The sequence below is a fragment of the Zooshikella sp. RANM57 genome (genome assembly GCF_050749885.1).
Taxonomy (GTDB): Bacteria; Pseudomonadota; Gammaproteobacteria; order Pseudomonadales; family Zooshikellaceae; genus Zooshikella.
Window position 1 is genome coordinate 115,344 of sequence record NZ_JBOIUB010000009.1, and the last position, 57,671, is coordinate 173,014.

Below are 57,671 nucleotides of genomic sequence, written 5' to 3' on the forward strand. Positions count from 1 at the left end.
TAATGAAGTGTGCTTCTTAGCAAGGTTTTTTGCTGGTGCAGCGATTAATGAATAACTGTGAATCTATAAATAGTGGTTGTAGTTGATTAATAGTGACTATATAAATTGCTGTTTTGGTTAGGTGCACAGATAAAAAAACTAGAATACATTCGTGACTAATTTTGTAGTAACTTAATAAAAGCTTTAATAATAAGTAGATAAGGGATTTATCTTGGTTGGAAGTAATAGTACTCACAGTATAAGAGAAATATTCGGTAAAAATCTTATTGATAACGATGATGCTATTCGTGAAGTAAGTATTAGTGGTATTGCGGAACACAGCAGACTTATAAAAGGCATTATTTATCCAGAGAGTGTAGAGTCATTAAGAAAATGCATAAGTGATGCATATAAAAATAATATATCGGTTTACCCTGTTTCATGTGGCAATAATTGGGGTTATGGTAGAAGTTGTCCTCCAGTCAATGACTGCATAATTATTAATTTAAAAAAGCTGAATAAGATTAGTAATTTTGATGCTGAGCTTGGGTCTGTTGAGGTGGAGCCTGGAGTAACCCAGGGCCAATTAGCGAAATTTCTCGAAAACACCAATTGGATGATGGATTGTACAGGGGCTGGGCCTGATACAAGTATAATCGGTAATGTATTGGAAAGAGGATTTGGACACTCTCCATTAGGATACAGAACAAGACATTTTGCTGTTACTAAGGTAGTAATGGCTAATGGAGAAGTGTGTGACTTGACAACACCAGGACGTTTCATTGGAAGAGTGGGGTTCAGTGCAGGTCTACATGAACTATTTACACAAAATAATATTGGTGTTGTTGTTGGTATACGATTGGAGTTAGTTGCAAGACAAGAAGAAAGTTTAAGGTGTATTATCAAGCTTAACCACAAATCATCAATATCAAAGTATATTGATGCAATGCGGCTATTAAAAGCTGAACAAACTATTACGGCACTACCTCATATTGGTAATCACTACAGAATGTTAGGGATTTTCCATCAGTTTGATTTTGACCGGAAAAGTTCGAACTCAACATTTACTGAAGAAGAGTTAGCAGAGCTCCTGAAAAAATATAAATTATCACCTTGGATGTCTTCATTTGCAATTTTAGGAAGCTCTTCGGTAGCAAAAGCAAAAGCAAAAAGGATAAAAAGACAATTAAAAGATATTGCTAAAGTCTATATTATCTCATACTCAACATTAAATAAAATTAATAAGATAACAAACTGGCTGGCTAAACATGTAAAATGGCTTCCGAAAATAAATACTATAAATAGTAATGTTGAAGATATATACCACGCTATGGGAATCTTTGAAGGAATTCCTAATAATGTTGCTCTCAAGGGATGTTATTGGCGTAATAAACAGTCTACACCCAGAACAGATGTTGACCCAATTGAAAATGGTTGTGGATTTATGTGGGTAGCACCTTCATTACCAATGCTAGGGGCTGACGTTGAAAAGTTCATGGACTTAACTGAACAAGAGTTTAACAAGTATAACTTTGAGCTAGCCGTTACGCTTACAGCTGTAACATCAATGCTTTGTCAGGCAATTATCAGTGTTTATTATGATGCAAGCAGTGCAGAAGAAACACAAAAAGCTAAAAAGCTAGTAGAGAGTTTAAGGGAGCTTTACTCTAAAAATAAATGGATACCATATCGACGAGCAGTCGATGAAATGCCGCTTGACCAATATCACTATGAGACTGGTGCGGTTTGGCTACGAAAAATAATTAAAAAATCTGTGGATAAAAATAATATCATTTCACCAGGACGTTATGAATTTAAGGAGTAAAAAGTGATATCAACAAAAATTGCAAAGGATAATGCTCAAATTGAACTTTTTAAAAAGCTTTATTATGAAAGCTCTAGCAATCACGTTGATATTGACTATCTAAAAAGGGCATCCATTGTACGCTTTTTTTATGATAAGCATGGAAACCCTATTGCAGGTTATGTATTAAACGGAAATATCCCTCATCGCTATTTATTAGACATACCTTCAGAACGTTATGATACATGTAATATTCCTCCAAAAGATAATATGGTTGAAGGATGTTGTATTTGGATGAATAGAGGCCTAAATTCGTTTGGACGCGGTATAATATATATAGTCACATTTTACGACTATTGTATGCTAGGTAAGCGTTTTATGATGGGAGCTTCAGTAGAACCAAAAGTAGCTAGTTTGCAAAAAAAAGTAATTCCAAATGTTGTATATGAGGGACCCATTAAACATGCTCCTTGGTGCTCAATGTATTTCGGAACAAGAAGACATATGATTTGGTTGACGCTATTTGTTGTCGGCAATTATTGGCTTGTTAAGCCATTAAGAAATAAACTAACTGTATTTAAGCGTAAACTCTTGAGTGAAGCTTAGGTTATTAATGTATAGCTTGGTACTCCAAAGTAGCTATACTCTTAGCGAATGATTTTTAGGCTTTGTTACCATTGCTCTTCACCCCAGTCATTTAGTTTATCTAAACTCCAGGGGCTTCATCGCTCGGTGACCTCGCCTAAATAACCCTTCGCTGTGAGTATATACCGCTTTATTTTGATACCTAAAAATGATTCATTATGGGTATATATATTTTTTTCTAAAACTCTGCAGTTACTATAACAAGCCCTAGCTAAAAATCCTTCGCTCTGGGTAAAGAAAAGCACGGGTTTTAATAACTGAACTAGTTTATGAAATAGGTTTAGTAAACAACAAAAGAAGTAGAAGCCAAGAATACACTTTTTGTATGATTTAAAATAAAAATAAAGAGTTGCTAAATCGCTATATAAAGAGATACCTAAAGTATTTTTAATCAATAGTCCCTGCTTAAACAACTTCTTCCCATACTAGCCATGAATGTTAAATGATTTTATGCTAATTTAAAGTGTTTCTGTTTTTTAATTTGTGACTATAAAAATGTAATCTTGATTCACTAAGATTACCAATCGTTTTAGATAGACCTAAATAAAATAAGAAAGTAAGTAAGGGAATATTTATGAGTAACAAATCGCTACCTCTGGCAGCTTTAACATTAGCGATGTGCCCTACCTGGTCATTTGCAGGAGTGAATGAAGAAATAAAAGCTTATATGGATCAGTTTCATCAAGATCCTGCGGCCGTAATGGATCAACTACCCCCTAAAACAGGGCATACTAACACATTATTTTCTAATACAGCGATTAATAACAAAGATTATATTCAATATAAAGATCAAGCCCGACAAAAAATTATGAGAGGAAATAGTAATCGACTAGATATTCCAAGGGCACCGATAAATTATAGCAATGATAACCCTGCACGATTAGTTGACTTAGGTAATAATGTTGTTAGTAACTTATATACACTTGATAACAAAGCACCAAAACAACGTGCACTTGAAGTACAACCTTGGTCAGATACTTATTGGCCTCTTTACTCTGGTGCTGCGGCTTGGCGTTATGCGGATAGTGACTTATGGCGCGCATCACCCGATAATTGGAAAGATTATTGGGACTTCAGCTATGTGACTAAACCTGTTTCATCCTATTACGGTCAAGCACGGGATAATTTGTCTCCCGCTGAAAAATATGACCTGCTAATGGGCGATTCCAGTTACACTTTGACAACAAATGCCTGGAATAGTGGTAAAGGCTATTATGAGCGTAGCGGCAAAGTGGAACGGTGGATGGGGTTATGTCATGGCTGGGCTCCTGCAGCTTACATGCTACCTCGACCAATAAAAACGTTAAATGTTAAAGATGCTAATGGAGAAAATCTCACTTTTTACCCATCTGACATAAAAGCTCTAGCCACCTTGCTATGGGCTAATGCCAGGTTTGATAACCGTTTTATCGGTAGCCGCTGTAATATAAAAAATCCTCAGCGGGATAGTAATGGTCGAATAATTAATAATGTGTGCTTTGACACTAACCCAGGGACTTGGCATATTTCAGTAGTGAACCAAATAGGCGTCTCTGGCCGTAGTTTAATTATGGATGCTACTTATGACTATCAGGTTTGGAACCAACCTATTCAGTCATATAAAGTCACTTATTTCAATCCCCAGACCAACGCGACTTATACTTCTGCTCAAGCAGCCACTATTCCACTATCTAGCTATACCAAAGATAAATTTAGCAATTACCGTGGCAATCAATCTACCCATGTTGTTGGGGTAAGGATGGATGTGTCTTATGTAGTTGAAACCAGCCCCTCTCATCGTCGTACTGATAGTCCTCAATATGATGGTATTACCAGAATCAGTTATTACTATGACTTAGAATTAAATAACCAAGGTAAAATCTTAGGTGGTGAGTGGTATAGTAACCGCCATCCCGATTTCTTATGGACACCAACACCAAATGCGATGGCACAATCCTGGCAGAACGGTTCAGGTAAATGGAGTGTAGGCCAATCCGTCCCAGCAAACTGGAAAAATAAAGCTAAACAAGCCTCTCGTTATGGCCAGCCCCTAACGTCAGTAGTAAGCGAATTGTTTACCCGGGCCTCTGGGGATAATAATACACCAAGTGACACCTGGCGGGAAATAGTATCTAGCGATGGATATTGCATGGATGTAGCAGATAGTGGCACGACTGATGGTAACTTAATTCTTGCCTGGGGTTGTCATTCAGGCAATAACCAAAAATGGTGGCAAGACAGTTATGGTCGTTTACGTCCTGCTCATGCAACCAACATGTGTGCCACAGCAAAAATAAACGAAGGTGGAAAACTCGTGATTGAACGTTGCAATAATAGCCGTGCCCAGCGTTGGCAGTGGAATGGCAATTATTTACGCAACTTAGCTAACTTCGATTTATCCTTAACCTATGATCCAACTAGCTGGCAAGTTATGATCAAACCTGATCATAATATGACCTGGTCTTGGCGGTAGTTTTTAATACCTATTAGCTCCTATCCCAGAGAGGGCATTACAAAAAAGTATTAAAAGTTAAAGGCTGCTATTTTTTAATGGCAGCCTTTATTCTATTTAAATTACACCCAGCAGGAGGCAAGGCAATTGGGTATAAGAGTTTTGACGTACTTTTTCTATGTCATAAATAGCAGATAGCTTTACCTAATCAACTTGTAACAACATAGATTGCCAGTCTTCTACCGTTAAAAAGTCGGAATCTAATTTGATCAACTCTGAATCGTTGTTAGTGAAGAAGACAAAGCTTTGGTTGTCACTCGTTGTAAAATAATAATATAAATATTTTGATGTTCGCCAAACAGATCCATTAAGGTATATATCTCTGAATAATTTGACAGCCTTATCATCACATAAGTTATTGTCTATGGCGTTCAAAACATCGTTAAAAAAAGTTTTATAATCACAGTTTCCTGTATGTAAATCACTTTCTTTAGTAATACCGATATAATTCTTATTGGTGTTGCTACCATACTTTATGATTAGTAAATTATTTATACCATATTCTGATATAACCATCTCTGGGTTTGGCGGTAGATAGAAGTTATGGCCTGAATAGGCAACTCTAAGTGTTTTGGGGGTTGAGCAGCCTGTAATAATTATTAGGATAAGAGGGATTAACATTTTTTTCATATTAACCTCCGCTGCGTAAAACTAATATTACTTTTGTTTTATAGCGAGCGGCAGCGACATTTTTGCAAGTAATATATAGTCGAGTATCACCTGAAGCGATTCTTTTACCAATATTCACTAACTGCGAAACAGAGTAACCAATACCTGCTACACTTCCGCTTGGACGTGGTACTAAATCCATCGAACTGGAGCAAGATTGGGCTTCTAAAAGAACTTCATACACTGTATTGATAACATTACCATTAATTGCACTTGGGGTAGCGGCACCTTCACCCCAAAAGTAGTTAATCAACACAGCAATATACTCTTGATCACTGCTATTCATGCTTTGCCTCAATGACTGATCATCTATGCTGGATGCACTGAATATAGTATATATTTATATTTTAGTTATTCCGGTGTGAAATTATTTATAAATGATCTATCAACTATACCCATAGCGAAGGATTTTTATACCCCTAGGGCACAAGGGGGCGGCCGTCAAGTGATGAAGCCACAGGAGCTTATAGAAATAAGTGACTGTGGTGAAGAAGCTTACGTTGCTTAGACGCTTACGATCAAAGTTAAGCCCAGTAACCTTGTCATCACCACATAAAAAGGCGCGGTGGATGCACCGGCATATACAGTGGTAGTAGGGGGTATCTGCGACACTGACTAGCTGATTCCGAGGGTGTGTCATTCTTCCACCTCCAACTAGAGTTTAATTAAATTATAGGTAGCAGTAAGGTTTGTTGTTGCTGCCTATTGTTTAGTTTTAGTCAAATAATGGGTGTCCCTTTTCTAATAACCAGTTATCAATCTCATTTCTTTTAACAGGCTTAAACCTTTCTTCAAACCATTCATAGTCTTGAAAATCGGTTAACTCCCAGCCCTCCTCGTCAGTAGCATATTTAATGGCTTTATCATAGGGTATAATATCTAATATGATTAGAAATGTTGCATCTCTTTTATCTTCTTGCGTATCAAAAATATCTATAAATATTTTTACATATATTTGATTTTCTTTTAGCAAGTCTCGGATGAAGGCCATATCATATTCATGACATGCACCATCTTCCCAAGCGCTCATTAAATCAACTTCTATTTTATTCATAACATAATGATCAAATTATGGGTGTTCCTTTTCTATGGTTTTCTTGAATATACTGGGTGATGTATCTGTCTTATTGACTAGCTGACTCCGAGGGATCGTCATTCTTCCACATCCAACTAAGGTTTAATAAAATTATTGGCAGCAGGATGGTTTGTTGCTGCTGCCTATTGTTTAACGTCAGTTAAATAGTGGGTGTCCCTTTTAGCTTAAATTTCAAAATTTATTCTTTTGTTATTTTTTGCTATTATTTCAAAGCTACTAAATTTATTTCCTGAATAGTTTATTATTAATAAGTCAATAGAGGAATTTTTTAACATAAACCAACCTTCAAAACTTTCTCCATTGGGAAAGTTAAAGTCACCTGGAATCCAAAAGTTTAAAAGCTCATCATTTTTAATGCTCGCATTCACAGTTGCACTATATATGCTACCAGCTAAAGACTCTTCAACATAAACTTGTTCCAATTGATTAGGTACATCAGCAAGGCCCTCACCAAGACTAACCCCCATTGGCTTCATTAATGCGTAAGCTGCCTTCACTTCTGGTAATGACTTAGCAAGCATTCCACCTGTTACTAGCTCAACACTTGCTCCTGATGGAAGAGCGATAAAAATGCCCTTTGATAAAGAGTCACTTGTCAAAGGAATCGCTGTACCTGGAAATATTCTATTTCCCTTAAGTTTCAGCGGACGATTATCAAACTCTAATAATTTAAATGCTTTCATTACTGAGCCCCATTCCAAATATCAAAATAAGCACCGCTATTTACTCTTCTTAAATCATCTGTAAGTTCAGCTTTTAACGCAGGAGTTAAGTCATAATTATCTATGATGGCTCGCTTAGCCAGAGTTTCTAGTGTTTCAGGAGTATAACCTTTTAATGGTAAGCCCTTTTTCATTTGCTCCCAATGAATCGCTTCTTCAAGCATATCAACAGTGCGAATTCTTTTAGGGTCATATCTAAACCAAAGTCCGGTTTCGATACTTTCTCCACCATAAACACCAATTGTAGGGCCAAGGTTTGTATCTCTTCTGACAGGAACTCCATTCGCTCTCATTTCATTTAAAGTTCTAGCCCACTTTGTTCTCATAGGATCCCATTTAGGAAGATCTTTAAGTCGCATAGCCAAACCTTCACCAGGCTGACCAAACGTATCTTTCCATGCATCTATATTTTTTGAAAGGTTAAATGATTCGGTGCTGTTTGAAACATCAAACGGAACATTGTTCCTACTATTTAAGGGTCTTTTAGCCGAATTCAGCCCCATATCTGACCCATATCGCCCTAAAGCAAGCCCTCCAAGCGCAGATCCTACAGCAATGATTATTCCTCGAGCGGGTCCTTCCTGAAACTCATTATAAGAGCTTAAGACCTCACCACCCAAACTTGCCGCCATTCGGTTATAGTGTTCCATATGGGGGCTAAATATCGAGCCTAACCCAAACATCTTACCGATAGCGTAATCATTACTGTTCAGCACAAAGAACGGTGCAGCGCTCGTATCATATCGTAATTTATGTTCTCCCATGTTATGAGAGACGTAATTATTGATACCATAATCACTATCAGATTGAGTGCTACTATAATTCAACGACTCATTTAGTACATCAGCCAGCGTAGAGCGAAAGCTATAGTCATGCGTAGCAGGCCCTCTGTTACCGGTATCCCACACATTAGAAAACCAATTAGTAATCTTTTCCCAAGTAAACCCTGTTCTATCACTGCCTTTAGAGCCTAAAAAGGCTTTATTAGCTGCCATAATATTTTCTTGCTTAGGAGACAAGTAGCGGGCTTTATTAATGGGATCACTAAATGGTGCTGGTTGAAGGTGATCATTAATGTATCTCGCATTTTTAAGTCGATCTTGGATAATGGGATGTTCATTGATATCGGCTAACAACGTGTCGGCTTGGCGCTTGCTTAACTCGTAATCGTACAAATCCTTCCCATACGCACCACCCACACTATGACCTATGGTTTGAGCTGCAACACTGGCAAAGTCAAAACCATCCCCATATACAGCAGTTTGCACCAGTTCATGTAACATACTGCTCTTGAAGTAGGCTGGAGCACGGGCTTCAACGTATGATGAAGCTTGAGCACGATCCATCTCTGCAGGTAAGCCAATTTTCTGCCCAATGTAACCACTAATGCCGGCAGTTGCCGTCTGACGCCAGTCGTATTTCTTTTGCCAGCCTAGAGCCATGCCAACACTTTGACTCGCAATATCACCGACTACTTCTTTCGCCCAGTAATTGTCAGCATTATTCAAAAAGTCGCTGGCTTGTTTTGCCCATTGAAAGCCATCAGAGCCTTTCCCAAGCTCAGCTAAGCCTTGGCCAACGCCATAGCTCACAGCTCCACTTACTGCTCCACGTATACCGGCTTTGGCAACTTGGCTAAAACTAAAGCCATTTTGAACCCCGATTGCGATTCCAGCTACTTGACCTGCAGCACTGGCAGCTGCGCTGGCGGCCGCACCAGATCCAACGGCAATCGCTAATGCCCCAAACTCAGCAGCCTTCATCATGCCTGCAACCATAGGCCCAACAAAAGCTGCTGCCGCAATCGCCACGACCATAATGATGAATTCAGCAGCTCCGCCACAAGCACCTTCTTTATGAGGGGGAGGTGGCATATCCGGCAGGGTAGGGCTGGTATCACCCAGGGATAAGCCAGGTTGATAGGGTCGATACGTTGAGCTGTTGTTATGAATATTGGTGACTTTGTTGGGGATAGTAAGTACTAACCCCTCCTTTAGCGCTTGTGGGTCTTCGATACCATTGGCATCGGCGATCAAAAACCACAGGCTGCTATCACCCCATAAGGCTCGGGCAATACTTTGTAAGGTATCGCCTTTGTTGACGGTGTAACTACCAGGCGATTGGGCAGGGTAGTCAGCGCTAATCGGCTGGTAGTTAGCATCAAAATCAGCACTGTAAACCGGAGTAATTTTATCGGGTTTGCGTTGCAATCCTTCGGATAAGGCCAGTTGCGTTGCGTAGTCGGTGTAAGAGGGGCCATCATCACCAACATCACCGACCCCTAAGCCATTCACATAGTAATAGTTATGGGTTTTTAGGTAGCCTTCGCCTTTTTCCGTACGGCGCAGTACTTGGCCTTTATGGTTATTCACATAGCGGAAGATACGCTGGTGGTAATCATCCCGCGCCATACTGACATGACCATTTGCATCATATTCAAAAAAGCTGAAACCTGGTGCCCAGTCATATTGCAGATCCGCATCGGTGCTGGCTTTTAACTCAATTTGCTTCTGTTTGTAGTTATCCCACAGTTCGTAGGTATAGCGAGTGGTTAATTCAGGATCACGACCATAAGAAATGGACTGCTTTAAGTTGCCCGCTTTATCAAAGCTGTACTTGACGCCCGTGTTATTGCCATCAGTAACCGTATGTTCTTGGGTTTTTTGGTTGTTGGCATTGTAGGTATTGCGAACATGCTTGAGCAGGTTGCCGTCAGACTTGTACTCAAGATACTCTGCGGCATTACCTGCGGCATCATTAATCCGGCGAGCCCGCAGTTCATCATTGATATGGGTGGTGGTTAAAAAGCCATTGGCGTCATAGGCATAGGCTTCGTGATACTGACCATGCTGGGCAGAAGTCCGTTGCCCCAGCGCGTTATAGGTGACGGCATAGCCTTTATCGCCAGCAACCACGTTAACAGCATGACTGCCTTTATCCGTTGCTCGCTCACCACTTAATTGACCCTGGGTGATGGTGAAGCGATTCATCGCATCGTAGGCATACCAGAAGTCCTGGGATGCGGTTAGGCCATTCGGCTGTAGATAACGGCTGAAGACCCGACGTCGGTTACCGACAGCATCATATTCATAGCGCAGCTCATACTGCTCATCTTTAATATGGTCAATGCGGTTAGCGGCGTCATAACTGATAAAGCTTCGCTGGGTGTAGACTTTTTCATGACCGCGCTCCGCATCGCTGTAGCTATAACCTTCAAAAGTAAGGTTGCCGTTTGCATCGTACTGAAATTCAGCAAAGGCATTAATGCCTAAATCATCAATCCCTTTGATATATCCGTTGTTGTAATAGCGGTAGTGAATTTCCTGGTCAAAATGCTTGTCATTATTGAGTTTGGTGTCACCCCGTTGCGCGACTAACCAGCCTGCCTGGTTATAGTCATACCAGGTTTGTCGGCCCCCCATATCTCGGTGAAAACGAATCCGGTTATACAGGTCATGGTGGTCAACACGCTGGTTGCCTTCCGCATCGGTAGTGGTTTTGCGCCAGCCACCCACGGCATGCTCCGTTTGCTTTTTATAAGTATCTGCCGCTTCATCAAAGCATTCGGCACCAATGTCTGCATCCCACTGATAATCATATTGGGTGGTATGGCCTAGGTTATCAGTGTGTGCACGTACGCGACCCATGCCATCGTAACGGTAGGTTTCTTTATGGCCTAAGGCATTGGTATGGCTAGTGCGGTTGCCAGCTTCATCGTAGGTGTAATGGTCATCATTGCTCCCAGCGCGATCGATATGAAGCAGATTCCCCGCATGGTCATAGTGGAACTGAGTGACTTGCCCCAGCTCATTTGTTTCCTGCTGCTTACGACCAAAGGCATCGTAATGGAACTGTTTAACGCCGCCATCAGCATGAAACTCTTTTACCACCCGGTCTTCCAACCACTGCTGGGTATTGGTATGGCCGTTGGCATCGGTTACACCGACCGTTCGCCCTTGTAGATCAGTGTGGTAGTGGGTTGTAGGCCGTAGCTGTTCAATAAATCCATTGGCATGGGTGACACTGACTGCTGCACTTTGCTTTTCAGTCAGCTTGCCCAGTTTGTTGTAACTAAACTGGGTTTTATTGCCCAGGCCATCGGTTTCAGCAATGACTTCACCAAAGGCATTAAAGCGCTGTTGGCGGTGGATGGCATGCTGCTCCAGCTTACCTTCACCAATCAGGTAGTCCATCGTGCTGCGCTTAACGGGGGGGCGACCGGTATTGCTGTGCGTGGCAGAGGTGTTATCAGAGCCACCCCAGTTGATAATGCCCTCAGCTCGATTCGCTAAACGGCCTTTATGATCCAGCACCTCATAGTAATACTCATAGGCTTTACCTTTTTCTAAGCCTGGGGCATTGGTTAAATCAAAGCCCCAGCGACTGGTGGTTTCATTCACTTTAAGGCGGGAGCCATCCACATAGTGGGTGTATTTAGCGGGGTTGTAGTTTTCCTCGTTATAAGGGCGTGCAGCGTAGTCAGCTTCTTGCTTGGGCCGATAATAGAGCCGAACCCGGCTGGCATCGCGAGGCTGGTCTTTGAGCGTAAGTAAGCGGGGTAGCTGGTGTATTTGTTGGTCACGATAGCTATGCTCTTCTCCACCACGAGAATGGTAAGCACCTTGCCATTGGTAGCGATCATCCAGCTTGGTAAGTAGCTCCCACTGCTGATTATCATCTTGCTTATACACATTGATGTGATAATAAATGCCATCATTGTGCATGCCTTCAGCTGTGGCATTTCGCCACCAGTGGCCACTATACATATTGACGCCCGCAGTGCCTGCTGTGGCATCCACTGTCCAGCTGCCTTTGGCATTGGGGTTAAAGCCTGAGTTCCAGTCAACCTTAAGTTTGCCTGTGTAGCCTTCCAGCCCTTGCCAGCTGACATGAAACTCCTGTAAGTGGTAGTGAATAGCGGGGTAATTACTGCGTCGTGCTCGGCCATAGAGTTTGATATCAATCTGGAATCGCTCACCCCCCTGAATATCCAGTGACCCCCGGGTAAAGGGCTTAGCTTCGACCACTTGATCCACTTTGGTAAGCTCAGCGTCTTTAATCAGGGTGGTCATTTCTGGCTGAATCACGTCTGTAAGCTGGTTACGCGCATCGTAACGTTGCACGGTTACCGCTAGCTGATCAGCCATTTCACTCTTTAAGTCCAGGTTGCGCAGCTGAGCGAGTGATAATTGACTGAGATCGGCACCCGCTGAAGTCACCTGCAAGGTCATATTGCCGTTTTGGTCATAACCATAAAGACGCGTGGCCCCAGTTTGCTGGTTGGTTTTTACCAGCTGACCCAGCTGGTCATACTCAAAAAACTCATGCTGTTGACCATTGATGATTTTTTCAGTGACCTGACCATGACTGTTGTAGTGGGTTTGATAGGTTGTGCCTTCCGCATCTATTCGGCTCACTTCACGATTCAGAGCATCGTAGCCAAAGCGGGTTTGAATAGTGTGCTGAGCACCATCCGCCTGTGTGCGAATTTCATCTTTACGCACCACATTGCCTTGAGCATCATAATGAAAGTCGATAGCGGCGCCGTTAGCATCCACCGTTTTGCGGAGTAAGCCTGCGGCATCATAGTGGTGACGGGTGATCAGATCTTGATCAATAAAGTCATAGGTTGAAGTATTTACATTGGTTTTCTGCACTTGGAGTGCGGTTTGGCCCAAGGCGTTGTAACCAATGACAGTTGTAGGTGTGACTTGGGCACCCGATGCATCGGTAAGGTGGGTATTTTGGGCTGTGGTTTGACGACCTAATGCATCAAACTGCTGTTGGCGCTGTTCTACGTTGCCGATGACTTGTTTTTGGCTATCATCAGTGGTCTTTTCTCCAAATTTACGGATCAATACCTGGTGACCAAGGGCATCGTAGCCATAGGTGGTGACCTGGTCAGCAACCCCCTGCTGTAACTGGCCGTCCGTTAAGACCTCACTGTGTTGAATGCCCAGTAACCGTGTTTCAACACGCTGGTTTTGGGCGTTATAGCGGTGGGTGGTAATCCGGTCGTTGGTTGAGGAGGTTAGCCCCCGTTCTATAGCCGTTAAAGGAGTGTCTGCGGTTAAGGATCGCCAACGTGTTTGGGGTAATGGTTGCGCATAGCTATGGCTTTTAATGAGGTTACCTGCACCATCAAAGGTTTGCTGCGTCACATAACCCGCTGCATCAACCACCAATACGGCTTGGTTTTTGGCATCGTACCAGGTGAACTGCTGTTGCCCATTAGCATCAACCTTAACCGTCAGGTTGCCATTCGCATCGTACTGGTTTTGCGTACGTTGTTGCCCTTCAAAGTAGCCTTGTTCAGCACTGTAAAATAGCCCTCGCTGAGCAGTTGACGCCAGCTGTCGGTTTTGTGCATCAAACTGGGTGTGGGTTTCCCGAAAGCTAGCATTCGCATTGGGCTGAGGTGGCTGATGGCGATCGACCGGAAGTGATACGGGGTTATCATAGACACGCTGGCGAATCATATTGCCGGCCGCATCGTACTCAAACTGGGTAAGCACACCATTCGCAGAGACTTCAGCGACTTTTTGGTTAACGGCATTGAAGTAGTAGGTGGTGCAGTTACCGTTGCCATCGGTTTGTTGAGTGAGGTTACCTGCTAAGTCATACACTCGGCTTAGCTCAGGTTTTACGGCGTGTGTTTGAGAGTCGCCATTAGTCTGAAGCTGGAGCACGTTGCGAGAGGGTAATACTTCTTTAATCAGCCGGTCTTGGGCATCGTACTCATACAAGGTCGTTGCGGCCAGTGCCGTACCTGCAGCTTCTGTGATAGCGGTTTTATGGCCCAGGGCATCATAGCGATAAGTCGTAATGACGTTTAGGGCTTCAACCTTACCCGCTAATGCATCAGTAACGACCTGCACCTTAGGGGATTGCTTGCGGGTCAGCAGGCCTGCTGCGTTGTATTCAAAGTAACTGGTATAACCATTTTTATCGGTATGGGCGGTTTTATTACCCACACCATCATACTGGTAGGTTTGTTGATACGTGCCATCATGCTCCAGGGTAACGCGTCCTGCCGCATCATACTCAAAGCGCGTTTGTTGCTGCACACCGGCTTTATCCAACTGCTCAAGCAGCTTATTGACATCGGCTTGTGGATGAACCTGTGCTAAATCCAGTGCTTGCTGATAACGCGTCTTTTGCACCACATGATCACTGGCCGTATAGGTATAGTGGGTGGCATAACCTGCCGCATCAACCTCTAGCTGGAGTCGGTTATTGGCATCATAAAAGAAGTGGCGAACGGCACCACGGGCATCCGTACTCTGGATCAGGTTGCCAAAAGCATCAAACTGGCTATGAATGGTATGGCCGTTCGCATCCGTTTGACTGATTTTTCGACCTAAGCTATCCAGCTGCTGGTGCTGGGTGTACTGGGCTAATAGCTGCTCACGCTCTGAAGCTGTCAATGCAGAGGCGCGTTTACCATAGCCTTGTGCATCGACAATACCTGCGCGTGCGCGTTCTGCCAATGCCCATGCACTATCACTATCAACCAGTGCACTGCCACGCCCATCAGTGGTCGCGGTGAGCTGGCCCAGCGCATCATAGTGAAAGTGTTGGGTAGTTGCCTCTGTTTGACCCGCAGCTTTAGTTTCTGCAACCTTCAGCCCTCGGGCATCATACTGTCGCTGAGTGGTGCGCTGTTGAGCTGTACCCACTGCCTCGGTGGTACTTACTTGTTGGCCCAGGAAGTCATACTGATGGGTTGTAATAACGGGACCGGAGGGATCTGCTGGAGTAGGGGTTGGCTGTGGACTCGGTGTTGGTTGATTTTCACCTACCACAAGTGTGCTATTGGGGCGACTGGTAAAAGTGCCCGTAAGCTGTTTGATGGTTTTACCTTGTGCATCAACATAGGTTAACTGGTAGTTGAATTCACCAAACTCTGCTTTTGCCAACTCCGCAGTGATCTGTTGATCTGATAGCATGACATGGCTGTCCTGCCAAAGTTGATCACTGCCAACAGGGCGATAACGAAATTGAACACTGGCATGAGTAAGTTGGTCTGGGGCTTGCCAGCTCACTTTGGTTGGTGTGGGCGGTTGACCAATGACCAGCTCTACCCATTGTGAATCACCCCACATGGCTTTATCGCCTTCATCTTGGCGATTATCCAAAAAGGATACTTTTACTCGGTAACGTCCAGCGGGCAGCTCAGTGCGGGCGAGGTTAACCTGTCCATTCCACTCAGGCACAATCCAGCGGCCTTTTTCAACCATAGAGCCATCAGGTTGTTTTTCTTTCCAGTATTCAAAGCCACCCATACCGGTGTGTTCATATTCATCCACCACCTGACCATCCATATCATAAATGGCGACATAGACCCCAGTAGGGCTGTCATCGGTGGTGGTTAAGTGCCCTGGTTTTATTGAGTAACCCCCTGCGACCGGGTAAAGCTCGACAGTAGGCTCAGTGAATGGATCGGGTTTATGCCAGCGCATTTCCCAGTGCTGATTTTCAACCTCAGTGCTTTGGGGCAATACACTATTACTGATCGTCAATTTAACGCTGGAATTCGCTGAATTACCCGTTGCTGGAGCGGTTGTTGATGTACTGCTGGTAGTATCCTTGGAATCTGTTGCCGGGTGCCAGCTTGGTCCAATAACTTTTAACAGTTGGCCACTGGCATCGTATTGATAACGAGTGATCCGTGCTTTTGCAGTATCGGGAATGGTTTGCGCAATGCCTGAGGTAAGCGATACAGGCTCAACGAACTCTCGTTGCGACACTTTACGGCCCAACGCATCATACTGGTACTCGACAAGTTGGCCATGGGTGGCTAATCCTTCAGCATCAACAGCGATAGGCCGCAATTCTCGAGTTAGTTGTCCATTAGCATCGTAAGCAAAAAAGGTGGTATGACCATTCGCATCTGTCACTGCGGTTCGTTGGCCTAGGTGATTATGGTGGTTAAGGGTTTGGGCCTTAGTAATATTTTCCACCACCAGCACGCTATTCGGACGGCTTACAAAGGTGCCTGTGAACTGTTTTAGTAGCTTCCCTTGGCTATCTTTATATTCCAGCTGGTATTCAAATCGGCCTTCTTCTGCCTGGGCAAGCTCAGCAGTAATTTTCTCATTCTGCTGACTCACTGAGCTGTTTCGCCAGTTTTCTTCAGTATTCGCGGGGCGGTAGCGGAAGGAAGTGGTAAAGTCACCAGTGAGTTTGGGGGTGTTCCAGCTAACCTGAGTATTTTTAGGTGGCTCGCCAATGACCAGTGTCGTCCATTGGTTTTCACTCCACATGTCGGCATCGCCTTCGTCATGGCGATTATCGATAAACGACAGTTTGACTTTATACTGCCCTGGTGCCAGATGTTTTCTGGCCAGGTTGACTTGTCCTTGCCACTCAGGAACGATCCAGCGGCCTTTTTCAGTGATGCTGCCATCGGGCTGCTTTTCTTTCCAGTTTTCAAAGCCACCCATGGGTGTGTATTCATACTCATCAACCACATTACCTGCCATATCGTAAATGGCCACATAGACACCAACAGGGCTGTCATCAACTGTTTTGATATGGCCGGGCTTAATGGCATAGCCACCTTCTACGGGGTAAAGCTCGACTTTAGGCTCCGTAAAGGGGTCAGGCTTAATCCAGCGCATGTCCCAGTGTTGGTTTTCAACTTCGGCACTTTGTTGATGCAAGCTATTGGCAACCGTTAATACCACGGGAGAAATGCCGGTTGCAGCCGCTTCACCCAGTTGCCAGACTTCTTGAGCTTGTTGTTGACCCGCTGCATCAAAGCGAGTAGCCACCATTCGATTGGTCGCCTTTTCAGCTGGGGTTTGGTTGTTAAGCACCTCAGTAACTGCAGAGATGGTTAAGGGGGTGTCCGAATTTAACAGTGAGCTAACCAATGGTGTTGCATGTTGGGTTTGCTGAATAACACGGTTTAAGTGGTCATAGCGATACGCAGTGACATAGCCCATAGCATCAACAGCATAAATAACCCGCCCTGCGCTATCCCTTAACTGTTGGGTAACTTGTGGCTGCTCATTAGTGAGCAAGTGTTTAAGTTGTAATTCCGTTTTCCCTTGGCTATCCACTTTGAGCGTACCTGCTAGTGCTGAGCCATCTGTAGTCTCTGGCTGAGTGGTAGCTATCAGTCGTTGCCCTGTTGCCAGCACCTCAACCTCATAGGTTGTTGCATCCTGAAGCTCATTGAGCTTCAATTGAGCTTGATCACCTTCAAGCTGAATAAAGGCTTGTTGCCATTCAGGTACTGAATGACTGGTATCAGCATTGACTGGACGATAGCGAACCGCCATACCTGCCAGAGTTTTAGGTAATGTAAATGCTGTGACAGAGCGAGTTGTTGTTTGGTCACTGAGGGTGACAGTGGTCGGTGCAGCAGTTTCAGTGGTACCGTCCTTAAAGTGATACGTTACAGTGAGTTGGTAAGCACCTGCTGGCAGTTGGGTGTTATCACTGATATTAACCTGCCCACTTGCCTGTTGATCTAGCCACGTCCAAATAGGATTGTCATAAGTAAGCAACGCGCCAGAGGCTGCTTCTTTGACATGAACACTGACAGCTTGTAATTGTGGAAGTAAATTAGTGGGAATTAACCCATTTATACTGGTGCCAGGTTGTGCTGCACTGGCTTTAAATTGGCTACGTGATAATTGCACATTGGCATCTTGCCCTGCTCCAAAGCTCCCCAACAACTGGGCTTGGGGTTGACCTGCAGCGTTCTGACTTTGGACTCTTAACTGATATGCCTCACCGTTGGTCAGTGCTGTGGCTGGTATCGCAAGCTGTAGCTTATCGCCTTGCGCTGTGAGGGGGATAGCATGCCAGTCTTCTGAGTTGGCTGATCGGTAATGGGCAACCAGTTTTTCGCCGGGTTGTGGGTTAAGGTCTTTGGCATCAACGGTAATATGTTGTGCCTGATAAGGTTGTTCACCGAGTTGATAATTAAAGGTTTCAGTTTGGGTAGGTCGATTATCCTTAAAGTGTCGGGTAATCGTAATTTGGTAATCAGCCTCTGTAAGTGGTTCACTTACACTTAAATTAACGGAGCCATCATATAGCCCTAATTGTTGAGTAATATAATTAGGGTGGGTTAATGCTGTAGAAACAACTTCGCCATTTTTATTAACGACTTTAGCTTCAAGGTATTGAATATCAGCCGCATCCAACCGTGAAATATAGCCTTTAATCGCAGTGCCAGTGGTTTTTTCTGCCCAATCGCCACCACTGTGGAATACGGAAGATGATGTTGTTGTTTTATTATCTTCAGAAAGAAAAATACCGCTGGCTTTTTTTACAACTTCATTGGTTTCAGGATTGATATATTCAATACGGTATTCAACCTCACCAATAAATGCGCGCTCAAAGGTGACTGAAAGCTGATTATTTTCAGTCTTAACATCACCTTGTAGAAAACCACCGGTAAAACCTTTATCGCGATAATAAAATTTTGCAACGGTGCCTTCAGGCTGTTGCTCTTTAGGCCAGGTGATTTTTGTGGGGTCAATAATAGTACCTAATTGGAAGGATATTTTTTCTGTTTGCGTCCATTTAGGGTCTCCATCGCGCAAGTCACCAAGTGCATGCTCCCATTTACTATGCCAATGGCGTTGATTACCTGCATTATCATAAATAGTGATTTCTGCTGTGTAATTACCTGTTGCAAGTTTTCCTTTAAATAAATTTATTTGGCCATTCCAGCCTTTGGCCATGTAAAAATTATAGGAGTATCGAGTGTCTCCATCTGACCCCCCATGTCTTACTTTTCTTAGATAGGCTTTACCTATATCAGTGGTTGTGCTTTCTATAAGAGAACCATCTTGACTAAATAGTTTAGTGACTATCGATGTCGGTGTACTATCCCTAAATTGTATAACTCCACCATTTAAACTAATTCCTTCACCGCCTGCTGCAAGAACAGGGAATCGATCTGGACCTTTAACGTACCATGTATGATGTGTAAGAAAAGGACTTTGCTCGATTTTTTTATTGTGGACAGTAATGGAAATATTTTCTTCAGTTTTATCACTCCACGTTTTTAACGTTGAATTAATTAATTTATACGGTTGATTAGGTTTTATGGTTTTGGAAACCCAATTCGATGTGGCTGAAGTTGAGCCAACTTCTTGAGGTTCCCAGGTTTGTCCATAAGTGCCATTAACCAGTGATAAACCTGACTCCAGAATAGGACGGCTTTTTTCTTGCAGTTGAGTACCATGCACTACAATCGGTGTTTGTTTTAAGCCTTCTCTAATAGCGGTTAAATTTTGTGTATGTTCTTTCGCGATGGGTTGTGGGTAACGCAGTGTAGTAATGGATTCGCCTAATGCATTGTAGCGATATTCAGTGACATAGCCTAAATCATTGACCGTAAAACGTTTACGTCCTGCTGTATCATAAACATTGTAATTGGCTTTAGCGATAATATTATTTACGGATAAATGCTGGGTGATCTGGTTAATGTCAGCGTGTGACTGGAGCAAGTGTGTGGCAGGTGTTTTATATTTAAAACTAGCAACAACCTGACCTAGTGCATCAAAACGATAACCGGTTAAATAGCCTGCCGCATCTTGTGTATACAGCCTTCGTCCTGCATTATCATACCAGTGAAATTCATGATGAATATCTTCTGGCTTTGTCGTTTGTTGCCACTGGTTTATTTTTTCACTGACAGTATTTATTGGTGTATCACGGTCTAGTTCAAGTTGTTGCCAAGTGACATTATAGCGTCTAGCTGCAATAACACGGCCTGCTTGATCGTATTGAAGCTCTGTTAGCCAACCATTAGCATCGGCCTTAAATTTGGTTTGACCTAGTGCATCGTAAATAACACGCTCAGTGGTAATCCACTCTGTAGTATCAATATTATTTAAACGGTTTTCGACATCCGTTAAGGTGAGATTAGATTGATTGACCAAATCGCTTAGCGAGTTTTTAGTGATTGCTTTAGCCATAACCTGGCTGTTTTTATTGTAGTTAATTTTTGTTAAATAACCTAAACCATCAATGCTAAAAGTGAGTCGATTTTCGGTATCATAAATTAATCCCTGCCATTGATCTTCAGCACTCGAATTTAATGCCGCAGTGAGTTCTTGTTCGGTGTATGTATGGTTGGCATCCACCGCATTTTTATAATTAATTTCAGCGATTTTATTACCGTTTTTATCATACTGAGTTTCTGAAACAGTACCTTGAGGATTGATGGTAAAACGTAGACGGCCAGCGTTATCATATACATACTGTGTAGCATGATTTTCAGCATTAATTTTTTTAATCAGCTGGCCGGCATCATCATAGTAAAATTGCGTGGTCAGCTTTAACCCATCGGGATCAATAATGGTCGCTTCCCGTTGTCCATAACCATTAAACCGATGCTCTGTAGTACGTTGCCAGCCGTTTGCATCGCCTTGTTGAATACGAATTTGATTGCCGGCATTGTCGTATTCATAAGCGGTAATAAGGTTTAACCCCTCTGGATCAACGATTGTTTTAGTCAGTTGTCCATTACGGTTATAGTGATGCTGGGTGATGATATTATTGGCATCAGTAATCTGAATTTTATTGCCCAAAGCATCGTATTGAACGTGCTCTTTGAGGGCTAAGCCATTAGGATCGGTAATTTGTGTGAGTTGGCGACCAACGGCATCATACTCATAGTGGATTTGTAATCCATCGGCTTGTGTGACAGCCGTTTTCCAGCCTAATTGATTAAAGTTTTGAGTGGTTTCCTGGCCTAAGGCATCAACAGTTTTAATGAGATTGCCAATTTTATCGTAGAAAAATTCGCTGGTACTGTTATCGGGGGCAATAATCCGAACATTTTCACTGTGTAGATTTTTTTCGGTAATCTTTTGCAAACCCGTTGGAGTAGTAACGATGACTTGATGGCCTGCGATAAACTCAACACCTTCAGCATTTTTAGTCGTGATGTTCTGGTACTGGTAATTTGTTGTATTACCCCGAGCATCTGTTGTTGATAGTTCTCGGTTAAAGGCATCATAGGTAGTATGTGATGTAGCCTGATTGGGGCTGGTAATACTGAGTTGGCGACCCAATCGATCATACTCATAGGTGGTGGTATGACCTAAGGCATTGGTTGTTTGGATTGTGCGTCCGAATGCATCCAACGTATAGTGGGTTGTTATATCAGGTAAAAGTGCATCGCCTTGCATAACTGACGTCGAGGTTGCTATTTTTTCCCCGCGTCGGTTATACGTTAAATATTGGGTTTGGGTGATGCCGACTGACTGGCGAATGGTTTGGGTGATACTATTGAGCTCGCCAAAAGCATTATACTTCAGTTGTTGACTATTATTTTCAGCATCAATTTTTTCTGTGATCTGACCGCGTCGATTATACTGGTTACGTTTTACCGCATCTGTGTCTTTTGCTAGCTGACTAAATAGCGTAGCAACTGCCGAAGTAATTACACCACCTTCAAGCTGAGTGAGCTGTTCTGGTGTGAGTCGTGTGATGTAAACACGGCTTGATATTGCTTTATCAAAGGTGTTGTAAATAACCGCAGAGACTTCACCTAAGGCATTAATGGTGTGAGTTAAACGCCCACGTTGATCATAATAAAAACGGGTAATATGACCGGCTGCATCCTGTTGTTGGATTTTGCGACCTGCACTGTCATAGCGAAATAGAGTTTCTGCGCCTAAGGCATCTGTGGTTTTAATCAGTCGACCAAAGCCATCATATTCTGCCTGCGAGGTACGAGCTTGAGTCAGTAACTCATGCTGCTGAGCAAGCATAATGCCTTGGGTTGTGTGGATAACTTGTCCAGCCGCATTATATTGATAACGATGGGTATTGCCTTGGGCATCGGTTTCTTCTCGCAGGTGGTTGGCCGCATCGTACTTGTAACTATGGAGCTGGTCTTGTTCCGTTTGTTTTTGCTGAATCAGCACTAACAGTAAATCATTACCTGTTTGAAAGCGTCCAGGTTTACCTTGTGCCCAGTTGATAAGTCGAGTTTGTTCGGTAGGGGTGAGTTGGGTTGCTAAACGGCGATCAAGGGTTTTATTACCAACCGCATCATAGGCAAAAAAGGTGAGATAGCCTTCGGCATCAACATTGGCAATTAGCCAGCCCTGAGTATTATAAAAATTGAGCGCATGCTGGTCTTGACCACTGGGTGTTACTTGTAGTTCGCTCAGGGAGCAGGTTAACCACTGACGAATGTCTGTTTCAGGATTTAAAACACGGGACGCCAGTTGGCTGATATCGCTTCGCTCCCCTGTTGCCGTATACCCATAACGAGTGAGATAACCTTCGGCATCTAATATGCCCGACAGTTGTCCACTATTTGTGTAGAAGAAGCGTTGAACGCGGTCGTTAGCCGTCAGCGTTTCTCCCAGTTGTTGCTGAACGGCAGTAATGGTCAGTGCAAAATTAGACGGAGTGTTTGAGTCTGCTGGAGTGTTTAAGGTTTTAGCATGTTGAATGGTCAGTATTTTACGGCCCGCTTGGTCGTAACGGTGTTCAGTGACAGCGCCCTCTTCATCAATACTGAATCGTAATTGATTGTTTTTAGCAAATACATGTCGTGTTATTCGATCATGTTCGCTGAGTGGTGGGCGAATAGATTCGAAGGGTGTTGGTTTTATCCCCGTGAGTGTGCCTTCATTCTTTCTGACCTGTAATGCTGCAAACGTATCGACTGATAGTGCTGTTGCATAGCGTCGTTGTGCAACTTGCTTACCCGTCTTGTTATAAAAATACTCGGTAACGTAGCCCATCGCATCGACAGTGGCGACAGGCTGCCCATTGTGATGATAAAACTTCAGTGAAATTGCACCGCTTGGGTCTTGTTCTGCAATCTTTCGACCCTGTTTATCGTAAAGAAAGGTGTGGGTCGTTGTTGAATGGTTGGCTGCTGTAGCATTTAAGTCAATTTGTGTGCGGTTAATAATACGACCCACAGAGTCATACAACTCAGTGGTTTGTAAGCCGTTGGCAGCGGTTTTTAATACCTGTTGTAATTGGTCTTGATATTGATAGCGTGTAGTTTCACCCAGGCTATTAGTTGCAGCTAATAACCGGCCTAATCCGTCATAAACAAACAGGGTTTCAAAGTTATCTTTATTATGTTGGATTTCATCAGTGCGTGTTGTTGGATTTTCAACGGGTGCTTGCCCACGGCTATCGACGGACTTTATTAATTGACCGTAAGCATCATAAATAAAATAAGTGGTATTTAGTGTTTTTTCTGCATTAGGCTGTGTGGATTCCAGATCACTTTGACTGAAGGCCTGTGATTGAACCACTTTCTGTAACTGTCCACGAAAATCAAAATATTGATCTTTTCGTTTGATCTGCCCAACTGATGTTTGCTGGGTTAGCCATTGTTTAATGGCTGCATTATCAGGTGGGTTTGAGGGAGAATAGTCATCAACAGGAAACCTGGTTGAAAGATAAGTGAGGGTGGTGATTTGTTGGTGGTTGTTATCCCCCCAGCTTTGATACTGATTAGCTTCAAGATAGCCTTCAGCATTAATATGAAAACTGACACGTTGTTTTTCATCATAAACCCAATATTGACTAATACCTTGTTGAGTATCGCCTTTAGGGTAAAGAGTTTCGCTGATTTTTTGTTGGGCTGAATTAAAGGTGCGAGATATTTTATTTTGTTCAGCATCTATTTCGGTGGTGCGATTACCGAACTGATCATAGGTATACGAAAGTATTCGTCCTGTGTTATCGGTTTGGGTGAGTAGATTATCATCATTATCGTATTGGTAATTGACCTCTAATCTAAAACCATGAGCATCGGCGGGGTTGGCTGTACGGGTTAAACGACCTTGTGCATCGTACCAGAGAGTATAGGTGGGACCTGTACCTGAGGTGGAATTATTGACCTGAATAATATCGGTTTTTCGTGCAGCAAGATCATACACGTAGCGGGTAGTGACTGCTTGACTGTCTTTACCCTCAGTGATTTGACTGACACGAAATTGGCCATCATTCCCTTGCTGATAATTGAAGGTGAGTTCTGTGCCATCACTTTGTTGAATATGGGTTATACGCCGACTGTCACCGTCATATTGATACTGCGTTTTATAAACATGATTATCCGTTATACTGCTATCTTCTGAACTCAGATCAACAATGACGGTAGTGAGTCGATTGAGTTGATCATATTGATAGAGAGTTTTTACTGACGAATGTTCGGCTGATACGTGGCGAATCGCCGTGACATTATTGCCTGTGTACTCAATATAGAGGGCCTGTCCTCGCTCATCATGAATGGCGACTACTTTATCGTGTTGATATTCAAGTTGTATTTTGAAACCGTGCCGGTCTGAACGAGTAATTAATCGGCCCTGGTTATTTTGCCAGCGATAGGTTTCGGTAATTAAGCTTGAGCCTTCTTTCCAACGCCAGTGGTTGTCACCCAAATACTCAAGTTTATCGTGAGCACCACTGCCATCACTGCTGATATAACACTTTTGTTGTTTATTGTAGATATAGGTTGTTGTAGCACCATCCGCACTTATCCGCTGGATTGTGCTATTTGGCTGGTTGGTTTCACCCGTTAAATCGAGTAATTGTTGATTAAAACCAAAACGAAAATTATCGCCATTCGCATCATTGAGTAACCCCTGACTGTTATAGGTTCTCAGTAATTGAGCGTTAATACCTTGGCTAATTAATACATCATCTTCTTGTTGGAGGATTAAGTTTCCCGTTACTGCATTAATTTTGATGGACTCTTTGCCTTGTCCAGACTCAGCTTTGTTCCCTAAGCCAATCGTTGTGGTATTAAATAAACCTAACCCATAGCCACTGACAACCGCTACCATAAGTCTATCTACTCCTAGATATTTATACGAAGACATTCGTATAAATGATGAATAATTTACGCCGATGGATGCTTTAAGAAGCGATATATTTAAATAAAATACATAATTTGACGTCTTTAATAGTTATATCCTGAAAAAAGACAAAATCGTTTACTTGTTTTTTGTAAAGTTTTGTAACAAGTGGGGGCGCTGCTTATGAGGTAAAGTGGGGTAAGGGCTACAAGTGTAGCCCTTCAGATACTTAATACCAATTAGAATATAATCGGTTTAATGGATGATGTGTATTATTTGGGCAATGGGGTCTATGAGGTTCATCGATTGCTATGTTTGCGTGGCAGTGCGGGCAGTAGTAACTTCCCTTAAGTTTGGCGTTGGTATTTCTACAGTATGGGCACTGCTCAGAACGGCTAATCATGCCTGTACCACCACAGTGATGACAATTAATTTGTTTCATAACGGCTAATCATCACCCCAGTGTTTTTTTAAGTGTCGTAGGTTTTCAGCTTTGTCTCTTTCCCTTTTTGCTTGCTGTTTTAACTCATTTGAGTGAGACTTCTGAAAGGTTTCACTTTCAGCGGCCTCTTTTGCTTCTTTCTCTAGCTTGGCTGCCGCATCTTCATGTTGTTTAATCAGGCGATCAGCTTTTTCCTTACTGTATCCAGTCATAATTTTATCCTCTTAACATAGCTTTATTGCACAAAACAATACAGCACTGAGAGGTTGATCCCTTCTCCGTGGATATAAGTATAGGTTGATTTCAATAGCCTGCTAAAAGGAATCTTATATGTAGATATACCTACATCCTTCAATGTAAATTGTTAACATGAAAATTTAAATCATATGAATAATATTTTTCATTTTATCGACATGGCTTCCATGCCAATAAATTTGTTGGCAATGAATGCACTGGTTAAAAGTAGTGAAGCTGGTGTATACATCTTCTGGTACACGGCTTTTGACTTTCTCTTTTGAGACTGTGGTTATTTTACTGTTACAACGAATGCATAGGCTAAAGGGTTTAAGGTCTTGTTTTAGATTATAAAGGGTTGCAACTTCTTTAAGTTGGAGTAATGGTTTTCGGTTACGTAGCCATCGGCCAAAATTAATATTACTACGTTTTAATAAACCTAAATCACGAGAAAGCATAATCCGTTCTTCTTGTTCTGCTATGGCTGCAAGCTTTTCATCGCCTAAGTCATGATTCCAATAAAGTGTATCAAAGCCCAGCATACGTAAATAATTACATAATCGGCCTAGGTGGACATCTAAAATAAAGTGAGGTCGACTAGCTGGTTTTATAGGTAGGTTTGTGTCCTGTTGCTGTTGGATGATATCTCGTACCGGGTAAAGTGCTATGTTGTCATTATTCTTGAGCTGATAACTAAACGGCTGTATTTGCGTATTAACATATAAAGCACCAATTTCTGTATGGGGAATACCTATTGCTTCTATGGCATCTTTTACCGCAGGGGATCGGTCAAACGCGTAGTTTATTTTTGGGGCGTGTACAAAAACAGTTAATTCACCATTAATTATGAAAGTACATTGATGCTCCTTTGGCGATGTGTTGTATGTTTTATTACTGATATATTTGGGCCAGATTTTATACAAAACAACTTTAGCATCTGCAAAACTAATTTCACCTAACTGACTAAGTTGATAAGCCAAATTGGAGAATTGCTGTGCAATATAGTCAGCATTTTCCGGTGACTGGATGTTAATGACTGTACTTTTCGTTTGTTTTTGATAGTGATGTAGAGAGTTAAACCCATAGAGTTTACAGAGTATCTGATAGGCATTTGATACTTTGATTGATTCAGGCCAGTAACTGACAAGTGTTTTAGCCTGTTTTTTTAGCGTATCAGGCGTTACAAATAATGGTTTGGTCATGGGGATGTCCTACATCACTAGTATAATAAGTTATCGAGAATATTCGTGACTCCTGATATGCCCCACACTGCAGATAGTCACATACTAGATAACGTTACTAATCATGTAATGCTCCCATAAAATGACGAGCGGTTAACCATAGAGCGATGGCTCTTTTCTTGTGGGGAGACGGCGTATGGCAACACCGCTGCCAATAATACCAATAATGTGGGGAAAGGCAAGTAGTGGTGGAATTATGATAGTTTGACGATTGGAGATGGTTCGTTGTTGATATGGAGTAGTTGTTTAACAATAGCTATAGGGCACCTCTAAAAATGCACTTTTTTAGTAATAGCTGTGTCAGCGCTGTACTCGGATCCTCATGTATGTCTTATACACTGCGGTCCTCCGTGCAGTGCTTCCTTGCTCTTAGAAAAAAATCACTATTTTTAGAGGTACCCTATATTGCATTTGGTTATGTTTGATATTTTTTAAAAGCGAATTATTGCCATCTTTTTTGTTAATTAATTCTATCATTCATAATGCTGACTTGTTTAAGGCATAAGTAAGTAATATTGATGTAGCAGTAAGGATATAGCATGACTAATGATGAGCTTGAGCGTGCAGTAGTAGACTATATTCTGGAAAAAAATCTGATTCCGCCCCAAAAGCTTGTTCAAGCTAAAATAATCACAAGTTACTCTGATAACTTGATCTATGAAGTGCTTTATGACTTAAATTTATTATCTGTTGATCAGTTAAATAAAATATTGTCAGAAGTAACGGGTTTTCCTGTTATTGATCCTCTTTATGAAATAAATAAAGTAAACATTCCAGAAGAGGTATTATCACTTTTGCCTAATGAGTTAGTGCTTCAATATGTTATTTTTCCTTTTCGACTAGAAGATAATACGCTTTTTGTCGCGATGTCCAACCCTACAGATAAAGAGTTAGTTGACCAGATTGAAAAGAAAGCCGGATATCCCGTTAAACGCTTTGTTTGTTATTTTAAAACAATACTTCGTGCAGTCGTCAGGCACTATTCGTACATGGAGGGCAAAAATTTTAACGATGTTATTCAGGATGCAATTGACGAGGTAGAAGGGCGCAAGGATATCAAGCCTGATATTAGTATTTGGACTGAACCCTTAGGTAAAGCCTTAAAGCGGGAGATAACCCTTTTTACCACTAAGGCTGAGATGCCGGCAGAAGGTGAAGTCGGTGTCTCTATGCTCATTCAACAAATTATCGATTATGCAATTTATATCGGTGCTACTGACATTCATTTTGAGGCGTTTGAGGATGCAATCAAAGTACGTTTGCGCAAGGATGGCATTTTAGCAACCCAATGGTACTTACCCAAAATAATTCAAAACAGATTATTTAACCGCATAAAAGTAATGGGTAACCTTCGTTCAACCATGAGCACTTATGCTCAGGATGGCAGTTTTACTTACCAGAATATTGTTGATGCGGGTGTTGATATACGGCTGTCTACAGTGCCGACGATTCATGGTGAACGAATTGCCATGCGTATTTTAGATAAAAATCGTAGGGTGCTTGAGTTAAACGATTTAGGTATTCCCCCGAAAGAGTATCAGACATTTATAAAAGCATTGAAATCCAGTCAGGGATTAATATTAAATGTGGGGCCAACGGGTAGTGGCAAAACAACGACCATATATGGTGCATTAAACTTTTTAAACAGGGATTTCTGTTCGATTATTACCATGGAATCGCCGATAGAGTATCAAATTAGTGGCGTAAGCCAAATTCATGTGGATGTGAATAAAAAATATAACTTTGTTGAAGCGTTTGCAGATGTTCTTAGGCAAGATCCTGATGTCATTGTCTTAGGAGAAATTTTGGATAGGGAATCTGCCCATGTTGCTGTAACTGCAGCTTCAACAGGACATCTAATCTTTTCTACATTGCATGCAACGTGTTCAGCATTTGCCATACCCAGATTACTGTCATTAGGCGTTGATGCTTCAGTACTTTCCGATGTACTGCGAATTATAGTGGCACAGCGGTTGCTTCGTTTACTTTGTCCGCAGTGTAAGGTTATTGATGAGCTATCAGAGGAGCGATTGCAAAAGCTGGGGTTAGCGAGGGAAGACCTGGGATCAAATAATTTTTATCGAGCGAGGGGATGTGAGCATTGTAATCATCGAGGCTACATAGGAAGAGTAGGCTGCTTTGAAGTGTTAGAGGTCGACGATCGTATTCGAGAAATGATCCTAAATGGCAATACAGGTTTGGATGTTTACTATTATGCACACCAACATGGTATGCGTAGTATGTTCCATGATGCACTCTTTAAAGCACAACAAGGTTATACGTCTTTAGATGAGGTTATCTATCAAGCGCCTATATTTAAACGCGTATAGCTTTTTCTGCGTTAATTATAAGCGTCCTATGGTATAAAAATAAAAAAACTGTTATAGAAATCTCTTATATATAGTATACTCAACGTACAACTGAGTGTTGAGCACAACACATTAAACATCATTTTTGGTGTTTATCATTGATTTTTTTCCCATTTTTTTCTTTTAAATAGTATTATATGAATTAGTTATCATATATATCTTACGAATATTTGGATAGAATTAACACAATAAATAAACAGAGGGTATAAACAGTGTCAGTAGTTTTATTGATCACTCTCTGTTGTTTGATTGTTATGGTTTTAAATTAAAAGCCAGTTAAAAAACATAATTAATTTATTATATAAGTGTAAAAAAATAGTGTAGTTAGGTTGTCACAGACACAACAAAAATCTCTGAAGTTTAGACTGAGGGTTGGGTATGAAGAATTACAAGCAAACATTATACGGTGGGTTAATTATATGTATGATATCCACAGTGTGTAATGCGCAATCAGGTAAAGCATATGATGATTCAGATGCGGTAATTATTACTGATTCTTACGATGATATTGTAGGCACGCCTACGAAAAAATGGTGGCAGCCAAAGCCCGGTTTGACTTGGTGGTGGCAGATTGAAAATAGTGACACAATGTCTACAAACATAGACGCAGATGTTGTTGACATTGACTTATTTGATGCCAGTGAAGGTGGTCAAAATAGTAAGATTCGTCAGTTTAAGAAAAAAGGAAAAAAAGTTGTTTGTTATTTCAGTGCGGGCACTTATGAAAAATGGCGAAGTGATGCTAAGCGTTTTACCAAAGAAACATTGATTCCCAATGGAGACATGGATGATTGGCCTGATGAAACCTGGTTGAATATTGGTGATGCTAAAGCATTAGTGACAATAAAAAGTATAATAGAAGACAGGATCAAACTTGCAAAAGACGCGGGTTGTGATGCGGTTGAACCCGATAATGTCGATGGTTTCGAAAATACCAGTGAAACCAAGGGCTATATAAAATATGAAGATCAATTGAAATATAATAAATGGCTAGCAAGTACCGCACATAAATATCAGTTGGCTGTTGCATTGAAAAATGATATACAGCAAGTGGAAGAACTTGTTGATGACTTTGACTTTGCAGTAAATGAACAATGCTTTGCCTATGATAACGAATGTGTGCAATATGAATCCACTTTCTTGAAAAAGAATAAAGCCGTGTTTAGCCAGGAATATGGTGGTTCTGATGGTTTAAGTCAATCGCAGTACGAAAAAACAGCGTGTCCTTACTTTAAGAGCCAGAACATTGCTTCTCTTTGGAAAAAAAGCACTAGCCTTGATGGTAAACAAGTTGTAATTTGTAAGTAATATAAATTACATATACCCTTCACGAAACGTATAAAAATAATTCGTGAAGGGTGCTTCAATAGTTGTGAGAAAGCTTTATAATTCCACTTTTGATACCCCCAATCTCCTTTCTTAAAACACTATTTCTCTTCCTAGAAGAGAGATAGCTGAAATATGAAAAAGTCATTGATCATTTATAGCAATTTGTTGACAATGCTTTCCTAAACCCGTTACAAATACAAAATGTTGTATCTACATAACAAAGAGCCTATTCGACTTGATAGCGATAGCAGCCAGGAAGGCAATAAAAGAATAACTTACTCATTCTGAAGAGTAGATAAAAAAGATAGGGAAAACAGGCATGGCGAGCACAGACTCTGGTGTATCATCCATTACTACTGCAGATGAAGATTATTTAAACAAACGACAGTTGAAGCAAGGAGCGGTTGGCTGGTTTCTACTCACCTTTTTAGGTGTATCCTATGTTATCTCTGGTGACTTTTCTGGATGGAACTTTGGTTTAGCCCAGGGTGGTTTTGGTGGCTTATTGATCGCTACGATATTAATGGCGGTTATGTATTTATTATTGGTATTTTGTCTCGCAGAAATGTCATCTACATTACCAACAGCGGGTGGTGGTTATGGTTTTGCGCGTTGTGCGCTAGGGCCCTGGGGGGGGTATATTACGGGGACAGCGATTATTTTAGAGTATGCCATTGCTCCTGCCGCAATTGCAGTATTTATTGGTGGGTATATGAACTCTTTGATTGGGGTTGATGGTCCGTTGATATATTTACTGTTTTATGCAGTATTTGTAGGTATACACTTATTAGGCGTTGGTGAAGCCTTCAAATTAATGTTCGTGATTACAGGCACTGCTGTTGTTGCTATCGGTGTATTAGTTGTAAGCCTGCTACCTCATTTTAATGTCCAGAATCTTTTTGATATTCCAGTCAGTGAAGCTGCATTAGGTGCAAATTACTTTTTACCCCATGGTTTTATGGGCATTTGGGAAGCAATACCCTTTGCTATTTGGTTTTTTTTAGCCGTTGAAGGGGTTCCGTTAGCGGCAGAGGAAGCACATACCCCCCATAAAGACATACCTAAAAGTATTATTTATGCAATGACCATTTTAATTATTATTGCTTTTTTAGTATTATTTTTAGTGTCTGGCGTTGCTGGTTCCGCGAACATGCAAAATCATACAGCACCGCTAGTTGGTGCTATTCAAAGCGTTCATGGTGAGTCATCACGTGCGGCATTATTTGTTAATATTGCTGGTTTAGCAGGCTTGATCGCCAGTTTTTTTTCAATTACCTATGGTTATTCTAGACAAATATTTGCACTCTCTCGAGCAGGTTATTTACCCAAAAGTTTATCATTAACATCTCGTAGAAAAGTACCTATCTTAGCATTAATAATTCCAGGTGTATTCGGTTTCTTATTATCACTGACGGGGGAAGGTGATTTGTTAATTACTATGGCAGTGTTTGGTGCCACATTATCTTATATTATGATGTGTATTTCCCATTTATTGCTACGAAAAAGACAACCAAGTAAAAAATCAAAGTTTGTGACGCCGGGAGGGACTGCGACTTCTTGGGTTGCTTTAATACTGGCAATTATCGCGTTTATGAGTACCTTTCTTGCAAATATTGTTGCTGCATGTTGGGCTGCGATATTTTTTGGAATAATGATTTTGTATTTTGCTTTATATAGTCGTTTTCATTTAGTTGCATCAGCTCCGGAAGAGGAGTTTGCGGTGGTTAGTAAGGCTGAAAAACAAATATATTCATGAGGACAGCATTTAAAAATGCACTCTTTTCGTAATAGCAGTGTCAGCGCTGTACTCGGATCCTCATGTATTCCATATACACTGTGGTCCTCCGTGCAGTGCTTTCTTGCTCTTACAAAAAAATCACTATTTTTAAAGGTGCCCTTAAGAGACGGTCTAAAATGCACTTTTTCTGTGAAGGCGAAAGTATGGCTTAGTCTTCATGAATACTATATATACTGAGGCCTGTTTGCGTGGCACTTTGTTGCTTTTAGAGCCTCAGGGCAAGGAAAATTTTTGTACAACAACAAGGATGTAAAATGGATAGTTTGAAAAATGCCAAGCAAATGATAAATAATCATCCAGCATCTCATATCAAAGTTGGTGTATTTGATATTGATGGTATCATGTTGGGAAAATATTTAAGTAAAAAGAAGTTTATCAGTGCATTAGAGAATGGCTTCAACTTTTGTGATGTTGTATTAGGCTGGGATAGCAAAGATCAACTTTATGATAATGTTCAGCACACGGGGTGGCATACGGGATATCCTGATGCAGCATTACAAATACTCCCAGAAACAGTACGTACAATTCCTTTTGAAAATAATTTACCATTATTTTTAGCTCAATTTGTCGGTAAGTCGGCAGAGGTTTGTCCGAGACAAGTATTACAGCGAGTTTTACAGCAAGCAGAACAAATGGATATTGATGTTTATGCTGCTTTTGAATATGAGTTTTTTATGTTTGCAGAAAATGCAGACACCATACGTGATAAAAAATTTGCAGAATTAAGGCCCTTTACGCCAGACTACTTTGGTTATTCCATTATTAGAAATTCTGTTCATGCAGAGCTATATCATGAGTTGTTGTCATTAGCAGAGGCGATGCAGTTCCCTATTGAAGGTATCCACACTGAAACAGGACCGGGTGTCATTGAGGCTGCTTTGGCTTATAACGAAGCTTTAAAAGCAGCTGACCAAGCGGCTTTATTTAAAACGTTTACTAAAGTATTTGCCCAGCGACGGGGATTGATGGCTACTTTTATGGCTAAGTGGTCTCCTGAATTTCCTGGCCAAAGTGGACATTTACATGTATCCCTGCGTTCTAAAAAAACAGGAAAACCACTGTTTTTTGAGGCAGGTGAGACACATCATATGAGCAAAATACAACAGTATTTTGTGGCAGGCTTGCAACAACTTATGCCTGAATTTACGGCAATGATGGCGCCAACAATAAACAGTTACCGTCGACTTATACCAGATTATTGGGCGCCAACTCATGCAACATGGGGAGTAGAAAATCGAACAACCGCATTACGGGTAATACCAGGTAACGAATATAGTCAGCGTGTGGAGCATCGTTTGCCAGGTGCCGATGGCAATCCTTATCTAGTGTTAGCGGCTGTGCTGGCTGCTGGGTTGTGGGGTATCCAACAACAGGTAGAGCCATCTTCGGCTGTTACAGGAAATGCCTATGCGCTCAAAGATGATTCACTCGCATTACCGAATAATTTATGGGATGCCTGTCAGCGGCTCAAGGCATCCGCAGTAGCAAAAACGTTTTTAGGTGAGGAGTTTGTATCGCACTTTGTAAGCACCAGAGAGTGGGAAGTCAGACAATTTAGGAAGCATATATCGAATTGGGAGCTGGATCGGTATTTTGAAATTATCTAGTCAGAATTTTTAATTTATACCACAGCTAGGAATGCACATCATGCCTACACAGTTTCAAACCATAAGCCCTGTGGATAACTCTATTTATGTTGAAAGAGAGTATGCTGCAGGTGAGCAGATACAAACAGCATTGGAAAAAGCACAAGAAGCTCAAACTTATTGGAGAAATGTACCGTTGACTCAGCGTGTGCAATTGTGTGCACAAGCGGTTGAGTTATTAAAAGTTAAACAGGATCAATTAGCGTATGAAATTTGCTGGCAAATGGGACGGCCCATTGCTCATGCTGGTGGTGAAATTAATGGCGTTGTTGAACGTGCCGAGTATATGTTAAGCATTGCAGAGTCCGCGTTAGCCCCTATTCAAATTCCAGGAAACCACACTCGGATTCGTTATATTCAGAAAGAACCATTAGGGGTCGTGTTTTTAATTGCACCGTGGAATTATCCTTATTTGACAGCAATTAATACACTAATTCCTGCACTGGCTGCGGGTAATGCGGTGATCATTAAGCATTCAAGTCAAACGCCTTTGTGTGCTGAACGGTTGGTAGAGGTTTTTCTGGAAGCAGGTTTTCCTGATTATGTTTTTCAGTATTTGCATTTAACGCATGCAGACTGTGAACAGGTTATTGAACATCCAGCCGTAAATTTTGTGGCTTTTACTGGTTCAGTCGCAGGGGGGCGTTCAATAGCAACGAGTTCTGCTCAATATTTTAAAGGTGTTGGGCTTGAGCTGGGTGGAAAAGATCCTGCTTATATCCGAGAAGATGCTGATTTATCCACAGCAGTTGCTTCAGTTATGGATGGTGTGTTTTTTAATGCAGGACAATCATGTTGCGGTATTGAGCGCATTTATGTGCATAAAGCAGTCTACCATGATTTTGTTGAGGCAGCTTGCCAATGGGTGAAAACATTAAACCTGGGTCGTCCTGATGAGTTAGCAACTACTCTTGGACCTATGGTCAGTAAACAGGCAGCAACTGTTGTCCGCTCACAAATAAAAGAAGCGGTAGCTTGTGGTGCAACCATGCTTATTGATGAGTTCAAGTATGCTTTATCACAACCAGATACACCTTATTTAGCTCCACAACTATTGGTTAATGTAAACCACTCAATGTCAATAATGAATGAAGAATCGTTTGGTCCAGTGGCAGGTATCATGTTTGTTGATAATGATGATGAGGCTGTTGCTCTGATGAATGATTCAGACTATGGCTTAACGGCTGCACTTTACACTCAGGACGTTGATATTGCCAAGTCATTGGGTGAGCGGTTGGAAACCGGTACTGTATTTATGAATCGCTGTGACTACCTTGACCCTGCGTTAGTCTGGACAGGTGTTAAGGAATCTGGGCGTGGCTGTTCACTATCGCTTCTTGGTTATGATCAATTAACACAGCCTAAGTCTTATAATCTACAACTCGCAGAGGCTTAAGGGCATGGCAACTGAAAGACTTATCAACACCTGGAATTATCCTACTACGATTATTGCAGGGCCAGGCTCTCGGCAGCATCTTATGTCTTGTCTTGATCAATTAGGTATAGAAAATCCATTATGGGTTGTAGATGCTCAATTGCGAACAATGGCAGAAATTCAGTCGCTTATTGAGCAGCTTAACTCAATAAAACATACTTTTTCTGACGTGAGTATCTTTGATCAGTTTTTAGGAAACCCAAATGAAGAACATGTGGCCGATGGTGTTAAGCAGTTTAAAGCAGGTAGACATGATGGTGTGATCGCCATTGGCGGTGGTAGTGCATTAGATATTGCAAAAGCCATTGCCTTAATGGCAGATCAACAAAATCTTTCGTTATGGCAGCTGGAGGACGTAGGGGATAATTGGACTTTAGCCGATAATTCAAAAATACATCCGATAGTTGCTATTCCTACAACCGCAGGTACAGGATCAGAAGTAGGACGAGCGACAGTTATTACCAATACTGAAGCTAAGAAAAAAGTCATTATTTTTCATCCAATGATATTGCCTAAGCGTGTAATACTTGATCCAGAATTATTAGTTTATTTACCATCAAAAATAACAGCTGCGACGGGAATGGATGCATTGGCTCATAATTTAGAGGCATTATGTGCTCCAGGTTATCACCCAATGGCTAAAGGCATTGCATTAGAAGGTATCCGTTTAATTCATGAAAACTTAATTTTAAGCTATCAACAGCCGGATAATCTTGAGGCAAGAATGCATATGTTGTCTGCTTCAATGATGGGGGCAACGGCTTTTCAAGCTGGCTTGGGAGCTATGCATGCGCTCGCACATCCTTTAGGGGCTTATTATAATATTCATCATGGATTACTGAATGCTATATTGATGCCTTATGTTTTGCATACCAATGCAAGCTGTTGTGAAAAAATATTCCATCGTTTAACAACATATCTTCAGTTAACTTCAAAGCAACTGAACCAGTCTGTTTCTTCAGTACTTATTGATTGGGTGCTTCGTTTAAGAGAGTCGCTGGAGATTCCTCATACGCTTGGGGAGGTGGGGGTTGATAAACAGTGTTTACCCTTTGTCAGTCAAGCGGCAAGTCTTGATCCATCTGCTGCGACAAACCCGCAGTTATTATCGGTAGAGGATTACCGGTTATTGTGCAGTAATGCAATTAAAGGAATTTTGTAAAAATAAAGGATAAGTAGAAATGAAACTGGGCATTTTACAGTGTGATGATGTGAGACCTGAATTAGTGGGTAAGCATGGTAACTATCCGACCATGATTCAACACCTACTCTCAGACGTTGGGTTTCCCTGTGAGTTTTCTACTTATCAAGTTCATAATAATGAGTTTCCTGATCATGTTACTGCATGTGATGGATATATTACGACAGGTAGCCGCTTCAGTGCTTATGATGATCTTCCATGGATACGGCTATTAGAAGCATTTTTTTTGCAAATTGCTGAAACAAATATTCCTATTGTGGGTATTTGCTTTGGTCATCAAGTCATGGCTCAAGCACTGGGCGGGCAGGTGGCAAAAGCTACTAATGGGTGGGGTGTTGGGATTTATCAAAATGATATTCTATTGAAGGCAAATTGGATGGAACCTGCACAGTCTACCCTTAGTTTAGTGGCGAGTCATCAGGATCAGGTTATTCATTTACCTTCTGATGCTACCCATGTAGGAGGAAGTGCTTTTTGCCCCAACTATATGGCACTCTATAAAGAAAATATGCTGGGTATTCAGGGTCACCCCGAATTTTCTATAGACTATGGAAGAGACTTGCTCACATGTCGCATAGACGTGGTTCCTGAACAGGTAATGAAAAAAGCATTAGCGAGTTTTAGTGACAAAGAGGATAGTCGGGTTTGTGCTCAATGGATTATGAGTTTTTTTAGTGAATTCAAACGTACAATATACAGTAAACTGTACTAGGGCCTGTTATAGTCGACTACACAGCGTTAATCCTTCCTTAAAATATAAACACTCATTTTTCTATGACCTTTTCATAAAACATGCCTAAAGAGTGGTCTATGCTTAATAATGGGTAATTCATAAGTAAATGTTTTCTGTATGCGGACAGTACAAAATTATTTCTTGCTGACTTTAATCTGTCTCACGGGTTTACTGCAGGCTGCGCCGTACAATATTGGTGTCATCCCCAAATCAACAGCAATGAAATTTTGGGAAGAGGTTCGTGAGGGAGCAAAAACGGCAGGAGAAGAACTTGATGCAAATGTTATTTGGTCAGGGCCTCGGCAGGAGAATCAAAGCCAGGCAGGCTATATAAAACGAATGCTCAAAACTGAATTAATTAATGCTATCGTTATTGCGCCAAGTCACCAGACTGAATTACAGCTGGTTTTACAGGATGTTATTAACCAGAATATTAAGCTAGTTGTAATTGATTCAGCAATAAATGACGTTAATTATGATTCATTTATAGCAACAGATAACTATCGAGCAGGTACTAAGGCTGCAGATTTTATGGCAAAGTTTTTGGGTGAAAATTCCAATGTTGCAGTAATCCGATTTCGTAAAGGTAATGCATCGACTGAAGCACGCGAGACTGGATTTATTCATACACTAAAAAATAATGTAAAAGTAAATATTGTTTTTGAAGATTATTTGGGGCCAAGTACAGGATCTGTGTATCATGAAGTCATCAAATTATTAAACGCTCGGCATAATATTGATGGTTTTTTTACGCCAAATGAAGCAACCACGGAGGGTTTACTAAGAGCTATTTATAAAATAGAAACTACTAAGGTTCCAGTTATTATTGGTTTTGATTCAAATGAGTTTTTAGATGAAGGACTCAAAAAAAATATGTTGAAAGGCTTGGTCGTTCAACAGCCTTTCCAAATGGGGTATCTTGGTGTTAAAACAGCAGTCAGTTTACTAAAGGGCAAAAAAGTAAAGAAGAAAATTTTTTTACCAACTAAAGTTATCACAGCCAGTGATCTTATACAAAAAGAGCAGAGCATTAATAGTCAATAAAGATGTTTGAGATCAAAATGGAAAACACCAATAGCGAAGGACATATGAAACAGAATGAATGGATTAAATATTTATGCTCTACTAACCCCAAAAAGGACCTTATACCCAGGTTTATTATACTAACATGTTTAATTTTTTTGTTAACTGGATGTAGTAAACCCGTTCCTGAAAATAAATTAGACTATGTTGGTCAGTGGCAAAGTGAAGAAATGCGGCTTTTTATTTCGCGAGATGGTACTGTGGCTTATAAGCGTTGGAAAAAAGGAGTAACGACATCAATCGATGGTCCTATTACTGAATTTATAGGGGATGATTTTGAGGTCGGTGTGTTATTTATTACGACCCGATTTGAAGTGTCTACGCCACCAAAACAGGTGGATGGGGTCTGGCAAATGGTGGTTGATGGCGTAGTATTAACCAGAGTTGGAGAATAAATTATTTGTTGAGGAATGGGGCTAGCCTTGTCTGTTTATTACATTAACTGTATACTTTGCGTCCACTTTAGAATTGATTTGAAGACATTGATATGAAAGGAGAATATATGATTGTAACTAACGAGAACCCATCATTTGCAGGTTAACATTAAGCAAAAATCCTTCCTAATAGGTTATACCTTCCTTTTTTAGCCTAATGAGCTAGCCTGCAACCAATAGTTTTTTTACGTGTTACTCAGTGCATTTTGCAGTGGGTATTTGGATATTTTTATTGGTTTACAAGGTTGTTTATGGGCAATTCATTGCGCATTCTTGATGATAAAACCGCATTAGTAGCAAGTGCAGAGTGTTGGATAGAAGGACGAGCTGTTCAACAATTACAAACAACAGCGAAACTAGAGGGTATGCGTCAGGTTGTAGGTATGCCTGATTTACACCCTGGACGAGGTTACCCAGTTGGTGCTGTTTGCTGGAGCGTAGAACAGTCATTGTATCCAGCATTAGTGGGTAATGATATTGGTTGTGGCGTTGCATTTTTTTGTACTGATGTGTTGGGACATCGATTGAAGCTGACCAAGTTAGAAAAGCAGCTGAGTCAATTACCCTCATTAGTAGATGATGAGTATTACTCGTTTCTGCAACAGTCAGGAATACCTGATTTACCAGAGAATAGATCTCTAGGGACTGTTGGTGGCGGAAATCACTTTGCTGAGCTTCAGCAAGTGGTTGAAATTTATGAGCACGTAGAATCTTTGGCGATTGCTAAAGATCGACTTTATTGTTTAGTTCACTCCGGTTCCCGTGGTTTAGGCCAAAAAATTTTGGCGAATCATGTTCGTGAGTTTGGCCATAAGCCATTATCGAGTCAGCAGGCACAGCAAGCATATATTAAACAACATAATCAGGCTCTGACCTGGGCAAAACTAAATCGTGCGTTAATTGCGCTGCGCATTCAAAAGGCAATGAGGTGTCAAATGCATTGCTTATTGGATGTGGCACATAATTTAGTGAGTGCTGTGTGTCTTAATGGCGAATCAGGTTGGTTGCATCGTAAAGGCGCTGTTCCTGCCGACCAAGGTCCTGTGGTGATTCCAGGTTCAAGAGGGGACTATAGCTATTTAGTACAACCTCGGGAGGACTGGAGAAGTTTAAACTCATTGGCGCATGGTGCGGGGAGAAAATGGCAGCGTAGTGAGTGTTATGGACGACTAAAAAAACGTTACACGGTAAGTGCACTGCAACAAACCAAAATAGGTGGTCGCGTAATTTGTGATGACCGTGAACTTTTATTTGAAGAAGCCCCTGAAGCGTATAAAGACATTAACCATGTTATAGAAACGATGGAGCATTTTGGCTTATTAACTAAGATAGCGAAATTAAAACCTGTTATTACGTATAAAAAGCCTTATGACTAAGTACTTTAAAGTGACACTTTTATGTTTTTAGAGTTCTACTCGTGGTGATCAGGAAGGAGATCATAGATCTCCTTCATTCAATCAGCAGGTTTACTTAATATCAAATCGCCAAGGGGTTGACTCATTCCCTGCCTGATCAGCTGCTATGACACAAAGCACTTGAGGTAATTCTTCTCGTTTAAAGAAAAAGTTGGTCCAAAATGGAATACGATAACCTTCTGGGTTCTCGCAATCAGTTGAGTCTGGTTTACCCTGTTTTACTTTAAATAAACTAATTTCAGGTGGCAAATATCCAAGCTGTACAAATACACTATCCTCTCCAGGAGAAATATGTAAGGGTGGTTTCACTGTGGGAGGCGTGCTATCAAGCTTTTTATGGGCCATCGTCGCATATTGTGGTGACTGCCAGTTTTCAGAATATTCTGGGTTATCACCACCTATCACGCATAAAAACCGATAACCTTCTTGTGTGCCAAGTGTATCTTGAATAACAGGCTGAAGTGCTGTTGAGATAACGCCACTGTAGTCGTATAGATCTTGGCAGGCAACATGAGACGAGGTTACTTTATAGCGATAATAGTCGTGTCCTTTGACGGTAGTTTCCCAGCTTGGATAATGTGCTATGCCTTGGTCATCTAATTCCGGTTTAGCATCACCATAGCGATAATCTAATGTGACACCCTTTCCCTTATCGAGGGTGCAAGATGATGCATTTAAATCAAAAACACCATTTACAAAGCAGGAGTTAAGCTGTGTGACTGGAAAGGCATAGTTGCTGTCTTTTTGTTTTTCTACACCATTTTCAGAGAGTTCACAGGGTGCACCATTAAAACATACTGCATATTCGCTACTACCTGTTGTTGTAGTATTTAAAACACCGACAACTTCATTTGTGTATCGATTGATTACGGGTGAGCCTGAGCTACCTCCCTTGATATCATGACATTTATTGCGTTGGGCAGAAAACCAATTCCAATGTGCTTCAATAACATCATGCGTTGATTCTTGAATACAGGCAGCGATGCGCATGTAGGATTGATCATAAGGAACACCATCTGTTGGAGCACCAATGATAAGGATGTCATTGTTTTCGGGTAAAATTTCTGTTGCAAGCTTCATAGGTGTGATACCTGCTTGCTTTAACTCACCAACAGTAGCGGCTAGTTCAATAATAGCTAAGTCATGGCCGCGCATGGTGGCCCATTTTATTGTTTTGGCGGTATAGGATTGTTGTTGTTCCTTTGTGTCAATGAAATAGTTAAAAATAACAGAGCCTGATGCTTCTTCATTAACTTGAAACTCGTTTTCATTCCACACACCTGTACAGTGTCCGTTCGTTATGACATAGGCTGGTCCACTATCATTACCCGTGTCGATAAATGTACCCGTACACGTCATGCCGCCACTGACAGATACGCGAGCAATAGCACGCCAGTGATTGTGTTCTCCCTGTTGGTTATTCAATAGTGTTGAATGACTGAAATTTACAATACCTTCGCCCCAGTCATATTGATTAATTGAGGCAATTGTTGTTGTAAGAGGGGATAATAGCGTTGTAGTGAATAAGCTTGAAAGGATTAAAAAACGTCCATTTTTTCTTAGTAACATGTTTTTACTCCAGTTAGTCATGAACTGTCGTTCAATGTTACTAAACAAGTACTTAATAATAAGCACCAGTTGTCGTGCAATCTATGGTACTTATCGGTCGGAAGACAAAATAGGGGAATGATGTTGCATGTAAGCAGCCTTAGAGAAATTATTAGTGAATAAAATATTTCTCTAAGGTGCTTTTAGAAGGTGGGTTTAGGACTTGGTTTAGCTCACACTTCATTTATTTAGACTGAGCCATGACTGTATCTAAGCCAAAGTTATATTTTTTCAGGTTACTGTTATGCTTTTTGGAAAACTGTTTAAAGTCGATACTTTCCCAGTTTCCTTTTCCAAACCGTTTTAAGTACTCTTGAACGGCATCTTTGGTGATCACACTCATTTTTGAGCGCATGGATAGGCCTTCATCAGCAAAGTCGATACCATTAAAGTAGTCATAGAGCATCACTGCAACCCAGCCTCCTTCCATGAAATGCCCGCCAACAGTGACTGACATGGTCCCTTGGCTTACTGCTTCCATACCTTCTTTACTTAAATCCACACCGCCTGTAAAAATATCCTGGCCGGGTGTTTTTCCTAGTTTCTTAATTGCATCAACAATACCAATTGACATAAGATCACTCGCAGCCCAAGCCACAGAAGCTTCAGGGTAACGTTCGTACAGTTTTGTGAATTTCAAAGTAGCTGTGTCTTTATCCCAGTTTGCAGGAACAACTTGTTTAAGCACAGCATCACCACGTTTCATGGCTTCCTTTAAGCCTTTGTTACGTTCAATCGCAGCACCATCAGCACTATGACCTGAAATAGCGATTACGTGAACTTTGCCATCTTTGCCTAATTTCCCAGCGCTTTTTGCCATATCAACAAGGGTATTTGCCAAGTTTGCGCCTGCACCTTGGTCATCGGGTAACATTTCGCCTAACCAAAACTTATATTTTGCTCGAGGCATACCAACATCGTTTGCATGATCATTGGATATTCCTGAATTAAATAAGAAAACGGGGATTTTGGCTTCTTCTGCTGCTTTAATGAGCTGGTAGGCTGATTTTTGAAAGTTGGGGAATACAACAGCATCCACCTTTTCTTTAATGGCTTGTTGAAAAGCTGAAATCATATTGTCACGACGACCTTCAGCGTAGAATACTTTGAACTCCATACCCAAGTCTTTACAAGCTGCATGCATAAAGCTCTCAACGGGTCCCCAAAATGAATCTCCCGCGGAGCGCGTAGTGATAAGTGCAAGTGTTTTGGCATTGACTGTACAGGTGGTTATAAGTAGTAGGCAAATTAATGAAATACGTTGTATTGATGCAACCATAATGGACTCACTCCTGACAGTGTATTGATAGTAAGGTTGGTTGGTGTTGACCTTGCTATACATATCAAAGAAGCCATGGCGCTGTTTTTACTCTCTTCATTGAGGTTAATTTGTATAGCAGTTTTACATGTGTATAGCAGCCATTTGTATTGATTGCGACTTATTGTGGGAATATATCCTTTGTTGGGTGTATATGTATTATTTCATTCAATTTTATAACATGTTTTTTGAATATTAATGAAGAATATATTTAAATAATGCAACGATGAATATTTCATATAAGCCTCTTTTATGAAGCTATATTAAATAATTATTATGTTAATTTAGATGACACAATGTGCATCATGTATTACTGGATTTGGAGGATAAGTCCATGCTGTTGCCGTGGTCTCGAACGTTTTTATTCATAGTAAGTTATTTTTTAGGGGGATGGTTAGGGTTTGCTCTAACGCTAAATACGTCTTATGCGGCAGAAACGACACAGGTTAATCCAAAGCTATCGGTTGAAGAAAAAATAGCGCCATTGAGTGATAAGGAAGTCCGGTCATTGCTGATCGAGAAAATGACAGCTGATGCTGAATCACGAAAGAGGCAGTATATGTTTAACACGTTTCGTGATCATGAGGGCTTGTTTAAACAACGTTTTCAAGCAATTAAAGAAGATTTGAGCCAGTGGCCTGAAATATCGAGTCAACTTTATCAAAATATTCTGGGTGGGAACGATGGTGATTTTGTTCAGTTTTTACTGTTTAGTGTTGGTATGTTGGTATTTGGCATCTTGGTGGAGAAGGTTTTAAGCATTAAACTTAGTCAGTTTAATCAACGCATTTTAACACAAGAGTCACATGAATGGACGACCGTCCTGGGTTATTTTTTGCTGCGTGTTTGTTTTAATTTGATTAGTGTTGGCTTTTTTGCCGCAGGCTGTGCTCTATTTATATTTTGGATTGAGCTATTTGACGGTACTGAAAATGCAATGCTTTCAGTCCTGTATGCAGTTATTAATATTCGAGTCGTTTATGTATTATCTAGAGCAGTTTTTGCTCCTCATAGTAAAGGAATTCGTCCATTGCCTTTGCAGTGTATGGACGCAGCGCGATTTCATCACTGGGTTATTTTATTTAGTGTTATATACTTTTTCATGGGGGAAATATTCAGTCTTGCGTTAGCCAACGGTTGGCCACAGGTGCTAAACGATTTTGCTGTCCCTACTTTGGTGGGTCTTCCACTAGTAGCACTAGTCATTATTTTTACTTGGCGAGAACGGAAACTTATTGCTGAATTGTTTAAAGAAAAACTAGCACAGCCTGAGAAGAAAGAGCAAAAAGATTGTTCAAATGCAGTGCAAATTGTAGCACAGGCATGGCCTTTTTTATTTACCTTTTGGATTATTACGCTTTGGGCTGTTTGGGCAATGAATTTAATTGCAGGCAATTATGAGCTGGCAAATAAAGTTAGTATTGCTTGGTGGATTACGCTGTTTTTTCCTTTAATTGACCGTATTTTTTACCGTTTGCTGCTTAAAGTCATAACGATTAACTGGCTACAAAGCCGTACATTCCCAGAGCGTTCCTATCGTTTTGTTCATGTATTACAGTTAGGTTTTCGTATATTGCTTATTGGTTCAGCCATTATTGCGTTAGCAGAATCCTGGGGGTATGGTGCTTTAGCGATGTTGAACACTGCAGTTGGTCAGCGGATGATTTATGCTGCTGTGGATATCATGATTACACTGTTAATGGCGTATATTGCCTGGGAAGTGATCCATTCATTGATAGAGCGTAAATTACCAGAGCCTCCATCTGAAGATGAGGCTGGCAATTTGGAAGGTGAAGGCGGTGGAGCAGGGGCTTCACGTGTTGAAACATTTTTACCTTTGTTAAGAACTTTTTTATTAGCGGTTATCGTTGTCACTGTCATTATTACCATTTTACAGTCTCTGGGAGTGCAGATAGGGCCATTAATTGCTGGAGCAGGAGTTGTTGGCATAGCAATAGGCTTTGGCGCCCAAAAACTTGTACAAGATATTATTTCTGGTGTGTTTTTTCTGTGGGATGATGCTTTTAGACGAGGTGAATATATCGAAGCCGCAGGCTTAAGAGGCACGGTTGAGCGTATATCTATACGGTCAATGTGCTTGCGTCACCATTTAGGCGCTGTACAAACTTTGCCTTATAGTGAGATTGCGACAGTCGTTAATCTAAGCCGTGATTGGGTAACGATGAAGTTAGAGTTGCGTTTACCTTATGATACTGATCTTGAAAAGGTTCGGAAAATTATCAAAAAAGTTGGACAGCAAATGGCGGATGACCCTGAATACGGCCAACATTTTCTGTTGCCACTCAAATCACAGGGTGTTACGAGAGTTGAAGAGTCAGCATTAATTGTTCGCATGAAGTTTACCTGTAAGCCTGGCGAGCAATGGGTGATTCGACGTGAAGCTTATCGTAGAGTGAAGGAAGCTCTGGAAGAAAATGGTATTAAGTTTGCGCATCGCGAAGTACGTGTGCGATTACCTGATGAAGGAGAAGATGGATCAGAAGCAACGGGTAATATTCCATTGCCATCTCATATTGCTAAATCCGCGGCGGCTATAGCGGCTGTACTGGCTGCTGACGAAATCAAAAAGCAAAATAGAATTGATGATAATAAAGCGGATAGCTTTGACCAGGATGAAGGTGATATTTAAGGATTTTAAAGAAAAGCGTTTGTAATTGCGCCAAGCATATTCCTTTATTTTGGTGATAGGCATGGCTCTGAGTTAACGGCTAACTGAGAGCAATCATCATATTATCCCTTGCTATGGATACATTGGCTGGCAACTGTGGTTTATGGGTTAGAAAATAATTGTCCATTTGATGACTGATATGTGTCAGCCAGCTTTGCTTGGGATTGAGTTGCTCAATAATTGCTAGAGCCATAGTCAGATTATTATGACTTTTGGGGTGAGTATGCTCAGGGCTGTGTGTGCAATCTAAAATTATATATTCAGGAGCAAACTGTTTTAAATATTTCATGGAGTCATCTGGTAAGCCGATAGTGTCTGTTAAGTATGCAAGTTTACCCTGTGGATGGGTGAAGCAATAACCTTGGGTTGGTTTCGAATGTTGAAGTGGTACTGTGGTGATGGTTATTCCACATAACGTTTGTGGTGTAAAAGGCTCGATAATTGGGTGGATATCGATGAGTCCTGGATGTTTGAAAAGATCATCACACCCTTGTGGATCATTGGGTCCATACACAGGGATTTTTTTTCCTGTTCCCCACCGAATTGAGAATAAACCTGCGACGTGATCCATATGGTAGTGAGTGAGGAAAATAGCCGTAGGTGGATGAGTTCGGCAGTGCATATCTAAATTAGGCAGTCCAGCATCCAATAATAAACTATGGCCTGCAACGTCCAGCTGTGCACAGCAAGGCGCACGTCGATAACCTTCATGCTCTATAGCAAGTGAACATGCTGCACAGTTGCAACCAAATAGTGGTACTCTTCCAGCATCTGCTGTTCCTAAAAAAGTTAATTTCATCAACTTATTAGGCTCCCCAATCCAAATAGTGTTAACAGACCCTAGCGTATTACATGCATTCATTCATTATAGCTGGTTGGTAAGCTTTTAAGTGATTTGGTTTTATTGGGAATAAAGCGTATCCAGCTAAAAAGGAGGTTCAAAAGGATCATATTCAGGTAGGCAGTTTTTGTAATTGTCCAGTAGTAATGAATGTCCAGTAATGTTTTCTATTGCTTCAATATTATAGGGACGGTACAAAAGCTTAGTGATTTCTGCAGAATGAGTGTCTAATTTGCTAAATTTTTTTGTAAACTCAAGGTAATAGTGCAGTCTTAACCATTGAATAAGCACAAAGTCTTTGAACAGTTTTTCGTTATTAATTTTAGTGTAATAACTTGGATGGTTTGTTTTGGCATGTCTTAAGTAAAGCAGTAAGTGATACATATAGGCTGCGGCGCTATCTCTAGCATTACTTGCACCATAGCCATCAACAAATTCACCAACAATACCAACTCCTGCTAAGCCCATTAAGCCGGCATTGAGTTCACTTAATACTCCCTGCATTAAATAATTACCCTGCACGTTATCACGTAAATAAATATCATCCCAGGACTTGGTTGCATTACCTTCAATTAATGGAATTATTTCTTTACGAGGAAAGCCTTTATGTATTGGTACTTTAGGTTGCCAGTGTTGATTAACAAAGCCGGTGAGATTTTGCTCCCAGTCTGTTCTTTTGTAATCTAGGTCATACATATGAGTCTCTTCATGAATAGCAACCATAAGTGACTCAGCCATTTTTCTAAAACTTGTTTTATCGATAAATTGTGAAAAATAAGGGTCGTTTTCTTGTGCTCTAACCAGCATGGCCCCACTTGGCCATCGCCTATCGTAAGTGGATTTTAAGATGGATAGCCAGTTTGTACCACGAAATTGACTAATTAAATCAGATAAATTCGATTTTGGAGTTTGTACTTCTTGGTAACAATAACCTGTGTTTTTACTTAGATATTTAGTATTTGATATGAGTTTTATAGTGTGATTTAAATATTTTGGTGTAATTTGAATCGTGTAGATACCTTTCTTTGCAATATAAATACTACAGGCACTATGGCCTTTGCTATTAATTCTTGTAAACTGGCAGGTTAAATATTCGTAGTTGGGTGGCTCGATAACATTGATTTTTAAGTTGCCCCTAATATCAGACATTGAAGTACTAAAGGTCAAAGTAGTTTTATTGCGAGGTATGAGTATATTGTAATTTATAATTGTATTGTTTGTTAATGATGAATAAGAATATATCTGGGTATTGATTTTGATAGGCACTATTAAATCGGGTTTTGTCGTGTGAGCATGGCAGCTTGATGAAAGAATAAGATAGTATATCAGAATAGATAAACTAAAAATTTTATATATCATGGTTTCTTCCTCCTTGAAGCTTGAATATTTCTTTTTGAAATTTACTTTGGATTTTTAGTTAGTGAATTTTTGGGATTGCAGGAGTGAAGGCTTTAATAACGAGTAAGAGTAGGATGGTTTTGTATTGTTTTACAAATAAATTTTTTTTAACAGTAACGTGATGAGAAATAACTATATACTTAACAAGATAGTTAATGGTATGGAAAAATATATTTCGTTACTGATAGATACATTTAATTGTTTTGTGAGTATGCATTAATATCCAGCCAAAGCCGTTTATCATCTAAAGGCGTTTCTTTAGGGAGTATAGGGTTATCTATTTCAAACACCTTTCGTTTTTTAAGTTTGGCTCTTTCAAGTAATGGTTGATGGTATTCAAGGAATAGTTTATCGAAGCTTCCATCCTCAATGGCAATATTTAAACCTTTATTAAGTAAGTAAGCCAAATCCCTATCTTTTTTATTTACGAAATAGTAAAAGGCTGTAGGATATTTGATAATGATTGAGGGTTCAACCACAATGCCTCGTTGGGCATGGGTTTTGGCTTCTGCCCAGATTTCAACAATTGAACGAGGAAAATAATCAAAGCGATGAAGGGAAAGCATGCGAAACAGTCCCTCATATGATGCAACACCAAGCACTTTAAAGCCATTTTCTCTAAGAATTGCTGTGTCAGGCCAGTCGTGACCTTGTCCTGCCGTTAACAATTTAAGTTGAGCTAGAGACTCAACCGTTTGAAAAAAAATAACTCGATCTTCATTGACCAAAGGTAAGCGCCATCCAATCAGTCCTTTATAAATTGGGACTCTAATGGGTTGTAGATCTGTCTCTCGTTCTTTGGAAGTCATTGACCAAACAACATTAACCTGTTCTCCTGCGGCTAACATTTTTAAGGCTCTGCCTTGTAACATTACATTATTACTACTCGTTAAGTGAAAAGGTGCTCCCGACTTTTCCAGGCCGAGCGCTAGTAACTTGGATGGGTAAGCAGTGCGTTGGTCATCACTTGTTACAGGCCTTGGGTAGATGACATCAATTTTCTCTGATGCGTGACAGGCGTAACTAAGAGCACCCAGTATTAAACTAACGCTGATTTTAAGTAACCGTGGCATGTTTTTACATCAAAACGGACATAATTATAACTATATCTGCCTTAGTATAGCGTATTAGCGGGTAGAACAATTTTTTACACTTTTTAGATTTCTCATTGGCTTCTGTTTGTGGAACTCAATTTTAACTTCAATATTTTATTAGTCGCCTTGTAATAATTTTAGGTGTTTTCTAACCAATTGGTCTGCTAAGCGTGTGGTTTGAGGTTGTCTATAGCGGTTACTGCATTTGAGTACCCATTCAATAGCATCCTGATGGCTAGTGAGATGACCTGGGGAGACAAAAACAGGTTTGATATTGTTTTGTGTACATACTACATGGCCATTTACTTGATTATCTGCCTGGATGGGTGAAGTATTGCCACGAGTAAGTAGAGGAGGTGTGTACTCTCCCCAGTAATGCGTTTTAGCACATCCTATGGTTGGTATCTCCAGTAACACACCTAAATGGCTGGCTAATCCGAAGTGACGAGGATGGGCAATGCCTTGGCCATCACAGATTATTAAGTCTGCAGCTTGGTTCAGTTTTGCTAATGTTGGAAGAATGGCAGGAATTTCCCGAAATGAGAGTAACCCTGGGTGATAAGGGAAGGCACTTTGATGGTAAGTGACATGAGATTCAATCAGTTCTAATGAGTCTGCATTCAGTAATACAACGCCAGCAACAACTAACTGGTGATCTGTATCGTATGCGACATCAACTCCTGCCACAGTTTTTATGGTTTTTTCAAGTGGTCTAACTTTTACATAATTTGACCACTCATCTTGTAATTGTTGTGCCTGATCTACCGTTAAGTCCCAAGAATGACTTCTGTGCACATTCATAGTCAGCTTTTATACCTATTGTGTTGTCTTATGCAAAATCATTAGCTTTGCGTATATATACCCTTCGCTATGGATATTGAGTTCATTTCTACTAAGGCTTGAAAAAAATTACTTGTTTTCTCTAGGAGAGAATTTTACCAGAAAGATAATTAATGAACGTACTTAACTATATAGTTAGGTAGAGCATTGTCATTAATAAGGGTAATCATTGAATAAAAATTAGACACTTTCAAAGACCAAAGATAATAGTAAGAAGATCCTGTAAGTATTTATCACAATATTGCTACCTTATTTATACTAATTAAAACCATCTTATTTCACCTAAAATAATGTGACTTAATTAAAGTTTTGGTTGTTCTTTGAGCTGTGAGTTTCTGTTGAAAAAGTTATTTATATCTCGCCTAACTTTTTAGAAAGTGTATTGATGTTGCATGTATAATAAATTAATGTGGAAACTACTTAAAAATATGTCACTCATTGCTAAGTTTTTAGCGCATATATTTAGGTAATAATACCTATGATGTCTTTTTTGTGGAAGACATGTTTTTCTTTATTTGAGACATCTACAAAAACAATAGACTTAACTCAAGTTTGCTCAATATATAGACAAATAAAATATATAGACAAATAAAATAAATTATTTTGCCTACATAATACTTAGGTGGCTTATATGAATAACGAAGAAGTAGTACAGAGTAGTTCTGTAGAGAATAACGTTCAGAAGTCGACATGGACAAAAAATGATGTGAGTTGGGTGTTAAGCCTGTTTGGAACAGCGGTTGGAGCAGGAGTTCTCTTTCTACCTATCAATGCAGGAATGGCAGGGTTTTGGCCATTAGTTATTATGACGATTTTAGTTGGTCCTATGACCTACTTAGCCCACAGAGGGCTGTGCCGGTTTGTATTATCATCTGGAAAGCCTGGAAGTGACATCACTCAGGTTGTGGAAGAACATTTCGGGCAAGGTGCAGGAAAACTAATAACCATCCTTTACTTTTTTGCTATTTACCCAATCTTATTAATCTATGGTGTTGGTATTACTAATACCGTTGACAGTTTTTTAGTGAATCAACTTGAAGTAGCCTCTCCAGCGCGCTGGATGCTATCACTGGTATTAATAATGGGTATGATGTCTGTCATGCTATTAGGTGAGAAGTTTATGCTGAAAGTGACTCAGCTTTTGGTGTATCCATTGATCACAATTTTGGCAGTATTATCTTTTTGGCTGATACCTGAGTGGAATTTGGGTTCATTGTCTGAGATGCCCAGTTTAAGCTCAATTAGTATTACTTTGTGGCTTACAATTCCTGTGCTGGTATTTGCTTTTAATCATTCTCCAGCAATATCAAGCTTCGCACTTGCTCAACACCGTGAATACGATAATAAAGCAGTTCACAAGTCTGAACGCATTTTATTTGCTAATGCAGGCTTGCTATTGGGTTTTGTTATGTTATTCGTGTTTTCATGTGTATTGAGTTTAAGTCCTGCTGAGTTAGCTGAGGCTAAAGCACAAAATATTTCTATTTTGTCTTACCTAGCCAATAAGCAAGACAGTATGATTATTTCCTACATAGGGCCTGTTGTGGCATTTCTTGCTATTGTTAGTTCATTTTTTGGACATTACTTAGGTGCTAGAGAAGGATTAAACGGTATTATTTCTCAACAAGCTAAAAGTGCAGGCATTAACATTCCCCAAAAAACTGTAAATCTGATAACAATAGTATTTATTATTGTTACACTTTGGATTGTTGCTATTATAAATCCAAGTATTTTGGGAATGATTGAGTCTTTAGGTGGGCCAATCATCGCGGCTATATTATTCATTATGCCTATGTTTGCTATACGTAAAGTTGCTGCTATGCAAAAATACCGTGGGGTATGGACGAATGTATTCGTCTCAATAATGGGCTGCATTGCAATTTCTGCAATTTTATATCAATTGGTGGCATAGCAGGTCCTTTAATGGCCTTGTGGAGTAGGCATCATGTTTAGTGTTCTTGACTTATTCAAAGTAGGGATTGGACCATCAAGTTCGCATACTGTTGGTCCCATGCTTGCCGCTTATCAATTTATAGGAAAGCTGGCAAAGCAGGGAAAGCTATCTCAGGTAAGCTCTATTCGGGTTGAACTTTATGGCTCATTAGCTTTAACGGGCAAGGGGCATGGTACTGACCAGGCAGTTATTCTTGGTTTACTTGGTTACAAGCCTGATAGTGTTCCTACAGAAATAATCACTGAATTACTGGCAAGCGTTGCCGATAAACAAAAACTTGATTTACCAGGGGGACCATCGGTCCCTTGGTTTTCTCGTAGTATTTCTTTTATTCCTGAGCCATTACCCAAACATGAAAATGGTATGCGCTTTATAGCTCAAACTGGGCAGAATCAGCAGATAAAAGAAATATATTATTCTATCGGTGGTGGGTATGTAGTTACGGATGAAGAGTACAGTAGGGATGCTACTCCCACAGAACAAGAGCTTCCATATAAATTCAGATCTGCAGAAGAGTTATTGCTTCAATGTGATAATCATGGGTTAAGTTTAAGTCGAGTAATTTACTTAAATGAACTCTCGTTTTATGAAAAGTCAGCCGTTGCGGCTAAGTTGAAAGTAATATGGAATGTAATGCAGCAAGCAATTGCTCGGGGAATAGAGACTGAGGGGTATCTTCCGGGTCCAATTAAAGTGCCTCGTCGGGCTGCAGCTTTACACCGTTATCTCTCAGCGAATAATGCGCTTTCCGTTGACCCGATGACAATTCTAGACTGGGTCAATATGTATGCACTGGCAGTGAGTGAAGAAAATGCTGCTGGTGGAAGGATTGTGACAGCACCAACAAACGGTGCGGCAGGAATAATACCTGCTGTTTTGGCTTACTATGATAAGTTTGTTCATCCTGTGGGTGACTTGGAGTTGAATGCTTACTTTATGGCTGCAGGTGGTATTGGTCAGTTATATAAAATGAATGCATCAATATCTGGCGCAGAAGTTGGCTGCCAGGGAGAGGTAGGAGTAGCATGCTCAATGGCTGCTGCTGGATTGACCGAAATTATGGGCGGTTCACCACAGCAAGTTGCTGTTGCTGCAGAGATAGGTATGGAGCATAACCTAGGGTTAACCTGTGACCCTGTTGCAGGACAAGTACAAGTACCTTGTATTGAGCGTAATGCGTTAGCTGCAGTAAAAGCAATTAATGCAAGTCGAATGGCGTTACGTCGTTCATCTTCTCCAAAAGTCTCTCTCGATAAGGTAATAGAAACGATGTATGAAACAGGGAAGGACATGCATAGTAAGTATCGAGAAACATCGCAAGGAGGACTTGCTGTTAAAATTATTGCACGTTGCTAAGCTAGTTTCCTTTGTTTATAACGGTATTATTTGTTAATGGAAGCTATCAGCGAGTACTTTATTAATGACGTATACTATTTTTTAATAGATATAAATGAAGTACTCGCTTTATTTTTCAATAATAAAAAATTTCAAAGTCGAATTATTTACAGTGATTCATTAGCGTTAGTATATCGTGCTCACAGAGTTCTTTTTTACAACGTACAAGAAAAATAATAATTTGCCTTCCTTGGCTGTTTGCTAGTAAAAAAAATTTCCAATATATGGACACAATCGAAATGTAACTCAAATTTGATATGAACGTTGTATCACTACATTTCAGGTATTGAGTTATTCGATTGATTTATAATTATATTTACGACCTTTTGCTTTATCATTTCGTTATAAAAAGTTTCACTAGATAACATCTCTTGTGTGATATAAGTTCTCGCGTAACGTTCTCCCAGATACATGAGTGCTAAGAATAGAAGAACAAGAACGCAGAGTGCTTTAAATGGTGTTAATAAAGCAATTAATCCACCAGCTAGTAGCCACTTAGTATTCTTTTTAGCTTTTTTCAGTTTTAAGAAAGCTTTGTGAATTTTGGGATCAGTTTGATGTTGCAAGAGTATTTCTAATGCTTGCTCCATGTCAAACTGCATACGAACATTACCTTTGTGATATGCCTGTATAAAGTTATCATGCGTTGGGGCTGTCATAGGAACCTCCTGAAGTCGCAGTAGATACCATACGAAATCAGACATATTATGTCAATAGCTTAAGTGTTATATACTAGGCCAGCCTAAATATTAAGATGATAGTTTATTAGGGATTATTAATTTATTGACAATGCTCTTTTGCAACGATTTGTTATTGTTAATAGTGAGAGGATCACAAGAACAGCTAATAGGCAATTGGTTAAATAGGTGGGTGTATTGAAGGAAAGTAAAATAGCTAATAGTCCAAATGAGAAAGCACGGTCACTTTTTCCCATTGGTCCATCATAAGCCCGATGGTTATTTATCGCCATTGCAAGGATACCTGTTGTTTCTGCAACTATTGCAAGTATTACAAAGATAATAACAAAAGGTGCATAGGTATTTTCAATAAGTGCAAAGGGAAGATATAGAGCGGTGTCAGAAATAATATCGCTTAACTCATTAATTAATTGTCCAAGCTTTGTTTCCATTTTGTGCTGTCTAGCTAATAAACCATCAATCGCATTCAACGCCATTCTTATGAATAAGACGAAAGGAAGTAGTAGTAATAGAGCAGCATTTTCAGGGAATAAGGCAATTAAACTCCCAAAAATAATTGATATAATTAATGCGGAGATAGTTACTTGATTTGGTGTATAGCCAGCTTGAGCAAGCTTATTCACAATGGGTTGTAATAATTGTTGAAACTTAGGTTTTAAATCATAAATTGTTGGCATAGTATTTTTTCTTAAAATAAGTTGTTTGGTTAAAAATAGTAACTATATTTTTTGTGGCTGATTATAACATATGTTTTTTCCATGTTTTCTACTTTTAGTAGTATATTATTAGTTGTTTATGAATAAATCTAAAAATTAAAGTATAGTTGTACAACGCAACAAGTAATAAATATTAGTGCCACGATTAAGTAATCTAACTGTTAGGTTAATATTTACGCTATTGGCTAATCTTATTTGGTAGACTTCTTGTGAATAGAAGGGAATCAGACTATGAGATTTGCTTACAAGGTGCATTCACGTTTTTTGTTATGGGTTATGCTTGTAAGCCTAATGGGTCCAGGTATTACTGGTTGTGCTACATCGAATAGTGTTTCTAGTACTGATAAGCAACAATTAGCACAACAATCTATATTGAGTGCATTGTGGGTCCATAGTGCAGGAGAGTATCGAGCCTTATGTCATCAGGCGTTTAATATTGCAAAACTCCAACTTGATCGGCGATTATCTTACCATCGGGGTATAGATAAACCATTGGCTATTATTGTTGATATAGATGAGACAGTATTGACTAATGCTCCCTATTTTAATCGTCTTATCACTGGAGGGGAGGCATTTCCCAGTGGCTGGAATGCATGGGTAGGGGAATCAGCAGCACAAGTTGTGCCTGGGGCCTTAGCATTTTTGAAATATACAAGATTTAGAGGCATTGAGGTCTTTTATGTGAGTAACCGGTCTATGAGAGATGGGCTGACAGCAACAATTGATAACATGGTGAAAATGGACTTCCCATTTGCTGATCAGCATCACTTGCTGTTAAAGAAAGCTTCTGGCAATAAACAACCTAGAAGAGATAGCGTTGAACAAACTCATGAAGTTATTTTATTAATAGGTGATAATTTAAATGATTTTTCATTGATTTTTACTGATAAATCAGTGGCACAACGAAATAATGCAGTTGATATGATGAGCAGTGAGTTTGGAAAGCGTTTTATTATGCTACCTAATCCTGTTTACGGAGACTGGGAGGGAGCATTATATAACTATCAGTGGAATACTTCGAATGCTCAAAAATTAAAAATACGGGAGCATTATTTTTATCAATAATTTAATTATTACTTGCAGAGAGTATTTTATTAATAAGTCGCTGTTGCCATAATGTAAATAGGTGTTTATTTTCAGTACCCATTGGTGGTTCGTCTACTCCAAAAAGAACTGAAGTATTTTCGTACTCAAGTAGTTCTTCTACAAAGCCGAAGACCTCATCATCTTCGTAGTCGACTATCCACACACCGCTCACAGACTCGAGTTGCGGAATGTTTAGATTATTTACATCGTAAAAATGAGGCTGGTAGCCATACTGCGTTAAAGAACGAGCAACTTTTTGTCTTTTTTCTGCACATTGAATCAGTAATCTAACGTTGTAGGTATTGCTGTGCGTAGCTTCTGGTAAGTAGTGAGTAACTAAGTCAGTAATTTCTTTGGATCTGAAAGGAATATTAACACATGCGCTGGCGCCTAGAATGGGGGCTAGTTCGCTTAAGTAATTTTCTCCACGTTCGTTGATAATGATAATCGGTGTATCTTTGTTGTTAAGATTATCTTTCAGCATTTTCAGCATGCTTAAGCAGGTAAGTCCTTTTATATCGGAACAAATGAAAATTAGGGTAGGCTGATAAGAAGCTAACATTTTGATGGCTGAAGTTGAATCGTTGGCAACTAACACATCAATAGGTAAGTGATTGCTGAGAATCTCCAATAACTTTGAAGCGCATAAGCTGTCCCCAATGATGAGGGATCGTTGGTCTGATTGTAAAGGATTGATCGGCGTTAGTGGTATGTTTACTTTTTGATTAGAAAGTGAGTTATTAATATTATCAATGGTTTTATTCATTGTACTGCCTTATCAAAGGTCTCTTATTGCTAAAATCAATCTAATCAATAGTAACTAATATACGTATGTTTTTTGAAATGAAGTTTCTGTAAGTAAGTGAAGCATAAATTATGGTAGCTGCTTGCTTCTACTACAAAAATGTCACACGATATATTGTGGCCTAACAGTTGATGACTATTAGACAATATAGGTCTATGAGTTGAAACTAGTTCATTCTGATAGGTTGAATCAAATCAACAAAATAATTTTTAATTTGAACTGGTTCGATGTGCTTTTTAGGTGTGGGTCAACTATTGTCTTTGGGGTTGTTACTATTAGCTATCTATCAGTTACCTTATTAGCCAATGCTGACTAATATTTATACACTCATTGGAGGGAAAGAATGAGTGTTGTCTAACTTCCTTGTTGATTAATCTATACTCTACAGCCGTTGAAATGCTGTATTGTACAATTATCCTTCTAAAGTAAGGCGTTCTATTTCTTCCAGTTTAAAATTACTTTTCCGCAGTTCCTGGAGTTCATAATCTCAAAACCAGATTGAAACTCATCTATATGATAATGGTGAGTAATGACCGGAGAAATGGGCAAACCACTTTGCAGCAAAGCCAGCATTTTATGCCAGGTTGTGAACATCTCTCTGCCGTAAATTCCTTTTAAGTGAAGTCCTTTAAAAATAACATTGTCCCAGT

The 57,671-nt window shown here is 40.4% G+C and carries 34 protein-coding genes (1 of these 34 only partly in view); 17 read left to right on the forward strand and 17 right to left on the reverse strand.

The window, feature by feature from the left end; genetic code table 11:
• Positions 1 to 211: 211 nt before the first annotated feature.
• The 3 genes from ACQ96U_RS18485 to ACQ96U_RS18495 all read left to right on the forward strand — a co-directional run bounded on the left by ACQ96U_RS18485 (position 212) and on the right by ACQ96U_RS18495 (position 4,880).
• A complete protein-coding gene (locus ACQ96U_RS18485) occupies positions 212 to 1,804 on the forward strand; it encodes an FAD-binding oxidoreductase (protein ID WP_431722744.1) in 1,593 nt (530 codons plus the stop codon).
• Between the two features lie 3 nt (positions 1,805 to 1,807).
• On the forward strand, positions 1,808 to 2,389 hold the full coding sequence (locus ACQ96U_RS18490) for a hypothetical protein (RefSeq protein WP_431722745.1): 582 nt from the start codon (positions 1,808 to 1,810) through the stop codon (positions 2,387 to 2,389).
• 613 nt (positions 2,390 to 3,002) lie between these two features.
• On the forward strand, positions 3,003 to 4,880 hold the full coding sequence (locus ACQ96U_RS18495; protein WP_431722746.1) for a ricin-type beta-trefoil lectin domain protein: 1,878 nt from the start codon (positions 3,003 to 3,005) through the stop codon (positions 4,878 to 4,880).
• Between the two features lie 183 nt (positions 4,881 to 5,063).
• Here ACQ96U_RS18495 and ACQ96U_RS18500 read toward each other — a convergent pair whose 3' ends face one another.
• The 7 genes from ACQ96U_RS18500 to ACQ96U_RS18530 form a co-directional block, all read right to left on the reverse strand.
• A complete protein-coding gene (locus ACQ96U_RS18500) occupies positions 5,064 to 5,549 on the reverse strand; it encodes a hypothetical protein (protein WP_431722747.1) in 486 nt (161 codons plus the stop codon).
• A 1-nt stretch (position 5,550) separates the two neighbouring features.
• Entirely contained in the window at positions 5,551 to 5,874 is a 324-nt protein-coding gene (locus tag ACQ96U_RS18505) for a hypothetical protein (RefSeq protein ID WP_431722748.1), read from the reverse strand.
• Positions 5,875 to 6,303: 429 nt separating this feature from the next.
• Positions 6,304 to 6,642 carry a hypothetical protein gene (locus tag ACQ96U_RS18510; protein WP_431722749.1) on the reverse strand — a complete coding sequence of 113 codons (339 nt, stop codon included), beginning with the start codon at positions 6,640 to 6,642 and terminating at the stop codon, positions 6,304 to 6,306.
• 206 nt (positions 6,643 to 6,848) lie between these two features.
• Positions 6,849 to 7,367 carry a hypothetical protein gene (locus ACQ96U_RS18515; RefSeq protein ID WP_431722750.1) on the reverse strand — a complete coding sequence of 173 codons (519 nt, stop codon included), beginning with the start codon at positions 7,365 to 7,367 and terminating at the stop codon, positions 6,849 to 6,851.
• Positions 7,367 to 25,207, reverse strand: a complete 17,841-nt coding sequence (locus ACQ96U_RS18520) for a LysM peptidoglycan-binding domain-containing protein (protein ID WP_431722751.1) — start codon at positions 25,205 to 25,207, stop codon at positions 7,367 to 7,369. Before ACQ96U_RS18520 ends, ACQ96U_RS18515 begins: the two co-directional genes overlap by 1 nt.
• Before the next feature lie 459 nt (positions 25,208 to 25,666).
• Positions 25,667 to 25,873, reverse strand: a complete 207-nt coding sequence (locus ACQ96U_RS18525) for a hypothetical protein (protein ID WP_431722752.1) — start codon at positions 25,871 to 25,873, stop codon at positions 25,667 to 25,669.
• Positions 25,874 to 26,038: 165 nt separating this feature from the next.
• Positions 26,039 to 27,097 carry a Mut7-C RNAse domain-containing protein gene (locus ACQ96U_RS18530; RefSeq protein WP_431722753.1) on the reverse strand — a complete coding sequence of 353 codons (1,059 nt, stop codon included), beginning with the start codon at positions 27,095 to 27,097 and terminating at the stop codon, positions 26,039 to 26,041.
• A 578-nt stretch (positions 27,098 to 27,675) separates the two neighbouring features.
• Here ACQ96U_RS18530 and ACQ96U_RS18535 point away from each other — a divergent pair.
• From ACQ96U_RS18535 to ACQ96U_RS18580, 10 genes are all read left to right on the forward strand, one after another.
• Positions 27,676 to 29,466 (forward strand): GspE/PulE family protein, encoded by a 1,791-nt coding sequence (locus tag ACQ96U_RS18535; protein ID WP_431722754.1) that lies wholly within the window; start codon positions 27,676 to 27,678, stop codon positions 29,464 to 29,466.
• A 417-nt stretch (positions 29,467 to 29,883) separates the two neighbouring features.
• Positions 29,884 to 30,813: an endo alpha-1,4 polygalactosaminidase gene (locus tag ACQ96U_RS18540; RefSeq protein WP_431722755.1), complete on the forward strand. Its 930-nt coding sequence runs from the start codon at positions 29,884 to 29,886 to the stop codon at positions 30,811 to 30,813.
• 340 nt (positions 30,814 to 31,153) lie between these two features.
• A complete protein-coding gene (gene eat / locus ACQ96U_RS18545) occupies positions 31,154 to 32,590 on the forward strand; it encodes an ethanolamine permease (RefSeq protein ID WP_431722756.1) in 1,437 nt (478 codons plus the stop codon).
• Positions 32,591 to 32,886: 296 nt separating this feature from the next.
• The gene (locus ACQ96U_RS18550) at positions 32,887 to 34,239 is read left to right on the forward strand and encodes a glutamine synthetase family protein (protein WP_431722757.1); all 1,353 of its coding nucleotides are present in this window, start codon (positions 32,887 to 32,889) and stop codon (positions 34,237 to 34,239) included.
• Positions 34,240 to 34,279: 40 nt separating this feature from the next.
• Positions 34,280 to 35,674: an aldehyde dehydrogenase family protein gene (locus tag ACQ96U_RS18555; RefSeq protein WP_431722758.1), complete on the forward strand. Its 1,395-nt coding sequence runs from the start codon at positions 34,280 to 34,282 to the stop codon at positions 35,672 to 35,674.
• A 4-nt stretch (positions 35,675 to 35,678) separates the two neighbouring features.
• Positions 35,679 to 36,875, forward strand: a complete 1,197-nt coding sequence (locus tag ACQ96U_RS18560) for an iron-containing alcohol dehydrogenase (protein WP_431722759.1) — start codon at positions 35,679 to 35,681, stop codon at positions 36,873 to 36,875.
• A gap of 19 nt (positions 36,876 to 36,894) precedes the next feature.
• Positions 36,895 to 37,626 carry a glutamine amidotransferase-related protein gene (locus ACQ96U_RS18565; protein ID WP_431722760.1) on the forward strand — a complete coding sequence of 244 codons (732 nt, stop codon included), beginning with the start codon at positions 36,895 to 36,897 and terminating at the stop codon, positions 37,624 to 37,626.
• A gap of 138 nt (positions 37,627 to 37,764) precedes the next feature.
• Positions 37,765 to 38,691 (forward strand): substrate-binding domain-containing protein, encoded by a 927-nt coding sequence (locus ACQ96U_RS18570; RefSeq protein WP_431722761.1) that lies wholly within the window; start codon positions 37,765 to 37,767, stop codon positions 38,689 to 38,691.
• A 17-nt stretch (positions 38,692 to 38,708) separates the two neighbouring features.
• Complete coding sequence (locus ACQ96U_RS18575) at positions 38,709 to 39,125, forward strand: hypothetical protein (RefSeq protein ID WP_431722762.1); 417 nt, start codon at positions 38,709 to 38,711, stop codon at positions 39,123 to 39,125.
• 290 nt (positions 39,126 to 39,415) lie between these two features.
• Complete coding sequence (locus ACQ96U_RS18580; protein ID WP_431722763.1) at positions 39,416 to 40,540, forward strand: RNA ligase RtcB family protein; 1,125 nt, start codon at positions 39,416 to 39,418, stop codon at positions 40,538 to 40,540.
• Between the two features lie 90 nt (positions 40,541 to 40,630).
• Here ACQ96U_RS18580 and ACQ96U_RS18585 read toward each other — a convergent pair whose 3' ends face one another.
• Both ACQ96U_RS18585 and ACQ96U_RS18590 read right to left on the reverse strand, forming a co-directional pair.
• Positions 40,631 to 42,148, reverse strand: coding sequence for a trypsin-like serine peptidase (locus tag ACQ96U_RS18585; protein ID WP_431722764.1), 1,518 nt, complete (start codon positions 42,146 to 42,148; stop codon positions 40,631 to 40,633).
• Between the two features lie 223 nt (positions 42,149 to 42,371).
• Positions 42,372 to 43,466 (reverse strand): ABC transporter substrate-binding protein, encoded by a 1,095-nt coding sequence (locus ACQ96U_RS18590; protein ID WP_431722765.1) that lies wholly within the window; start codon positions 43,464 to 43,466, stop codon positions 42,372 to 42,374.
• A 373-nt stretch (positions 43,467 to 43,839) separates the two neighbouring features.
• Between ACQ96U_RS18590 and ACQ96U_RS18595 the strand changes: the two genes are divergently transcribed.
• Complete coding sequence (locus tag ACQ96U_RS18595; protein WP_431722766.1) at positions 43,840 to 46,155, forward strand: mechanosensitive ion channel family protein; 2,316 nt, start codon at positions 43,840 to 43,842, stop codon at positions 46,153 to 46,155.
• A gap of 79 nt (positions 46,156 to 46,234) precedes the next feature.
• Here ACQ96U_RS18595 and phnP read toward each other — a convergent pair whose 3' ends face one another.
• The 4 genes from phnP to ACQ96U_RS18615 all read right to left on the reverse strand — a co-directional run bounded on the left by phnP (position 46,235) and on the right by ACQ96U_RS18615 (position 50,328).
• On the reverse strand, positions 46,235 to 46,993 hold the full coding sequence (gene phnP / locus ACQ96U_RS18600; RefSeq protein ID WP_431722767.1) for a phosphonate metabolism protein PhnP: 759 nt from the start codon (positions 46,991 to 46,993) through the stop codon (positions 46,235 to 46,237).
• A gap of 126 nt (positions 46,994 to 47,119) precedes the next feature.
• Positions 47,120 to 48,184 (reverse strand): hypothetical protein, encoded by a 1,065-nt coding sequence (locus ACQ96U_RS18605; protein ID WP_431722768.1) that lies wholly within the window; start codon positions 48,182 to 48,184, stop codon positions 47,120 to 47,122.
• A 443-nt stretch (positions 48,185 to 48,627) separates the two neighbouring features.
• Positions 48,628 to 49,506: a substrate-binding periplasmic protein gene (locus ACQ96U_RS18610; RefSeq protein WP_431722769.1), complete on the reverse strand. Its 879-nt coding sequence runs from the start codon at positions 49,504 to 49,506 to the stop codon at positions 48,628 to 48,630.
• A gap of 138 nt (positions 49,507 to 49,644) precedes the next feature.
• Entirely contained in the window at positions 49,645 to 50,328 is a 684-nt protein-coding gene (locus ACQ96U_RS18615; RefSeq protein ID WP_431722770.1) for an endonuclease V, read from the reverse strand.
• A gap of 670 nt (positions 50,329 to 50,998) precedes the next feature.
• On the opposite strand from ACQ96U_RS18615, the gene ACQ96U_RS18620 reads away from it, so the two are divergent.
• Both ACQ96U_RS18620 and ACQ96U_RS18625 read left to right on the forward strand, forming a co-directional pair.
• Positions 50,999 to 52,279: a serine/threonine transporter gene (locus tag ACQ96U_RS18620; RefSeq protein WP_431722771.1), complete on the forward strand. Its 1,281-nt coding sequence runs from the start codon at positions 50,999 to 51,001 to the stop codon at positions 52,277 to 52,279.
• Between the two features lie 33 nt (positions 52,280 to 52,312).
• Entirely contained in the window at positions 52,313 to 53,677 is a 1,365-nt protein-coding gene (locus ACQ96U_RS18625; protein ID WP_431722772.1) for an L-serine ammonia-lyase, read from the forward strand.
• Positions 53,678 to 53,988: 311 nt separating this feature from the next.
• On the opposite strand, the gene ACQ96U_RS18630 is transcribed toward ACQ96U_RS18625, so the two are convergent.
• Positions 53,989 to 54,375, reverse strand: coding sequence for a hypothetical protein (locus ACQ96U_RS18630; RefSeq protein WP_431722773.1), 387 nt, complete (start codon positions 54,373 to 54,375; stop codon positions 53,989 to 53,991).
• Between the two features lie 116 nt (positions 54,376 to 54,491).
• A complete protein-coding gene (locus ACQ96U_RS18635) occupies positions 54,492 to 55,091 on the reverse strand; it encodes a CDP-alcohol phosphatidyltransferase family protein (protein WP_431722774.1) in 600 nt (199 codons plus the stop codon).
• A gap of 270 nt (positions 55,092 to 55,361) precedes the next feature.
• Between ACQ96U_RS18635 and ACQ96U_RS18640 the strand changes: the two genes are divergently transcribed.
• Positions 55,362 to 56,195 carry a 5'-nucleotidase, lipoprotein e(P4) family gene (locus ACQ96U_RS18640; protein WP_431722775.1) on the forward strand — a complete coding sequence of 278 codons (834 nt, stop codon included), beginning with the start codon at positions 55,362 to 55,364 and terminating at the stop codon, positions 56,193 to 56,195.
• Between the two features lies 1 nt (position 56,196).
• Here the strand turns inward: ACQ96U_RS18640 and ACQ96U_RS18645 are convergent, their stop codons facing one another.
• Both ACQ96U_RS18645 and tdh read right to left on the reverse strand, forming a co-directional pair.
• Entirely contained in the window at positions 56,197 to 56,982 is a 786-nt protein-coding gene (locus ACQ96U_RS18645) for a hypothetical protein (RefSeq protein WP_431722776.1), read from the reverse strand.
• Positions 56,983 to 57,456: 474 nt separating this feature from the next.
• Positions 57,457 to 57,671, reverse strand: the final stretch of a protein-coding gene (gene tdh / locus ACQ96U_RS18650; protein WP_431722777.1) for an L-threonine 3-dehydrogenase. It continues 796 nt past the right edge of the window; the window shows 215 of its 1,011 coding nt (coding positions 797-1,011); its start codon lies off the right edge, out of view; its stop codon occupies positions 57,457 to 57,459.

Bases quoted from the DNA above. Each gene is read 5' to 3' on its own strand.
- ACQ96U_RS18520 (WP_431722751.1), bottom strand. From the start codon at position 25,207: ATGGTAGCGGTTGTCAGTGGCTATGGGTTAGGTTTATTTAATACCACA.
- ACQ96U_RS18615 (WP_431722770.1), bottom strand. From the start codon at position 50,328: ATGAATGTGCACAGAAGTCATTCTTGGGACTTAACGGTAGATCAGGCA.
- ACQ96U_RS18540 (WP_431722755.1), top strand. From the start codon at position 29,884: ATGAAGAATTACAAGCAAACATTATACGGTGGGTTAATTATATGTATG.
- ACQ96U_RS18640 (WP_431722775.1), top strand. From the start codon at position 55,362: ATGAGATTTGCTTACAAGGTGCATTCACGTTTTTTGTTATGGGTTATG.
- ACQ96U_RS18590 (WP_431722765.1), bottom strand. From the start codon at position 43,466: ATGGTTGCATCAATACAACGTATTTCATTAATTTGCCTACTACTTATA.
- ACQ96U_RS18610 (WP_431722769.1), bottom strand. From the start codon at position 49,506: ATGCCACGGTTACTTAAAATCAGCGTTAGTTTAATACTGGGTGCTCTT.
- eat (WP_431722756.1), top strand. From the start codon at position 31,154: ATGGCGAGCACAGACTCTGGTGTATCATCCATTACTACTGCAGATGAA.
- ACQ96U_RS18585 (WP_431722764.1), bottom strand. From the start codon at position 42,148: ATGTTACTAAGAAAAAATGGACGTTTTTTAATCCTTTCAAGCTTATTC.
- ACQ96U_RS18555 (WP_431722758.1), top strand. From the start codon at position 34,280: ATGCCTACACAGTTTCAAACCATAAGCCCTGTGGATAACTCTATTTAT.
- ACQ96U_RS18535 (WP_431722754.1), top strand. From the start codon at position 27,676: ATGACTAATGATGAGCTTGAGCGTGCAGTAGTAGACTATATTCTGGAA.
- ACQ96U_RS18500 (WP_431722747.1), bottom strand. From the start codon at position 5,549: ATGAAAAAAATGTTAATCCCTCTTATCCTAATAATTATTACAGGCTGC.
- ACQ96U_RS18575 (WP_431722762.1), top strand. From the start codon at position 38,709: ATGGAAAACACCAATAGCGAAGGACATATGAAACAGAATGAATGGATT.
- ACQ96U_RS18570 (WP_431722761.1), top strand. From the start codon at position 37,765: ATGCGGACAGTACAAAATTATTTCTTGCTGACTTTAATCTGTCTCACG.
- ACQ96U_RS18565 (WP_431722760.1), top strand. From the start codon at position 36,895: ATGAAACTGGGCATTTTACAGTGTGATGATGTGAGACCTGAATTAGTG.
- ACQ96U_RS18605 (WP_431722768.1), bottom strand. From the start codon at position 48,184: ATGTCTGATATTAGGGGCAACTTAAAAATCAATGTTATCGAGCCACCC.
- ACQ96U_RS18550 (WP_431722757.1), top strand. From the start codon at position 32,887: ATGGATAGTTTGAAAAATGCCAAGCAAATGATAAATAATCATCCAGCA.
- ACQ96U_RS18625 (WP_431722772.1), top strand. From the start codon at position 52,313: ATGTTTAGTGTTCTTGACTTATTCAAAGTAGGGATTGGACCATCAAGT.
- ACQ96U_RS18645 (WP_431722776.1), bottom strand. From the start codon at position 56,982: ATGAATAAAACCATTGATAATATTAATAACTCACTTTCTAATCAAAAA.
- ACQ96U_RS18510 (WP_431722749.1), bottom strand. From the start codon at position 6,642: ATGAATAAAATAGAAGTTGATTTAATGAGCGCTTGGGAAGATGGTGCA.
- ACQ96U_RS18560 (WP_431722759.1), top strand. From the start codon at position 35,679: ATGGCAACTGAAAGACTTATCAACACCTGGAATTATCCTACTACGATT.
- phnP (WP_431722767.1), bottom strand. From the start codon at position 46,993: ATGAAATTAACTTTTTTAGGAACAGCAGATGCTGGAAGAGTACCACTA.
- ACQ96U_RS18630 (WP_431722773.1), bottom strand. From the start codon at position 54,375: ATGACAGCCCCAACGCATGATAACTTTATACAGGCATATCACAAAGGT.
- ACQ96U_RS18595 (WP_431722766.1), top strand. From the start codon at position 43,840: ATGCTGTTGCCGTGGTCTCGAACGTTTTTATTCATAGTAAGTTATTTT.
- ACQ96U_RS18505 (WP_431722748.1), bottom strand. From the start codon at position 5,874: ATGAATAGCAGTGATCAAGAGTATATTGCTGTGTTGATTAACTACTTT.
- ACQ96U_RS18495 (WP_431722746.1), top strand. From the start codon at position 3,003: ATGAGTAACAAATCGCTACCTCTGGCAGCTTTAACATTAGCGATGTGC.
- ACQ96U_RS18530 (WP_431722753.1), bottom strand. From the start codon at position 27,097: ATGACCAAACCATTATTTGTAACGCCTGATACGCTAAAAAAACAGGCT.
- ACQ96U_RS18620 (WP_431722771.1), top strand. From the start codon at position 50,999: ATGAATAACGAAGAAGTAGTACAGAGTAGTTCTGTAGAGAATAACGTT.
- ACQ96U_RS18515 (WP_431722750.1), bottom strand. From the start codon at position 7,367: ATGAAAGCATTTAAATTATTAGAGTTTGATAATCGTCCGCTGAAACTT.
- ACQ96U_RS18580 (WP_431722763.1), top strand. From the start codon at position 39,416: ATGGGCAATTCATTGCGCATTCTTGATGATAAAACCGCATTAGTAGCA.
- ACQ96U_RS18525 (WP_431722752.1), bottom strand. From the start codon at position 25,873: ATGACTGGATACAGTAAGGAAAAAGCTGATCGCCTGATTAAACAACAT.
- ACQ96U_RS18635 (WP_431722774.1), bottom strand. From the start codon at position 55,091: ATGCCAACAATTTATGATTTAAAACCTAAGTTTCAACAATTATTACAA.